A 55,964-nucleotide genomic window follows, 5' to 3' on the forward strand; every position below is an offset into this window, starting at 1 on the left:
GGCCCGCCCGATCGACCAGCCCCCTCGCTCACCGCAACGGCCTCCCAGGCAGCGGCCGGGCGGCCGACGGTCGTCCTCCGGAGACGAGGGCCGTCAGTCGCCGCCACCACCGCCTCCCCCGCCACCGCCGCCGCCACCGGGCAAGCCGAAAGGGCGGCGCTGATACGGCGCCTGCCGCAGGAGCCTGGTCGGAGGCAGGGCCAGGTCGCTTCTGCCTTCGCGGAGCCGTAGGACATGGCCGTCGTCTGTTCCCTTGGCGTCGTCGGCTCCGGGCGGAACGCTGCCGACCGCCGACCCGGCCCCCTCCCCCCTACGACCGCCTCCCACGGCAGCCCACCCCGGTCCCTCCAGCCCGCCGCAGCGAAGACGTGTCCCGTATGTAAGGATCTCGCCACCTGCTCGACACCGAGTGTTCCGTGTCCGTCAGACGGACCTCGGGAGCAGAAGGCACTGGGTGCCGGATACGGTGGGAGCACCATGAGCGCTTCGCAGACCTCGTCCTCCGACGTCCCCACCCTTCTCGTCAAGATCTTCGGGAAGGACAGGCCGGGCATCACGGCCGGCCTCTTCGACACCCTCGCCGCGTACTCGGTCGACGTGGTCGACATCGAGCAGGTCGTCACGCGTGGCCGAATGGTGCTGTGCGCGCTCGTGACCGCGCCGCCCCGCGCACTGGAGGGCGACCTGCGGGCGACCGTCCACAGCTGGGCCGAGTCGATCAAGATGCAGGCGGAGATCATCTCCGGTCTCGGCGACAACCGGCCGCGAGGGCTCGGGCGTTCCCTGGTCACCGTGCTCGGTCACCCGCTCACCGCGGAGGCCACCGCCGCGATCGCCGCCAAGATCGCCAAGGCGGGCGGCAACATCGACCGTATCTTCCGGCTGGCCAAGTACCCGGTCACGGCCGTCGAGTTCGCGGTCTCCGGCGTGGCGACCGAAGCGCTGCGTACCGCGCTCGTCACGGACGCCGCCAAGCTCGGCGTCGACGTGGCCGTCGTCGCCGCCGGTCTGCACCGCCGGGCCCAGCGGCTCGTCGTCATGGACGTGGACTCCACGCTCATCCAGGACGAGGTGATCGAGCTCTTCGCCGCGCACGCCGGCTGCGAGGACCAGGTCGCCGAGGTGACCGCGGCCGCGATGCGCGGCGAGCTGGACTTCGAGCAGTCGCTGCACGCGCGCGTGGCGCTGTTGGAGGGGTTGGACGCCTCCGTCGTCGACAAGGTGCGCTCCGAAGTACGGCTGACGCCGGGTGCCCGCACCCTCATCCGTACTCTGAAGCGGCTCGGCTTCCAAGTAGGGGTCGTCTCGGGCGGATTCACCCAGGTCACCGATGATCTGAAGGACCGGCTGGGGCTGGACTTCGCCCAGGCCAACACGTTGGAGATCGTCGACGGCAAGCTGACGGGCAGGGTCACCGGGGAGATCGTGGACCGCGCGGGCAAGGCGCGGCTGCTGCGCCGGTTCGCCGCCGAGGCGGGAGTGCCGCTGTCCCAGACGGTGGCGATCGGCGACGGCGCCAATGACCTGGACATGCTCAACGCGGCCGGACTCGGGGTCGCCTTCAACGCCAAGCCGGTGGTGCGGGAGGCCGCGCACACCGCGGTGAACGTTCCCTTCCTGGACACGGTGCTGTACCTGCTGGGCGTCACCCGCGAAGAGGTCGAGGCGGCGGACGCGCACGAGGAGGACTGACCGGCACATCGGCAGGGGCCCGGCACCATGGTGGTGCCGGGCCCCTGCTGTGTCACGCACCGGTGGGGATCACCGTCAGTCGGACGGTGCCCAGTAGTCGGCGAGGGTGGCCACGCCCGGCTCCAGGGACTTCCAGGGGCCGCTGAACGTCAGGACGGCGAAGGCGGCGGCCGGGAAGCCGCGCGCGCTCATCCGCTGGCGGGCGTCACCCTCAGCGGCGCCGGCGAGGACGTCGGCGAGACCCTGCACACCCGGGTTGTGGCCGATCAGGACGGCGTTCTGCACGTCGTCCGGGGTCTCGTTCAGCACGGCGATCAGCTCGCCGGGAGAGGCCTCGTAGATCCGCTCCTCGTAGACCGTTTTCGGCCGGTGCGGGAACTCCTGCACGGCGAGCTTCCAGGTCTCACGGGTCCGGGTCGCGGTGGAGCAGAGGGCCAGGTCGAAGGGGATGCCGGAGTCGACCAGTCGTCGTCCGGCCTCCGCTGATTCTTTGCGGCCACGGTCGGCGAGCGGCCGCTCATGATCGGTCACTTGCGGCCAGTCGGCTTTCGCATGCCGGAAAAGGACAATCCTGCGGGGTTCTGCGACGCTCATGGGATCCAGCTTCGCATGAAACAGGCCACGGGGCGCGGGTAGTTGACGGGCGGCTTTATGGGTGCTCAGCGCGCTGTCAGTTGCTGTACGCGCTCCAGGAACTGGGTGACGGCCGGGTCACCGGACGCGGCGTGCGCGTCGGCGGGGTTGAGGATGAGGGCCAGGAGCACCACGAAGGCGAGCGTCGGCAGGGCGAGGGCCCACCAGGGCAGCCGGATGTCGACGCCGCCCCGGGACGCCGGGTGGGGCGGGGTGTGCGTAGGGGCCGACATGAGTGCCTCCGCTGTCTTCGAGTGGCCTGTGGGCGGTGACCGGTGTGGCGCGGTCACATCTCGAAGTTACGGAACCGGGGGCCCTCAACCCATCCGGAGATCCACCCAGTTGACCCTGACACTCACCCCCTAGGGGACAGGGGGTTAACCCCACCGTCGGACCGGGGAACAGGTGCCCGGATCAGGGCGAGGCGATCGTCGCGATGATCGCGATGACGATGAAGATGGCGAAGAACGAGCCGAAGACCAGCAGCATCTTCTTCTGGCCGTTCTGGGGATTCGGATCGAGCACTGGCATACGGCCAGTCTCGCACCCCGGCCTCTTACCAAGGCTGCCGGGGTGACCTCAGCGGGCAGCCTCGTCCTCCACCGTACGGTCGCGGCCCGCGAGCACCCCGACCGCCATCTGCGGGATCATCAGGCCGACCATGAGCGCGATCGGCAGGCCCCAGCCGCCGCTGTGCTGGTACAGCACGCCCACCAGGAGCGGTCCGGGGATGGAGATCAGATAGCCGGTACTCTGCGCGAAGGCGGACAGCTGGGCCACACCCGCGCCGGTCCTGGCCCGCATCCCGACCATGGTGAGGGCCAGCGGGAAGGCGCAGTTGGAGACGCCGAGCAGGACGGCCCAGGCCCAGGCGCCGGCTGCCGGGGCGAGGTACAGGCCCGCATATCCGGCGAGACCGCAGGCGCCGAGCGCGATCACGATCGGGCCCTGGTGCGGCAGCCGCGTGGCCACGCGCGGGATGACGAAGGCCAGCGGGACACCCATCACCATGGTGACCGCCAGCAGCAGTCCTGCCGTGCCGGCGGACACGCCCGCGTCCCGGAAGATCTGCGCCATCCAGCCCATGGTGATGTAGGCGGCGGTGGCCTGGAGCCCGAAGAACACGGCGAGCGCCCAGGCGGTCCGGCTCCGGGTGATCCGCAACGTGGGCGGCTCCACGCGCGCGTGCACCTGCCGGACCGGACCGGCCCCGTCCACGCGCGCGTGGACATGCCCGGAGACCCCTTGCACGGCCTGCCTCTCGGCCGGGGCGGCTCCCCGGTCCCGTGCGAGCGCGATCCACGGCAGTACGGCCGCCGCGGCCAGCCCCGCCCACACCGTGAGCCCGGACTGCCAGCTCCCGCCCAGCGCCTCGGTCACCGGCACGGTCACGGCGGCCGCGGCCGCGGTGCCGAGGGCCAGGGCCATCGAGTACAGACCGGTCATGGAACCGACCCGGTCGGGGAACCAGCGCTTGACGATGACCGGCATCAGGACGTTGCTGACGGCGATGCCCATGAGGGCGAGGGCGCTGGCGGCCAGGAAGCCCGCCGTGGAGCCCGTGTACGGCCGTATGAGCAGACCTGCCGTGATGGCGACCATGCCCGCGCACACCACCGCGCCCGCGCCGAAACGGCGGGCCAGACGCGGGGCCATGACGCCGAAGACGGCGAAGCACAGCGGGGGCACCGAGGTGAGCAGGCCGGCCACGCTGCCGCTCATACCGAGTCCGTCGCGCACCTCTTCGAGGAGGGCGCCGAGGCTGGTGATGGCGGGGCGGAGGTTGAGAGCGGACAGCACGATGCCGACGACGACCAGGCGCACCGCCCACGCGCGCGTGGCGGGCACTGCGGCTCCCTCCTCCGGCGCGGCAACGGAATCGCGCGTGATCGCGGAACCGCGTGCGGTCGCAGAGCCGGGTGGGGTCGTGGACTTCAGTGTCCGGGTTTCCTCGCTAGCCATGCCACCCATCATAGAATCATGGGATGATTGGTTGTCCATCCCCGGGGCGTCCTCGTTCGTCCCGCCCGTGCGAAGGTGTGCCATGCCCCTGAGCCATCCCCGCCGCTCGGCGCTGTCCGAGCAGGTCATCGCCGCGCTGCGCAACCAGATCACCTCGGGCGAGTGGCCGGTCGGCTCCCGGATCCCGACGGAGCCCGAATTGGTCGAGCAGCTGGGGGTCGCCCGCAACACCGTCCGTGAGGCGGTCCGCGCGCTCGCGCACAACGGTCTGCTGGACATCCGTCAGGGCTCGGGGACGTACGTCGTGGCGACCAGTGAGCTGGCCGGCGTGATGCACCGCCGGTTCGCCGACGCGGACCCCCGGCACATCGCCGAGCTGCGTTCCACCCTGGAGTCGTCCGCGGCGCGGCTGGCCGCCGAGCGGCGCACCGAGAAGGATCTCAAGCAGCTCGACGCGCTTCTCGTCCGGCGCGACCAGGCCTGGGAGTCGGGCGACGCGGAGGCCTTCGTGACCGCGGACGCCACCTTTCACCTGGCTGTGGTGGCCGCCTCCCACAACGACGTGATGACCGAGATGTACGCGGACCTCGGCGAGGTGCTGCGGGACTGGCTGCGTGAGGACGTCGGCGAGGAGCTGACGCCGGAGACGTACATGGACCACGCCGGGCTCGTCGACGCGATCCGCGCGGGCGACGTGGCGGCGGCTGCCGAGGAGGCGGCCGGTTACCCCTTCCTGTGCCGTCCGGGCCGGTTCAGCGCGCCAGCTTCCGGTGGCTGACCCACACCGAGCGGACCTCTTTCCAGCACCGGCCGGTCAGCCGCACGGTCTGCGCGGGCCCGGCCTGGACCTCGGCGCCGTCGCTGTCGAGGTCCCACCAGCGGTCGCACTCGATGTGCAGTCGGACGCCGTCGGTGCGCGGATAGGGGTTGTGGCAGTAGGTGGTCACACGGGAGCCGGTGATCCTGCTGCGGCAGGAGGCGCCGAACAGCTCCGAAGCCGCGGCTCCGGGCGCTTCCACGCGTGCGTGCGGCATCGCTTCGTACGACAGGGAGATCACGAGGCAGACGGCTGCGGTCGCTGAGGCCAGACTGCGGGACAGGCGCACAAGGGGACCTCCTCGGCCGTGCTGGGGAGGGAATCGCGAGGTGAACGCGTATTCCAGGGTGCCCAGTTGCCGGCCGTGCGCGCCCGGCCTGGTAGGCCGAACGGGGGACGCCCCGCTCCCTGGGGGAACGGGGCGTCGACGACGTATGGGAGATCAGGCTCCGATGGCGTGCAGGCCGCCGTCCACGTGGATGATCTCGCCCGTGGTCTTCGGGAACCAGTCGCTCAGCAGGGCGACGATGCCCTTGCCGGCCGGCTCCGGGTCCTTGAGGTCCCACTCCAGCGGGGAGCGGTTGTCCCACACGGCGGCCAGGTCGCTGAATCCCGGGATGGACTTGGCGGCCATCGAGGCGAGCGGGCCCGCGGAGATGAGGTTGCAGCGGATGTTCTGCTTGCCCAGGTCGCGCGCGACGTAGCGGCTGGTGGCCTCCAGGGCGGCCTTGGCCGGGCCCATCCAGTCGTACTGCGGCCAGGCGTACTGCGCGTCGAAGGTGAGGCCGACGACCGAGCCGCCGTTCTGCATCAGCGGCAGGCAGGCCATGGTGAGCGACTTCAGGGAGTACGCCGAGACGTGCATGGCCGTGGCGACCGACTCGAACGGCGTGTTGAGGAAGTTGCCGCCGAGCGCGTCCTGCGGCGCGAAGCCGATGGAGTGCACGACGCCGTCGAGGCCGCCGAGCTCCTCGCCGACGATGTCGGCCAGCCGCCCGAGGTGCTCGTCGTTCGTCACATCGAGTTCGATGACCTTGGTCGGCTTCGGCAGCTTCCTGGCGATGCGCTCGGTCAGCGTGGGCCGCGGGAACGCGGTCAGGATGATCTCGGCACCCTGCTCCTGGGCCAGCTTGGCGGCGTGGAAGGCGATGGAGGACTCCATCAGCACACCGGTGATCAGGACGCGCTTGCCCTCGAGAATTCCGCTCATGGTGTTCAGTGACCCATTCCCAGTCCGCCGTCAACGGGGATGACGGCTCCAGTGATGTACGAGGCGTCGTCCGAGGCCAGGAACCGCACCGTCGCGGCGACCTCCTCGGGCTGCGCGTACCGACCGAGCGGCACCTGCTTCACGATGCCCTCACGCTGCTCGTCGGTGAGCACCTTGGTCATGTCGGTGTCGACGAAGCCGGGCGCGACGACGTTGAAGGTGATGTTGCGCGAGCCCAGCTCACGGGCGAGGGAGCGCGCGAAGCCGACCAGGGCGGCCTTGGAGGCGGCGTAGTTGGCCTGGCCGGGGCCGCCGTAGAGACCGACGACAGAGGAGATCAGTACGACCCGGCCCTTCTTGGCGCGCAGCATGCCGCGGTTGGCGCGCTTGACCACCCGGAAGGTGCCGGTGAGGTTGGTGTCGATGACCGAGGTGAAGTCCTCCTCGGACATACGCATCAGGAGCTGGTCCTTGGTGATGCCGGCGTTGGCGATCAGAACCTCGACCGGGCCGTGCTCGGCCTCGATCTCCTTGTAGGCCTGCTCCACCTGCTCGGAGTCGGTGATGTCGCACTTGACCGCCAGGAAGCCGGCCGGCGGCTCACCCGAGCGGTACGTGATCGCGACCTTGTCGCCGGCGTCGGCGAATGCGCGGGCGATGGCGAGGCCGATGCCCCGGTTGCCTCCGGTGACGAGAACCGAGCGGCTCAACGGATCACCCTTTCCATAGGGGTCTGACACATCCGCCCGAGCACGTGGATGACAGGCGGCTTCCCCGAAAACCTATCGGGCCGGTCGCGGTCACGGACATTCGGGCACCGACAGTGGCTTACGGGACTCGCTGTCGGGTCCCTACAGAAAGTTGCCGGCAGCGGTCACAAACGTGTGGTCCACGCACCGGTAGCCGCGACATGATCGGTGCAGCCTCTCGCCCACCTCATGCCGACAGGAAGAGACCCAGGTGCCTCATACCATCGACGAAGCCTTCACTGCGCTTCCCCTACGTGCCCTCGCCGACGCCGCGCTGGCACGCGCGCGTGCGCTCGGCGCCGAGCACGCGGACTTCCGGTTCGAGCGGGTGCGCAGCGCGTCCTGGCGGCTCAGGGACGCCAAGCCCTCCGGGTCCTCGGACACCACCGACCTCGGGTACGCGGTGCGGGTCGTCCACGGCGGCACCTGGGGCTTCGCGTCCGGCGTGGATTTGACGCTGGACGCTGCCGCCAAGGTCGCCTCACAGGCCGTGGCCATGGCGAAGCTCTCCGCCCAGGTGATCCGCGCGGCCGGGTCCGACGAGCGCGTGGAGCTCGCCGGTGAGCCCGTGCACACCGACCGTACGTGGATCTCGTCGTACGAGATCGATCCGTTCTCCGTGCCCGACGAGGAGAAGGCGGCGCTGCTCGCGGACTGGAGCGCGCGGCTGCTGGCTGCGGACGGGGTCAACCACGTCGACGCCTCACTGCTCACCGTGCACGAGAACAAGTTCTACGCCGACACCGCCGGCACGGTGACCACGCAGCAGCGGGTCCGGCTGCACCCGCAGCTGACCGCGGTGTCGGTCGACGAGTCCAGTGGCGAGTTCGACTCGATGCGGACCATCGCGCCGCCGGTCGGCCGCGGCTGGGAGTACCTCACGGGCACCGGCTGGGACTGGGAGAGCGAGCTGGAGCAGATCCCGGAGCTGCTCGCCGAGAAGATGCGGGCGCCCAGTGTCGAGGCGGGCCTGTACGACCTCGTCGTCGACCCGTCCAACCTGTGGCTGACCATCCACGAGTCCATCGGCCACGCCACCGAGCTGGACCGCGCGCTCGGCTATGAGGCGGCCTACGCCGGCACCTCCTTCGCCACCTTCGACCAGCTCGGCAAGCTCAGGTACGGCTCCGAGCTGATGAACGTCACCGGTGACCGCACCGCCGAGCACGGTCTCGCGACCATCGGCTACGACGACGAGGGCGTCGAGGGACAGTCCTGGGACCTGGTGAAGGACGGCACCCTCGTCGGCTACCAGCTGGACCGGCGGATCGCGAAGCTGACCGGGTTCGAGCGCTCCAACGGGTGCGCCTACGCCGACTCCCCCGGGCACGTCCCGGTGCAGCGCATGGCCAACGTGTCGCTCCAGCCCGACCCCGCCGGGATGTCGACCGAGGACCTCATCGGGAGCGTGGACCGCGGCATCTACGTCGTCGGGGACCGGTCCTGGTCGATCGACATGCAGCGCTACAACTTCCAGTTCACCGGTCAGCGGTTCTTCAGGATCGAGAACGGGCGGATCACCGGGCAGCTGCGGGACGTCGCCTACCAGGCGACCACCACCGACTTCTGGGGCTCGATGGCCGCGGTCGGCGGCCCGCAGACCTATGTCCTCGGCGGTGCCTTCAACTGCGGCAAGGCCCAGCCCGGCCAGGTCGCGGCCGTTTCGCACGGCTGCCCGTCGGCCCTCTTCAAGGGCGTCAACATTCTGAACACCACGCAGGAGGCCGGTCGATGAGCGCCCGCACCAACAAGCCGCACGAAATCGTCGAGCGGGCCCTCGCGCTGTCCCAGGCCGACGGCTGTGTCGTGATCGCCGACGAGCAGTCGACCGCCAACCTGCGCTGGGCGGGCAACGCGCTCACCACGAACGGCGTCACGCGCGGGCGCACGCTCACGGTCGTCGCGACCGTCGACGGCAAGGAAGGCACCGCCTCCGGTGTGGTCTCCCGGTCCGCGGTGACCGCGGACGAGCTGGAGCCGCTGGTGCGGGCCGCGGAGGCCGCCGCGCGCGGTGCCGGGCCCGCCGAGGACGCCCAGCCGCTGGTCACGGGCGTACCGGAGTCCCCGGACTTCACGGACGCGCCCGCCGAGACCTCCTCGGCCGTCTTCGCCGACTTCGCGCCGGCGCTCGGCGAGTCCTTCGCACGCGCGCGTGCGGGCGGCCGCGAGCTCTACGGCTTCGCCAACCACGAACTCGTGTCGACGTATGTGGGCACGTCCACGGGGCTGCGGCTGCGCCACGACCAGCCCAACGGCACGCTGGAGCTCAACGCCAAGTCGCCGGACCGGACCCGCTCGGCCTGGGCCGGACGCTCCACCCGGGACTTCAAGGACGTCGACCCGGCGGCCCTGGACGCCGAGCTCGCCGTACGTCTGGGATGGGCCGAGCGGCGCCACCAGCTGCCCGCCGGGCGGTACGAGACGCTGCTGCCGCCGACCGCGGTCGCCGACCTGCTGATCTACCAGCTGTGGTCGGCGTCGGGCCGGGACGCGGCCGAGGGGCGGACGGTGTTCTCCAAGCCGGGCGGCGGCACCCGGGTCGGCGAGCGGCTGACCGAGCTGCCGCTGACCCTGCGCAGCGACCCGAACGAGCCGGGCCTGGAATCCGCGCCCTTCGTGGTCGCGCACTCCTCCGGGGGCGATCAGTCGGTGTTCGACAACGGTCTGCCGGTCGCCGCCACCGACTGGGTCCGGCGGGGCGAGCTGGCGCATCTGATGACGACCCGGCACAGCGCGGGCCTGACCGGGCTGCCCGTCGCCCCGGCGGCCGGCAGCCTCGTCCTCGACGGAGGATCGGACCTCTCGCTGGAGGAGATGGTCGCGAACACCACGCGAGGACTGCTGCTGACCTGCCTCTGGTACATCCGCGAGGTCGACCCGGCCACCCTGCTGCTCACCGGGCTGACCCGGGACGGCGTGTACCTCGTCGAGAACGGCGAGGTGACCGGCGAGGTCAACAACTTCCGGTTCAACGAGTCGCCGGTCGGCCTGCTGGGGCGGGCGACGGAGGCGGGGCGGACGGAGAAGACGCTGCCGAGGGAGTGGAGCGACTACTTCACCAGGGCCGCGATGCCGGCGCTGCGGGTGCCGGATTTCAATATGAGTTCTGTCAGTCAGGGCGTATAACCTCGTAGCCGGTAGTCACTCGACTGCCCGAGGACCTTTCGAGGAGATACGAGAACCGTGACGGACATCGTCGACGAGCTGAAGTGGCGTGGCCTGTGGGCCCTGTCCACTGACGAGGACGCTTTGCGCAAGGCGCTCGCGGACGGTCCCGTCACGTTCTATTGCGGTTTCGACCCCACGGCGGCCAGCCTGCACGTCGGTCACCTGGTGCAGGTCCTCACCATGCGCCGGCTCCAGCAGGCGGGCCTGCGCCCGCTGGCGCTGGTGGGCGGGGCGACCGGTCAGATCGGCGACCCCCGCCCCACGGCCGAGCGCACGCTGAACGACCCGGAGACGGTCGCGAACTGGGTGTCCCGGCTGCGCGCGCAGATCGAGCCGTTCCTGTCCTTCGAGGGCGAGAACGCCGCGGTCATGGTGAACAACCTGGACTGGACGGCCGGGATGTCGGCCATCGAGTTCCTGCGGGACATCGGCAAGCACTTCCGTGTCAACAAGATGCTCACCAAGGACTCGGTCGCGCGCCGGCTGGAGTCCCAGGAGGGCATCAGTTACACGGAGTTCAGCTACCAGCTGCTCCAGGGCATGGACTTCCTGGAGCTGTACCGGCGGTACGGCTGCACGCTGCAGCAGGGCGGCAGCGACCAGTGGGGCAACCTCACGGCGGGGCTCGACCTGATCCACAAGCTGGAGCCCGAGGCCGAGGCGCACTGTCTCGCCACGCCGCTGATGGTCAAGGCGGACGGCACCAAGTTCGGCAAGACCGAGGGCGGCGCCGTCTGGCTCGACCCGGAGATGACGACGCCGTACGCGTTCTACCAGTTCTGGCTGAACGTGGACGACCGGGACATCTCGACGTACCTGCGCATCCTGTCCTTCAGGTCCCGTGAGGAGCTCGAGGAGCTGGAGAAGCAGACCGAGGAGCGTCCGCAGGCCCGGGCCGCGCAGCGGGCGCTGGCGGAGGAGCTGACGACGCTGGTGCACGGCGCCGACCAGACGGCCGCTGTCATCGCCGCGAGCCGTGCCCTCTTCGGGCAGGGCGAACTGGCGGAGCTGGACGAGAAGACGCTGACCGCGGCGCTCTCGGAGGTGCCCCACGTCCGGGTCGCCGAGCTCGGTGCCGTCGTGGATCTGTTCGCCGAGGTGGGACTCGTGGCCAGCAAGTCGGCCGCGCGGCGGACGGTGAAGGAGGGCGGGGCCTACGTGAACAACGTCAAGGTCTCGGCCGAGGACGCGGTGGCCGCCAAGGAGGACCTGCTCCACGGTCGCTGGCTGGTGCTGCGCCGGGGCAAGAAGAACCTGGCCGCGGTCGAGGTCACCTCGGCCTAGGTCCTGAGCACGGCAGAAGGGGGCGCCTCTCCCGTTGGAGGGCGCCCCCTTCGTCGTACGGCTCTCAGGTCCGGTGTTTCCTCTTGCCCAGCGTCGCCATGTAGAGCATGTCGCCGAAGCCGACGATGATGATCGCGGCGATGAGCTGGAAGACGTGGCGGCTCCAGTCGATGCCGGGGGTCTCGTCCACGCCGAACCCGCGTGCCATGGCGTTGCCGGCGACGGCGCCGAGCATGCCGAAGATGGTGGTCAGCCAGAGGGGACTGTGCTGTTTCCCGGGGATGATGGCCTTGGCGATCAGGCCCAGCACGAATCCCACGATGATCGCCCACAACCAGCCCATGGCTGCCTCCTCGTACGGCTCGACGTGAGCACTACGGTCAGTGTCGGTCCGTCCGCGCTACGCCGCATGCCGGGTGCGGCCGTACGTGCCGGGAGCGAGCCCGTTCGCCCAGGCGGGAGGTGCCCCGGTCTCGTAGGCGGCGCAGACGCGGCGTAACGTGGGAGTTGTCCGGGCCCGGTACCTCCACCGGGTACGGAGCGGATGCGGGGAACGGGGAGAGTCCGATGCGGGCGGATGGTGGAATGTGATGCGGAAGCAGCATGGCGGCGGCAGCGCCCAGGTGTTCCGGATCACCGGAGCCAGGACGAGCCTTCAGGAGGACGTGCGCGGACGTCAGCGCCGGTACGTCATCTCGATGACGGTCCGTACGATTTCCGTGGTGCTCGCGGCCACGCTCTGGAACGTCGAACGGCACGTCGCGATCGTCGCGCTGGTGCTCGGGGCGGTTCTGCCCTATATCGCCGTCGTCATCGCCAACGCGGGGCGGGAGAACGCGCCCTCGCTGCCGTCGACCTTCGTGACCGCTCCCACCCCGCCGATGATCATGCCGCCGCGGGCCGAGGACGACTTCGCGGAACCCGTGCCGGAAGGCGGTGCGGGCGGAGCGGCGTCGGGTGCGCGGGGCGAACCGCGCGAGCGGACCTGAAGTACCAAGCTCAAGGAAAGCTCAGATCAATCATGTTGTTCCAGTGCCGTACGACGGGTTACCCGTGACATACTTCGTACGCGCTCCGCATCCCCCGTCGGAGCGACAGACCGACGCCGGGCAGCTCCCCCCGTGGCTGCTCGGCGTCGCCTTTTCCCCACTTGTTTTCCCTGCTCGTTTTCCCGCTTGTGAGACGAAATCCGTGAGTGACGAGACCCCGATCTGCTCCGCGAAGGGCTGCCGCGCCGACGCCGTGTGGGTGCTCGCGTGGAACAACCCGAAGATCCACACGCCGGAGCGGCGCAAGACGTGGCTGGCCTGTGAGGAGCACCGGGAACATCTGTCGCAGTTCCTCGGGGTGCGGGGCTTCCTCAAGGATGTCGTGAAGTTCGAGGACTGGCAGGCGCCCGAAGGGGCCTAGCCCCCGATCGCCGACATCGGCCGGTCCGGCTGGACGAACGTCGGGTCGTCCAGGCCCGCGCCCGCCTTCTTGCCCCACATCGCCTCGCGCCAGATGCGGGCGACCTCCTCGTCGGGGGCGTCGGAGCGCAGTGCTGCTCGGAGGTCTGTCTCCTCGCGGGCGAAGAGGCAGTTGCGTATCTGACCGTCGGCCGTGAGGCGGGTGCGGTCGCAGGCCGCGCAGAACGGTCGGGTGACCGAGGCGATGACGCCCACTACGTGTGGACCGCCGTTCACGATCCAGCGTTCCGCGGGGGCCGAGCCGCGCTTCTCCGAGCCCTCCTCGGTGAGGTCGAAGCGGGTGCGCAGGGAGGTCAGAATGTCCCCGGCGGTGATCATGCCGTCGCGCTTCCAGCCGTGCTGGGCGTCCAGGGGCATCTGCTCGATGAAGCGCAGTTCGTAGTCGTGCTCCACCGCCCAGGCGAGGAGGTCGGGGGCCTCGTCGTCGTTCAGTCCGGGCATCAGGACGGAGTTCACCTTGACCGGGGTCAGGCCCGCCTCGCGGGCCGCGTCCAGGCCCTCCAGGACGTCCTGGTGGCGGTTGCGGCGGGTGAGGGTCTTGAAGACGTCCGGACGCAGGGTGTCGAGGGAGACGTTGACCCGGTCCAGGCCGGCGGCCTTGAGGGCGGTGGCCGTGCGCTTGAGGCCGATGCCGTTGGTGGTGAGGGACATCTGGGGGCGCGGCTCCAGGGCCGCGACGCGCTCGACGATGCCGACCAGGCCGGGGCGCAGCAGGGGCTCACCGCCGGTGAAGCGGACCTCCTCGATACCGAGGGAGGTGACGGCGATGTCGATGAGGCGGACGATCTCGTCGTCGGTGAGCAGATCGGGCTTGGCCAGCCACTGCAGGCCCTCTTCCGGCATGCAGTACGTGCACCGCAGATTGCAGCGGTCGGTCAGCGAGACTCTCAGGTCGGTGGCCACCCGGCCGTAGGTGTCGATGAGCACGTGGGCCCCCTCCCTCGTCGCGGATCAGTGTCGACTCCATCGGTTTCCGTCACTTGCGAGCCTACGTGACGTCGCTGACAACGACAGTGCCCGATCCCACGACGTACGAAGCGGCCGTGTCGTAGAGATCTACGACACGGCCGCTTCAAGGGGCGTGTCAGTGGGCGCCGGTACCGGTCAGCGACCGGACCTCCAGCTCCGCGTACTTGCCCTTGTCCGGCTCCTCCTTGGAGAGGTAGGTGCCGATGACGCCGAGCAGGAAGCCGACCGGGATCGAGATGAGACCCGGGTTCTCCAGCGGGAACCAGTGGAAGTCGACGTCCGGGAACATCGAGGTGGGCTTGCCGGAGACGACCGGCGAGAACAGCACCAGGCCGACCGCCGTGACGAGTCCGCCGTAGATCGACCACAGGGCGCCGGAGGTGGTGAACCGCTTCCAGAAGAGGCTGTAGATGATCGTCGGCAGGTTTGCCGAGGCGGCGACCGCGAAGGCCAGCGCGACGAGGCCTGCGACGTTGAGGTCGCGGGCGAGGGCGCCCAGCAGGATGGAGACCGCGCCGATCCCGACGGTCGCCCAGCGGGCCGCACTCATCTCCTGCTTCTCGGTGGCCTGACCGCGCTTGATGACGTTCGCGTAGATGTCGTGCGCGAAGGACGACGACGAGGCCAGGGTGAGGCCGGCGACGACCGCGAGGATCGTGGCGAAGGCGACCGCCGAGATGGTGGCCAGCAGGATCGCGCCCCAGTTGGAGTCGACGCCGCCCAGATGCAGTGCCAGCAGTGGCGCCGCCGTGTTGCCCGCCTTGTTGGAGGCGATGATCTCGTCCGGCTTGATCAGGGCCGCGGCGCCGAAGCCGAGGGCGAGGGTCATCAGGTAGAAGGCGCCGATGAGGCCGATGGCCCAGATGACCGACTTACGGGCGGCCTTGGCGGTGGGCACCGTGTAGAAGCGGATCAGGATGTGCGGCAGACCGGCGGTGCCGAGGACCAGGGCGATGCCGAGCGAGATGAAGTCCAGCTTGGTGGTGCTGGTCGCGCCGTACTTCAGACCGGGCTCCAGGAAGGCCGAGCCCTTGGCGCTGTTGTCGGCGGCCGAGCCCAGCAGGTCGGAGATGTTGAAGTCGAACTTCAGCAGGACCAGGAAGGTCAGCAGCAGGGCGCCGGCAATCAGCAGGACCGCCTTGACCATCTGGACCCAGGTGGTGCCCTTCATGCCGCCGATGGTGACGTACACGATCATCAGGACGCCGACCAGGGCGACGATGCCGATCTTGCCGCCGTCGCTGGTGATACCGAGCAGCAGGGAGACCAGGACGCCCGCGCCCGCCATCTGGGCCAGCAGGTAGAAGATCGAGACCACGATGGTGGAGGTGCCTGCCGCCGTGCGGACCGGGCGCTGGCGCATCCGGTACGCGAGGACGTCGCCCATCGTGTAGCGGCCCGAGTTGCGCAGCGGTTCGGCGACCAGGAGCAGGGCGACGAGCCAGGCGACCAGGAAGCCGATGGAGTACAGGAAGCCGTCGTAGCCGAAGAGGGCGATGGCGCCCGCGATGCCGAGGAAGGACGCGGCGGACATGTAGTCGCCCGAGACGGCGAGGCCGTTCTGGAAGCCGGTGAACTGGCGGCCACCCGCGTAGAAGTCGGAGGCGTCCTTGGTCTGGCGTCCGGCCCAGACCGTGATGACGAGGGTCGCGAGGACGAAGACCGCGAACAGGCTGATGATCAGCCCGCGGTGCTCGCTGGCCTCGCCGGCCGCCAGGGTGATCGCGGGGCTCATGCGCCGCCCTCCATCCGGGACTTGATCGCCTCGGCCTTGGGGTCGAAGCGGGCGGCAGCGGTGCGCGCGTACCACCAGGCGATGAGGAACGTGGTGAGGAACTGGGCGAGGCCCAGGACCAGGGCGATGTTGATGTTGCCGACGACCTTGGTGCCCATGAAGTCGCCCGCGTAGTTGGACAGCAGGACGTACAGCAGGTACCAGGCGATGAAGCCGACGGTCAGCGGAAAGGCGAAGGAGCGGTAGGAGCGGCGCAGTTCACCGAACTCCGCGCTCTCCTGCACCTCGGTGAACTCCTCGGTGGTGGGGAGTTTATGGGTCTCTTTCGAGGGTGGCGGTGCGTCGGTGGCCACGGAGACTCCTCGCGTTGCGGATGCGGTTGTGACGGGGATCGGGCGCGAGTGTCCTCGCGTTCCCTGCCCAAGGTCACGGCGGCACGCTCGGACCGGTTCAACTCGCTTTGCTTCTTTCCGAACTCACCTTGGGGAAGTCATTGCTGGCCAGCGACTTCGGAAGATAGCTTCGGCCTGCACTACCCGTCATGTACCTGCCCGAGCGACACCTGTGTCTCGGGCCGGTTTCGTTTCCGGATGATGTGGAGACCCCATGTCCCAGCCGCGTTCCAGACGTTCGAGACGTTCGATACGTTCAAGAGACCGTCTCGCGCTCGCCGTGCCCGTCGTGCTGTCCCTCACGGCCTCGCTCGGCTTTCTGCCCTCGGCGGCCTCGGCCGCCCCTGTCACGGAGTCCGTGGCACAGGCAGCGGACGCGACGAACCTGTCGTACGTCGTCAACACCAAGGTGGACCACCGCACGATCGCGTCGGTGAAGAAGGCGATACCGGCGGCCGGCGGCACCGTAGTGATCGCGTACGAGAAGATCGGCGTGATCGTCGTCCACTCCTCCGCGCCGGACTTCGCCCAGAAGATCCGCAAGGTGCGCGGGGTGCAGTCGGCCGGCGCCACCCGCACCTCGCCGCTGACCCCGGCGGGCACGACGGACGAGGGCGCGGTCCAGGTGCTGTCGGACGCGCAGGCCGCGAAGGTCGCGAAGACCTCGGCCGCCACGCCGGACAGCGAGCCCCTCGAGGCCGATCAGTGGGACCTGCGCGCGATAGGCGCCGACAAGGCCGCCAAGATCAACCCGGGCAGCCGCAAGGTGACCGTCGCCGTGATCGACACCGGCGTCGACGACACCCACCCCGACATCGCACCGAACTTCTCCGCCGCGCAGTCGGCCAACTGCGACGGCGGTGTCCCGGACACCACCGCGGGCGCCTGGCGGCCGTACACCGCGGACGACTACCACGGCACGCACGTGGCCGGGGAGATCGCCGCGGCCCGCAACGGTGTCGGCGTGGCCGGAGTCGCGCCCGGCGTGAAGGTGTCGGCCATCAACGTGACCGACCGGAGCAACGGCCTCTTCTACCCGGAGAGCGTCGTGTGCGCGTTCGTGTTCGCCGCCGACCACGGCGTCGAGATCACGAACAACAGCTACTACGTTGATCCCTGGCTGTACAACTGCATGGACGACCCCGATCAGCGGGCCATTGTTGATTCGGTCAACAGGGCGCAGCTGTACGCGCAGCACAAGGGCACGCTCAGCCTGGCGTCGGCGGGCAACTCCAACGACGACCTGGACTCCGACGCGCTCGTCGACGCCTCCAGTCCCGACGACTCCACTCCGGTGGAGCGCACCGTCGATCCGCACGAGTGCTTCGACGTGCCGACGCAGCTGCCCGGTGTCGTCACGGTCAGCGCGACGGGCGTCAAGAACCTCAAGTCGTACTACTCCTCGTACGGCAAGGGCGTCATCGACGTCGCGGCACCCGGTGGCGACCGGCTCTACCAGATCCCGGACACGCCGTCGCAGAACGGCCGCATCCTGTCCACCCTGCCGAACGGCGGGTACGGCTTCCTGCAGGGCACCTCGATGGCCTCGCCGCACGCCGCGGGCGTCGCCGCGCTGCTGAAGTCGACGCATCCCAAGGCGAGCCCGGCCCAACTGCAGGCGCTGCTCAAGGCGCAGGCGGACGCCACGAGCTGCCCGGCCTCCTACGACCAGGACGGCGACGGCACGCAGGACGCGGTGTGCGAGGGCGGCACCCGGGCCAACGGGTTCTACGGCTTCGGCATCGTCAACGCGCTGCGCGCGGTCAAGTGACCCGCGCGCCCCGCTTGTCCCGCATACGAACTGGAGAGACTCTCATCATGACTGGGCCCCACTCGCGCCATCGGCGCGCGCTCGCGATCCCGCTCGGTATGGCGATGGCGACGGCCATGGCGTTCCTGCCGGGCGCCTCGGCGTCCGCGGCCGGTCTGCCCGGCACCGCGGCCGGTGTCACCGGTGCCGTCAGCGACGTCCTCGCCTCCGCCGACGAGGGCGGGACGGCGCTCAGCTACGTCGTCAACGTCCGTCCCGGGCACGGCCCTTCCGCCCAGGTGAAGAAGGCCATCGCCGAGGCCGGCGGCACGATCGTGACGTCGTACGACCAGATCGGCGTGATCGTCGTCCACTCGTCGAACGCCGACTTCGCCAAGACGATCCGCAAGGTCCGCGGGGTCGAGTCGGCCGGCAACACGCGCAACGCGCCGCTGCCCGCGCAGTCGACGACGGACGAGGGGACGCCGAAGGCGCTCAACTCGGCGCAGCTGGCCGCCGCGCAGGCCGCCGCCGACGCCGGCCAGGACCCGCTGGAGTCGTTGCAGTGGGACCTGCCCGCCATCAAGGCGGACAAGGCGCACGAGAAGTCGCTCGGCAGCAGCAAGGTGACCGTCGCCGTGATCGACACCGGCGTGGACGACACCCACCCGGACCTCGCGCCGAACTTCGACCGGGACGCGTCGGTCAACTGCGTGACGGGCAAGCCGGACACCACCGACGGGGCGTGGCGGCCGAGCGCCGCGGAGAGCCCGCACGGCACGCACGTGGCAGGTGAGATCGCGGCCGCCAAGAACGGCGTCGGTATGACGGGGGTCGCGCCCGGCGTGAAGGTGGCGGGCATCAAGGTGGCGACCACCGCCGGTTACTTCTACACGGAGGCCGTGGTCTGCGGCTTCGTGTGGGCGGCCACGCATGGGGTCGATGTCACCAACAACAGCTATTACACCGACCCGTGGTACTTCAACTGCACTGACGACCCGGACCAGAAGGCCCTCGTGGACGCCATCACCCGGGCCTCGAGGTACGCGGAGAAGAAGGGCGTGGTCAACTTCGCCGCGGCCGGCAATGAGAACTACGACCTCGCGGCCGACGAGATCACCGACCCGGCCTCGCCGAACGACGGCACGCCCTCGGACCGGGTGATCGACCCGTCGAAGTGCTTCGACATACCGACCCAGCTGCCGGGTGTCGTGACGGTCGCGTCGACCGGCGCCAAGGGCATCAAGTCGTCCTTCTCCAACCACGGCCTGGGTGTCATCGACGTCGCCGCGCCCGGCGGTGACTCGACGGCCTACCAGACGCCCCAGCCGCCCGCGACCAGCGGGCTCATCCTGGGCACGCTGCCCGGCGGCAAGTGGGGCTACATGGCCGGTACGTCGATGGCCTCGCCGCACGCCGCGGCCGTGGCCGCCCTGATCAAGTCGACGCACCCGTACGCCCCGCCGGCCCTGGTGAAGGCGCTGCTGTACGCCGAGGCCGACGCCACGCCGTGCACGGATCCCTACGACATCAACGGCGACGGCAAGGTCGACGCGGTGTGCGAGGGGTCCAAGAACCGCAACGGTTTCTACGGCTGGGGCACGGTGGACGCACTGGACGCGGTGACGAAGTAGGTCCCTCCATATATTGATTGCGTCAATACTGCATAGTGCAGTCATGACCGGAATCAAGTATGTGGTGCGGGAGGGCGCTCTTCAGGGGCGCCTTCCCGCACAGCAGCTGGCGCGGACCTGTGTGGGCGAGTGCGCACTGGCCGCCGCCGAACTGGGGGCGCGGCGGGCCGGGCTCGCCGCGGTGCCGACAGTGCGGGTGGACGACGGGGCGGTCGCCACCGCTTTCCTGAGCGAGCGTCATCTGTTGATCAATGGGCGCGCGCCGGTCAACTTCGCGCCGCTGTCCCGGTTCTGGCAGACCGCGGACGGGTGGGTCCGCACGCACGCGAACTATCCGCACCACCGGGCGCGGCTGCTCCAGGCACTGGGAGTGCCGGAGGACCCGGCGGCCGTGGAGGCGGCGCTGGCCGAGCGGTCCGCCCTGGACGTCGAGGATGCCGTGCACGAGGCAGGGGGTCTCGCCGTCGCCCTGCGCTCTCCCGAGGAGTGGGCCGTGCACCCGCAGGCGGCCGAGGTGGCGAAACGGCCGCTGGTGGAGCGGGGGCGGCTGGACACGGCACGCGTGCGTGCGTTCGCGCCGGTCGACACCTCTCCCCTGCTGCCGGCCGCCGGCGTGCGCGTCCTGGACCTGACGCGGGTCCTCGCGGGACCGGTCGCCACCCGCACCCTCGCCCTGCTCGGCGCGGACGTCCTGCGCCTGGACGCGCCCTGGCTGCCCGAACTGCCGGACCAGCACGCCGACACGGGCTTCGGGAAACGGTCGGCGACGCTCGACCTGGCCGCCGACCGGCAGACGTTCGAGGAACTGCTCGCGGCGGCGGACGTGGTCGTCACCGGATACCGGCCGGGAGCACTGGACCGGTTCGGACTGTCACCCGAAGCGCTCGCGGAGCGGCGGCCCGGGGTGGTCGTGGCGCGGTTGTCGGCGTGGGGCGAATACGGGCCATGGCGTGAACGACGAGGCTTCGACAGCCTCGTGCAGGCGGCCACCGGGATCGCGGTGCTGGAGGGTTCACCGGATCGGCCGGGCGCGCTGCCCGCGCAGGCCCTCGACCACGGGACGGGTTATCTGCTGGCGGCAGCCGTGCTGCGGGCGCTGACCGAGCAGTCGTACGGGGGCGGGAGCCGGTTCGTGCGGCTGGCGCTGGCACGGACGGCCCAGTGGCTGATCGACGGCATGGACGGCACCGCGGCGGGCGACGCCATGAGCGAGCCGTACGACGGCCCTGAGCCCTGGTTGGCGGAGACGGACAGCGCGCTCGGGCGGCTGCGATACGCCCTGTCGCCGGTCTCCTTCGAGGGCGGTCCGGCGGACTGGGCGCGGCCGCCGGTGCCGTGGGGAACGGATGCCGCGCGCCTGTGCTGAGCGGGCCGGAACCGACCGCGGCACCGGAGGCGTACCTATGGGTGGAATGCCTCACCACTACTTGTTTCACTGCAGTTGCCCGGTTCTGTCCGTTGTGGTCAAGATCGTGGGGTGACCTTGATAAGACCCACCTCCGAGGCGACCGACGCGGGCGGCCCCACCCGCCGTCCCGGCACGGGCCGGGCGGTCGCCGTCCTCGTCCTGGCGGTACTGGCCGCAGCGATACCGCTGTTCGGGCCGTCCGCCGCACTGCATGGCACCGGGGAGGCCGCTGCGCCCGGGGCCGGCGGGGTGGCCCTGTTGAGGGCGGTGCTGTTCGCGGCGCTGTGTGTGCCGCTGGGCGAACTGTTCGTGGGCCTGTTGGTCCGCTCGGTGCCCGATGCCCCGCCGGACGTGCCGCGCTCCTGGGCCCCTTGGGCGGCCGCCGCCGGTTTCCTCGCCGCGCTGGGTCTGGCGTCGGTCGTGGCGACCGGCAATCTGGTGCCGCACAGCCTTTCCGAGATCAATGTCGGCGGTCTGTACGAGTCGCGGGACGGCAAGTTGGCGCTCCTGGAGGTCAACGCGTTCCTGCTGGCCGGCCTGTGCGCCCGTTCGGCCCGCCCGGCCGCCCAGGTGTGGCCCCTGGCGGCCGTGGTGGTGGCGGAGGCCCTGCGCGCCCATCCCCCGACCCAACACAGTCCGCTGACCGGCTCCGGTCTGACGCTGGTTCATCTGACGTGCGCGGCGCTGTGGGCGGGCGGACTGCTGCGGGTGCTGCGGACGCTGCGCCGCTGGGGCCCCGCGGAGCCGGGCGCGGCGCTGCTCGGGCTCTACGCGCGCGTGGCGGCCGTTCTGCTCGCCGCCATCACCGCGACCGGTGTGTGGAGTTCGCTGCGCCGGATGCCGCCCGGCACGATTCTGGAGCAGCTGACGGACACGGCCTACGGGCGCACGCTGCTCGCCAAGGTGCTCCTCGTGGCGGTCGTCGCCGCTCTCGCCCTGTGGGCGCGGATCCGGCTGCACCGCGCCCCCGCATCGCTGACCGCCTGTGCCCCGGCACGGGCGGAGGTCCTCGCCCTGGGACTCGTGGTCGTGGTGTCGGGGCTGCTGACGGCGCTGCCGCTGCCGATCCGCTGGTGAAAGCTGCTCCGTGAGCGCTAGTTGGTGACGAGGACTTTGAGGGCGGTGCGCTCGTCCATCGCCTTGTAGCCGGCGGGGACGCCCTCCAGGTCGACGGTCATGTCGAAGACGGGTGACGCGTCGACGGTGCCGTCCAGGACGTCGGGGAGCAGCTCGGGGATGTAGGCACGGACCGGCGCGACCCCGCCGCGCAGGGCGATGTTCCGGTCGAACATGACACCGAGGTCGACGCCGGTGCCGCTGCCGTGCGGCACACCGACGAAGCCGATGGCACCGCCGTCGCGGGTGATGGCGACAGCCGTACGCATGGACTGTTCGGTGCCGACGGCCTCGACGACGGCGTGCGCGCCCTGGCCGCGGGTGAGTTCGCGGACGGCCTCGAGGGCCGCGTCCCCGCGCTCGGCGACCACGTCGGTGGCACCGAAGCGGCGCGCGATGTCGGTGCGGACCTGGTGACGCCCCAGGGCGATGATCCGTTCGGCGCCGAGCCGCTTGGCCGCGAGCACCGCGCACAGGCCGACGGCCCCGTCGCCGACGACGGCGACCGTGGCGCCCGGGCGGGCCCCGGCACCGAGGGCAGCGTGGTGACCGGTGCCCAGGACGTCGGAGAGAGTCAGCAGGGAGGACAGCAGGCGGTCGTCGGAAGCCGCCTCCTTGGGCAGCCGTACGAGGGTGCCGTCGGCGAAGGGGACACGCACGGCCTCGCCCTGGCCGCCGTCATAGCCGACGGAACCCCAGAATCCGCCGTGCTCGCAGGAGGTCGTCAGGCCCTCGCGGCAGTAGTCGCAGACGCCGTCGGACCACATGAAGGGCGCGACGACGAGGTCACCGCGGCTGACGGTGCCGACCTCGGAGCCGGTCTCCTCCACGATGCCGAGGAACTCGTGGCCGATCCGCTGCCCCGGCTGCCGGGCCGACTCTCCGCGGTAGGCCCACAGGTCGCTGCCGCAGATGCACGCGCGCAGCACCCGGAGCACGGCGTCGGTGGGCAGCTGCACCACGGGCTCGGGCACGTCCTCCACGCGCATGTCGTACGGGGCGTGGATGGTGGTGGCGCGCATGGCGAGGATCCTTCTCGTGCGAGGTCGTGAGGGCGCTCAGGGGGTGGTCGAGCGCATCTCACCGTACGTCGCCAGCGGTCCCGGGCGCGCTTCGAGGGCTCGTAGTGTGCCACTGGCCAGCAGGAACTGCGCGGCACTGTACGTGAGCATGATCCAGAAATCGGGCCGTGGGAGCTGGGGCCAGTCGGCGACGCCGGTCGCGATGAGGGTGTCCGAGAGGAGGAAGAGCGCGCCGCCGAGTCCGGTGAGCGCCCCGAACCGCACGGCCGACGCGCACGCCATGGCCGTGAGCAGCACGCTGTAGCCGGCGACGGGCACGCGCAGTCCGGCGGGCAGGTCCGGCCACAGGGCCACGACGGTGACGACGAGCGCGGTGGCGTAGGCGGGTGCGAGGAGGCCGACACGCGCGCGTGGGCTGCCGTACGCCTGGAAGAGCGCGAGATAGCAGACGTGGCCCGCCGCGAAGGAGGCCATGCCGGCGAGGAAGGCGGGGTCGGCGTCGGACAGCAGCAGGACGTCGCCGCCCCAGCCGCACAGAAGGGCGGCGACCAGGAGCCGGGGCGCCGCGGACGCGACGGAGTACGCGGCCAGAAGGGGCATCAGAAGGGGCTTGGCGACGGCGTGTCCGGGAGCGAAGCCGGTGGCCAGGGAGGTGAGGTCGACGGCGGCGGCGAGGGCGAAGACCGCGAGGAGTGCGCGGCGGGTGCGGTGGGTTCCGTGGGCGCTCGGGACCCTTCTCACGCGGGCACGGTCTCCTCGGCCGTCTCCGGTATGGGTGCCGGTGCCCAGCCCGGCCCCCTGAAGACGCGTCCCGCCCGCTCGCGCCAACTCCGTGCTTTCTTGACGTCCTTGATGATCGCTGCGTACTCGTGTGTGGCCACCTTGATCGGGTTGAACGTGTTGATGTTCTTGGTCAACCCGTAGACGGGTCGTTCGGTCTCGGCAACGAACGAGCCGAAGAGCCGGTCCCAGACGATGAGGATCCCGCCGAAGTTGCGGTCCAGGTAGCCGCCCTGGGAGGCGTGGTGGACGCGGTGGTGGGACGGGGTGTTGAAGACGAACTCGAACCAGCGGGGCATCTTGTCGATGCGTTCGGTGTGGATCCAGAACTGGTAGACGAGGTTCGCGGAGGAGCAGAAGGCGAGCGCGGCCGGGTGGACGCCGGCGGCGACGAGGGGGACGTAGAACGGCCAGACCGTCAGGGTCGTCCAGGGCTGGCGCAGCGCGGTGGTGAGGTTGAACTTCCGGCTGGAGTGGTGGACGACGTGGCAGGCCCACAGGATGCGGATGACGTGGTGGCCGCGGTGGGACCAGTAGTACAAGAAGTCCTGCCCGAGCAGCATCAGGGGGACCGTCCACCACAGGACGGGGACGCGAAGCGGGGTGAGCTCGTACAGGGCCGTGTAGAGGGCCACGATCGGGATCTTCCACAGGAAATCGAAGAAGAGGCTGCCCAGTCCCATGCCGATGCTGGTGGCGGCGTCCTTCGTCTCGTAGCCGGCGGCATCCTCGTCGGGATGGACGCGGACGCTGATCATCTCGATGACGGTGAGCAGTACGAAGGCGGGTATGGACCAGACCACGACGTCGGGGAGGTTCGGCATGCGTGCACCGTAGAACCGCCGGTCGGGCGCGGCTAGACGTTGTTACCCACAAGTATTACCGGTGGTACGCGCTTGCTTCTTGGCGATCTCCACCAAGGGGTGTCAGTAGGCGGTTGTTCCCGACCGCCTCCACGTCAACTGACCCCCGCCGCCCCCAACAACACCCCCACCCCGTAAGTGACCCCCATCGCCAACACCCCACCCCCCACGTTCCGCACCACCGCCCGCCCCGCGGCCGCCGCCCCCAACCGTGCGCTGCACCAGCCGGTCAGCACCAGCGCCGCGACCACCGACACCACCGTCACCGGTACCCGCCACCCCGACGGTGGCAGCACGATGGCGAGCAGGGGCAGCAACGCCCCCGCCGTGAACGCCAGGAAGCTCGCCCAGGCCGCATGCCAGGGGTTCGTCAGGTGGTCCGGGTCGATGCCGAGCTCCACGCGCGCGTGAGCCCGCAGTGCGTCACGTTCCGTCAGTTGTTCCGCCGCCTCACGGGCCACGTCGCGCGACAGCCCCCGTTCCTCCAGAAGGTCCGTCAACTCCTCCAGCTCCGCCTCCGGCTGTTCCCTCAACTCCCTCTTCTCCACGGCCAGCGCGGCCATCTCGGAGTCACGCTGAGTCGACACGGACACGTACTCCCCGGCCGCCATCGACATCGAGCCGGCCAGCAGGCCCGCCAGACCCGCCGTCAGCAACGCCGCGCGGTCGCTCGTCGCGCCGGCCACACCGACGACCAGTCCCGCCGTGGAGACGATGCCGTCGTTGGCGCCGAGGACGGCCGCGCGCAGCCAGTTGAGGCGGGCGCCGAGCGCGCCGCCGTGAGCCTCGTCGTGCGTCGGTTGGGTCATCTCCGGAGGATGGCACCCCGGTCGTCGCGAGCCGGGCAGCGACGCCACCGTGAGGGACTGTCAGTCGCGGCCCGTATCCTCATTGACCATGCTCGAAGACCAGACGACCGCAGCGTCCTCCCCCACAACGTGGCCGGCCGTGTATCCGCAGGGATACGCGGTCGTCGACGTGGAGACCACCGGCCTGGCCCGGGAGGACCGGATAATCTCCGCCGCCGTCTACCGGCTGGACGCGCGCGGCGAGGTCGAGGACCACTGGTACACGCTGGTCAACCCGGAGCGCGATCCCGGCCCGGTGTGGATCCACGGGCTGACGAGCGAGACACTCGAAGGCGCGCCTCTCTTCCACGACATCGCCGACGAGTTCTCGGCCCGTCTCGACGGTCGCGTGCTCGTCGCACACAACGCCGTCTTCGACTGGCAGATGATCGCCCGCGAGTACGCACGCGCGGGACGGGTGCCGCCGGTGAGTCAGCGGCTGTGCACCATCGTCCTGTCGAAGGAGCTGGGGCTGCCGCTGCCCAACCACAAGCTGGAGTCGCTGGCGGCGCACTTCGGCGTCGTACAGCAGCGGGCGCACCATGCCCTCGACGACGCGCGCGTGCTCGCGGAGGCGTTCCGGCCGAGTCTGCGGGCGGCGGCCGCACGAAGCGTGCGGCTGCCCCTGCACGAGTGCCGGCCGCTGACCGAGTGGACGGACCGGGCGGTGCCCAGGCAGTCGGCCGGCTACGGCAGTTACCGGCCGACGAGTTGGCGGCCCGCCCGCAAGCGGCCCGCGTGCCCCTACCCCAACCCGGGGCGCTACGAGGACGGCAAGCCGCTCAGGCAGGGCATGCGGATCGCGTTCTCCGGGGACACCTCGATCGAGCGCGACCTCCTTGAGGACCGGGCGGTCGAGGCCGGGCTGCATGTCGCCACCAGCATCTCCCGGCTGACCAGTCTGCTCGTCACGAACGACCCGGACTCGGGCACGTCCAAGGTGGTCAAGGCCCGGCAGTTCGGCACACCGGTCGTCGACGAGGCGGCCTTCGGGCAGCTTCTCAGGGATGTGGAGCCGGCGTCGGAGGGATGACCGTACGGAAGGCCGGGACCGTACGGACGGGTGATTGCCGTACGACTCACCCCGCGCCGACTCGCCCGCGGGGCGACGACGGCCCACCCTGTGGCGCATGGCGACTTGCGAAGTTTGCGGCAATAACTACGGCATGACCTTCGAGGTGCACGCACAGGGCGCGGTGCACGTCTTCGACTGCTTCTCCTGTGCGATCCATCGGATGGCACCGATCTGCGAGCACTGTCGTGTGCAGATCATCGGGCAGGGTGTGGAGGTCGAGGGGCACTGGTTCTGCGGTGCGCACTGCGCCCGCGCGGAGGGAAGGGTGGGCATCGTCGACCGGGTCTGACCACACCCCTGTGCGAACACCCCGCGGTCCGAGTTGTACGGTCGTGGGGTGTACCGCTTCCTGTTGTCCCGGCAGTGGGTGATCCTCACGCTGGTCGCCCTGCTCCTCATCCCCACGATGATCAGGCTGGGCATCTGGCAGATGCACCGCTACGAGGAGCGCACCGCCCGCAACCAGCTGGTCACCGACGCGATGTCCGCGAAGCCGGTGCCCGTGGAGCGGATGACCTCGCCCGGACACACCGTCACCACCCACGACCGGTATCGCAGGGTGACCGCGAAGGGTCGGTTCGACACCGACGACGAGGTCGTGGTCCGGCGCCGCACCAACTCCGACGACGAGGTCGGGTACCACGTCCTGACCCCCTTCGTCCTGGACGACGGCAAGGTGCTGCTGGTGAACCGGGGGTGGATTCCCTCGGACGGGCCGAGCCAGACCGCGTTCCCGAAGATCCCCGCTCCCCCCAAGGGTGAGATCACCGTCACGGGACGGCTGATGCCCGACGAGACGACCGCGGCCAGCGGCATCAAGAACCTCAAAGGGCTGCCCGACCGGCAGGTCATGCTGATCAACAGCGAGCAGGAGGCCGAGCGGCTGGGCGCCACGGTGCTCGGCGGCTACATCGCCCAGACGGCACCCGAGCCGAAGGGCGACGTCCCGGAACTGATCGGCGGCGACCCCGGCAAGGAGGACGCCGCGCTGAACTACGCCTACGCCATCCAGTGGTGGCTGTTCTCCCTCGGCGTTCCGATCGGCTGGGTGGTCCTGGTGCGGCGGGAACTCCGCGACCGCCGGGAGAAGGCGGAGCAGGACAGCACGACGAAGGCGGAGCCGGCCGCGGTGTGACACCGGCCGGCCCGACACCCAGCGCCGACCACGGCGTGACCAGTCAGCCGCCCTCAGTACACCGGCCAGGTGAGCCCCCTCGCCCCGAGCCCGACACCGGCCGCAGTCTCCGCCTCACCGACCCGGACGGCCCCCCTCCCGGTCCCGCCAATAGAGAAACGTGCGCTCCGGCTCGGGGAGCAGCGCCCATGGATGCGGGGTCATACGGCGGCCGATCCGCCGGAACACGGGTGCCGTGTCGGACGGGCGGTGCGCGCGGACGAGGGCGAAGGCCAGGATGTTGAGGTCGGCGACGGCCTCGGCGTGCGGTGCGGCGGCGGTGTGGAACCAGTCGGTCAGGGCCGACTCGATCTCGGCGCCGGCCAGGGGTTCGTTCCAGTGGCTGTCGGCCCCGAGAGACGTCTGCCGCTGCCGGTGGGCGACGAGTTCGACGCGGGCCGCCACGGGGAGCAGGGCGAGGGGCGAGCCGTGCGGGGCGCGGGCGGCACCTTGCCGGGCGAAGTCCATCATGTCGGCGACCGAGCCGTGTCCGCGTGGGGACAGATAACTCAGCAGCCGGTGGTAGGCGCCCCGGTGCCACGGGGCACGGGTGACGGCCTCGGTCCAGACGGGCACGGCGTCCCGGGGCGGCACCGCCAGGGAGTGCATCAGGCCGAGGAGGGCCAGCCAGGGCGTCGGATCCTCGGGGCAGACCTCGGCGGCACGCAGACACGCCCGCTCGGCGTCCCGGACCGCGGTCCACCCGTCGGCCGCGGCCCGCCGTACACACCGGACACAGGACCACAACGCCAGCGCGTCCCCGTCGTCGGGGCGTTCGCCGATCCACCGCTCGCACACCGCAGGCGGCAAGTGGTTCGCCAGTACGGACATCCGGTGCCACCGGCGATCCCAGTCCCTGCCCGTGTCCCGCAGCAGGTCGGCGACCGGCTGCCAGAGCGGACGGCTGGAACCCGCACCGAGGCCGTGCAGCTGCGGGGTGGGCCGCAGTTCGGTCAGTGTCGCGTGCAGCGCGTCGTCGTCGAGGGCGGGGTGGACCAGCAGGGCGGTGCGGCGTCTGAACATCTCGGTCCCGAAAGTGAGTGGGTGTACGGGGCGGGCGGTGTGCCCGCCCCGTGGTCCACGACGGCGGCGTCAGCAGCACCGCCCCTGCGGATGAGCCTCCCGGTGCCGGCTGCGCAGCACCTCGTACTCCCGCCGGGTCGGTACCGGCGCGAGCGGATGGTGGCGCAGATGCCGCTCGCGGTAGCGGTCGTACTCCGCCTCCCCGGTCAGCTCCCGCAGGTACCACCGGACGGCCCGCGCCCACCGCCGCACCCTCACGGTCACCGTCACGAGCGCACTCCCACGAGCTCCTCACCGGCCTGCTCGGGCACATCGATCCGCGACTCGACATACGGCGCCTCGGTGGTCGGCGACGCCCCCGGCGCCCGGACGGCCCGTGCGCACACCACCGCCGCGTTGACGAGCACGACCGCGACCAGCAGCAGGAACAAGGCGATCAGCACGCCGTCGACCGTGGAGTTGGTGACCACCGTGTGCATGTCGTCGAGCGTCTTGGCGGGCGCGAGGACCTGGCCGGCGTCGATGCCGTCCGCGTACTTGGCCCGCTGGGCGAAGAACCCGACCCGCGGGTCGTCGGAGAAGATCTTCTGCCAGCCCGCGGTGAACGTGATCGCCACCACCCAGGCCAGCGGGACCCCGGTGACCCAGGCCCAGCGCAGCTTCCCGGACTTGACGAGGACGGTGGTGCACACGGCCAGCGCGATCGCGGCCAGCAACTGGTTGGCGATGCCGAAGAGCGGGAAGAGCTGGTTGATTCCGCCCAGGGGGTCGGTGGCGCCGGTGTAGAGGAAGTAGCCCCAGGCCGCCACCACCAGAGCACTGCACAGCCAGATGCCCGGCTTCCAGTTGACCCGGCCGACCGGCTTCCACACGTTGCCGAGCATGTCCTGGAGCATGAAGCGGCCGACGCGCGTACCCGCGTCCACCGTGGTCAGGATGAACAGCGCCTCGAACATGATCGCGAAGTGGTACCAGAAGGCCTTCATGGCGGTACCGCCGAACACCCCGGAGAAGATCTCCGACATGCCGACCGCGAGGGTCGGGGCGCCTCCGGACCGGGCGATCAGCGACTGTTCCTCGACCGCCTTGGCCGCCTGGGTCAGCTGGTCGGGCGTGATGGTGAAGCCGAGGCCCGCCACCGCGTGCGCGGCCGACTCGGCTGTCGTGCCCAGCAGTCCCGCCGGGGCGTTCATCGCGTAGTACAGGCCGGGCTCCAGGGTCGCCGCCGCGATCAGCGCCATGATCGCCACGAACGACTCCATCAGCATGGCGCCGTAACCGATGAGACGAACCTGCGACTCCTTCTCGATCAGCTTCGGCGTCGTACCGGAGGAGACCAGCGCGTGGAAGCCGGACAACGCGCCACACGCGATGGTGATGAACAGGAAGGGGAACAGTGAGCCCGCGAACACCGGCCCCGCCCCCGATGTGGCGAAGTCGCTCACCGCGTCCGCGCGCAGCACCGGGGCGGCGACCACGACACCCACGGCCAGCAGCGCGATCGTGCCGATCTTCATGAAGGTGGAGAGGTAGTCGCGGGGGGCCAGGAGCATCCAGACCGGGAGGACCGACGCCACGAAGCCGTAGCCGACCAGGCAGAAGACCAGGGTCGTCGGGCTCAGGGTGAAGGTGGAGGCCAGCGAGGAGTTCTGGACCCAGCTGCCGCCGGCGATCGCGAGCAGCAGCAGCGCGACGCCGATGAAGCTGGTCTCCACGACCCGGCCGGGGCGGATGCGGTGCATCCAGAAGCCCATGAACAGGGCGATCGGGATGGTCATGGCGACGGAGAAGGTGCCCCACGGGGAGTGCGCGAGGGCGTTGACCACGACCAGCGCCAGCACGCCCAGCAGGATGATCATGATGGCGAAGACCGCGATCAACGCGGCCGCGCCGCCCGCCCGGCCGATCTCGTCCCGGGCCATCTGCCCGAGCGACTTGCCGTCCCGCCGCATGGACAGGAACAGCACGACCATGTCCTGTACGGCCCCCGCGAAGATCACTCCGGCGACGATCCACAGCGTGCCCGGCAGATATCCCATCTGGGCCGCCAGCACCGGGCCGACCAGCGGTCCGGCGCCCGCGATGGCCGCGAAGTGGTGGCCGAGGAGCACCCGCTTGTCGGTGGGGTGGAAGTCGACCCCGTCCTCCAGGCGTTCGGCCGGAGTGGCGCGACGGTCGTCCGGTGCCAGGACGCGGCGGGCGATGAAACGGGAGTAGAAGCGGTAGGCGATCGCGTACGAGCCGAGCGCGGCGACGACCAGCCAGACCGCGGAGATCTTCTCGCCCCGGGCCAGCGCGAGCACGCCCCAGGCGACCGCGCCGAGCAGCGCGACGACGGCCCACAGCAGGATCGACCGAGGTGACATACGTGATTTTTCAGGCGCCTTGAGGGCAGGCTGAAGGACGGTCTCGGGCATGGCGGCTCCTCACCGGAAACGGTGGAACGGGAAAGGCACAGAGAGACTCAGCGGCGATGTCGGTCCGTCAGCGCATACGCGGCGAGCAGGCACAGTCCGCACCCCGGCACCCAGGCGAGCTGGTACCAGTAGAAGAACGGCGTGCCCGCCAGGCGCGGCTCCGCACCGGCGTACATCGGGACCCACAGCAGTCCCGCGGTGGGTGCGAGAAGCAGTACGGCGATCGCGACGCGCCGTAGCCGGTGATGACCGGTCCGTGCCATGACCTGTGCTCCTCTCCCCATCGCTGTGGGTCTGTGCAAGAGTTGCCCACCCGTCGCGGACGGTTGACAGCGAATGTCCAGAAGATTTCCCGCCGGTTCCCTGTCCTCCGAACCGGCCGCCCGCGCAACTCTTGCGCGAGGGTCAAGCCATACCTGCGGGCACACCAAGGACGGTGACCATGGCCGACAGCGCCATGACCGCGACGTTCCTCGCCGTGATCGGCGGAGCGTCGCTGCTCGCCGTGACCGCGCGCCGCCTGCACCCCAGCGACCGGCTGCCGTCCCTGGAGGGCTGGGCGCTGGCCGACCGCAGTCTCGGCCCGGTGTGGACCTGGCTGCTGCTCGGCGGCACGATCTTCACCGCGTACACCTTCACCGCCGTACCGGGACTGGCGTACGGCAACGGCGCGGCCGCCTTCTTCGCGGTGCCGTACACGGTGATCGTGTGCCCGATCGCCTTCGTGCTGCTCAGCCGCCTGGGCGAGGTGGCCCGCCGGCACGGCTACATCACCGCCGCCGACTTCGTGCGCGGCCGCTACGGTTCGCCGCCGCTGGCCCTGGTGGTCGCGCTGACCGGCATCCTCGCGACGATGCCGTACCTGGCGCTGCAACTGCTCGGGATACGGGCGGTGCTGACCGCGGGGGGCGTGTATCCGCGGGGCGCGACCGGTGACCTGGTGATGGTGGCGCTGTTCGCGGGCCTCGCGGTGGCCACCTACCGCCACGGGCTGCGGGCGCCGACCGTGATCTCCGCGCTCAAGGCGGTCGCCGTCTTCGTCTCGCTCACCGCCGTCACCTGGCTGGTCCTGGAACGGCTCGGCGGACCGGGCGCGGTGTTCGACGGGGCCGCCGAGCGCCTGGGCGGACCGGCACTGCTTCTCTCTCCCGAACAGCAGCCCGCCTACGCCACCCTCGCTCTCGGCTCCGCCCTCGCCCTGCTGATGTACCCGCACGTCCTGACCGCGGGTTTCGCCGCCGACAGCCCGCGCACCCTGCGCAAGGTCGTCGTGGCCCTGCCCGCCTGGACCGGGCTGCTCGCGCTCTTCGGGTTCCTGGGCATCGCGGCACTCGCGGCCGGGGTGCGGGCACCGGAGGGCGGCGCCGAGACGGCCGTACCGATGCTGGTGGACCGGTTGATGCCGGGGCCGCTGGCCGGGCTGGTGTTCGGCGCGATCACCGTGGGGGCGCTGGTCCCGGCCGCGGTCATGTCGATCGCGGCGGCCACCAGTTTCGTGCGCAACGTCTACGTCGAGTACGTGCACCCGACGGCCACGCCCAAACGGCAGGTGCGGATCGCCAAGGCGGTGTCGCTGACGGCGAAGGTGGGCGCGGTGGCGTTCGTGTTCGGGCTGCGCGACCAGGACGCCGTCAACCTCCAACTCCTCGGCGGGGTCTGGATCCTGCAGATCTTCCCGGCCGTCGCCGTGGGCCTGTTCACCGGGCGGCTGCATCCGCGGGCGCTGCTCGCCGGGTGGGGCGCGGGCATGCTGGCCGGCACCTTCCTCGTCGTCCGCGAGGGCTTCTCGTCGCTCGGCAGCGGGCCCTTCCAGATCTACGCCGGTCTCGTCGCCCTCCTGCTCAACCTGACCGTCGCCCTGGCCGGAACCGCGGCCCTCGAACGGCTCGGCGTCCCGCGCGGCGCCGACCTGACCGACCTACCGTCGCGCCTGACCGTCAGGCGGCGCCCCGAGACGGGAGCGAACAACCCGTGAGACAGCATCTGAGACACGGCACCCCCGGGCCCCTCCCGCTCGCCCCCGCGGCGGCCGACCCGGCCGAGCTGGAGCGCGAGGCCGGTGTGGCCCGCCTTTTCGAGCTGCACTACGCCTCGATGCTCCGCCTCGCCGTGCTGCTCGGCGCCGACGACCCGGAGAACGTGGTCGCCGAGGCCTACTACCAGATCTACCGGAAGTGGCGGCGGCTGAGGGACACCGAGGCCGCGGAGGCCTATCTGCGCTCCACGGTCTGCAATCTGACGCGGATGCGGATACGGCACCTCCAGGTCGCCCGCAGGCACGTCGAGGCCCCGTCCACGGAACTCGTGGCCTCCGCCGAGAGCACCGCGCTCCTCCACGACGACCAGCGCGTCCTCATCGACGCGCTCCAGCAACTGCCCGCCCGGCAGCGCGAGGCGCTGGTGCTCAGGCACTGGCTCGGGCTGAAGGAGAGCGAGATCGCCTCGGCGATGGGCATCTCCAGCGGCTCCGTCAAGACCCACACGGCACGCGGCCTGGCCGCCCTGACCCAGGCGATGGAGGCCCGGCGATGACACATCGAGACACGACCGAGTCACGTGGCACCGGTCCGGACCGCAGCACCGAGCGCGAGCTGCAGGAGGCCCTGGCCGCGCTGGCCGGCGGGGTGCACGCGGCACCCGACGCCTACCGCACGGCACGCGGCGAGTGGCTGCGCCGCGAGCGCCGCCGCCGGCTCGTCCTCGCCGTCCTCATCGCGGTCGTGTTCGCGCTGGCGACGCTGATCGGTCTGTGGGTGCTGAACCAGACTCCGGCCCACCCGGGGGTGATCTTCTCCGGCACGACGGCGTCACTCCCCCGGCCCCACCCCTGATTGCCGCCTCGACCAGCCGGGAACCCGCACTCCGTGCACCCCCGTATCGAGGACTACGCCCTCATCGGCGACGAACAGACCGCCGCCCTGGTCGGCACGGACGGCTCGGTGGACTGGCTGTGCCTGCCCCGCTTCGACTCGGGGGCCTGCTTCGCGAGGCTGCTCGGCGACGAGGAGAACGGGCACTGGCGGATCGCCCCGGAGAACGCCGACCGGTGCACGAGGCGCTCCTACCGCCCCGGCACCCTCGTCCTGGACACCGAGTGGGAGACCGACGAGGGCGCGGTGCGCGTCACCGACCTGATGCCGCAGCGCGACCTGGCCCCCGACGTCGTACGCGTGGTGGAGGGGCTCCGCGGCCGGGTCACCGTGCGCAGCACGCTCCGGCTGCGCTTCGAGTACGGCTCGATCGTGCCGTGGATGCGCAGGTCGGACGGGCACCGGGTGGCCGTCGCGGGACCCGACGCGACCTGGCTGCGCAGCGAGCCCCCGGTACGCACCTGGGGCGAACACTTCGGGACGCACTCGGAGTTCACCGTCGAGGAGGGAGAGAAGGTCGCCTTCGTCCTCACCTGGCACCCCTCGCACGAGCCGCGCCCCCCGCTGGTCGACCCGTTCGAAGCGCTGGAGAGCAGCGTGGCCGACTGGCAGGCGTGGGCGGCGCGCTGCCGCTACCACGGTCCGCACCGGGACGCCGTGGTCCGTTCCCTGATCACTCTGAAGGCGCTCACCTACCGGCCGACCGGCGGCATCGTGGCCGCGGCCACGACCTCGCTGCCGGAGGAGACGGGCGGGGTGCGCAACTGGGACTACCGCTACTGCTGGCTGCGCGACTCCACCCTCACCCTGGGCGCCCTGGTGCAGTGCGGTTACCTGGAGGAGGCCGAGGCCTGGCGGAACTGGCTGCTGCGCGCGGTGGCCGGCGACCCGGCGGACCTCCAGATCATGTACGGCGTCGCGGGAGAACGGCGGCTGCCGGAGTTCGAGCTGCCGTGGCTGGCCGGTTTCGGCGGCTCCCGGCCGGTACGCATCGGCAACGCGGCCGTCAAACAGCTCCAGCTGGACGTGTACGGGGAGGTCATGGACTCGCTGTCGCTGGCCCGGCGGGCGGGCCTGCCCGCCAAACCGCACATGTGGTCCCTGCAGAGCGTCCTGCTGGACTTTCTCCGGTCCTCCTGGCGGCAGCCGGACGAGGGGCTGTGGGAGGTGCGCGGCGGTCGCCGCGACTTCGTCCACTCGAAGGTCATGGTGTGGGTCGCCGCCGACCGCGCCGTGCGCGCCCTGGAGGCCTTCCCGGATCTGAGCGGCGACCTGGACGGCTGGCGCGCGCTGCGCGACGAGGTGCACCGCGAGGTATGCGAGAAGGGCTTCGACGCCGCACGCAACACCTTCACTCAGTCCTACGGCTCGCGCGCACTCGACGCGTCCCTGCTGCTGATCCCGCGTGTCGGCTTTCTGCCGCCCGACGACCCCCGTGTCGTCGGCACCGTCGACGCGGTCCGCACAGAGCTGGACGACGGCGGATTCGTACGGCGGTACAGCGCCGAGGAGACGACGGTGGACGGACTGCCGGGCGGCGAGGGCATCTTCCTGGTGTGTTCGTTCTGGCTCGCCGACGCGCTCCACATGACGGGCCGTACGAAGGAGGCGCGGGAGCTCTTCGAACGGCTGCTGGGGCTGGCCAACGACGTGGGGCTGCTGTCCGAGGAGTACGACCCCGTGGCCGGCGCCCAGCTCGGCAACTTCCCGCAGGCGTTCAGCCATATCGGACTGGTGAACACCGCCCTCACTCTGTACGGGAACGAGGAGGCAGGATAGGGACCATGGATCTTGGACTGAAGGACCGTGTGTACGTCGTCACCGGAGCGACCCGGGGGCTCGGCAACGCGGCCGCGCGCGAGCTGGTCGCCGACGGGGCGAAGGTCGTCGTGACCGGGCGGGACGAGACGCGTGTGCTCGCCGCGGCGGCGGAGTTGGGGCCGAACGCGTTCGGGGTGGCCGTCGACAACGCCGATCCGTCGGCGGCCGAGCGGCTGATCGCCGCCGCGCGGGAGAACTTCGGCGGCTTCGACGGGGTGCTGATCAGCGTGGGCGGGCCCGCGCCGGGATTTGTCGCCGACAACACGGACGAGCAGTGGCAGTCCGCGTTCGAGTCGGTGTTTCTGGGAGCGGTTCGGCTGGCCCGGGCGGCTGCGGCCGAGCTGGAAGCCGGGGGTGTCATCGGTTTCGTGCTCTCCGCGTCCGTGCACGAACCGATTCCGGGGCTGACGATCTCGAACGGGCTGCGGCCCGGTCTCGCCGGGTTCGCGAAGTCGCTCTCGGACGAACTGGGGCCGCGGGGGATTCGGGTCGTCGGGCTCCTGCCGTCCCGTATCGACACGGATCGCGTGCGCGAGCTGGACGCGTTGTCGGCGGATCCGGAGGCCACCCGGGCCGCGAACGAGTCCCGGATTCCCTTGCGGCGGTACGGGACGCCGGAGGAGTTCGGGCGGGCTGCCGCGTTTTTGCTGTCGCCGGCCGCGTCTTATCTGACGGGCGTCATGCTGCCTGTCGACGGGGGCATGAGGCACGGTTTCTGAAGGCTCTCAACTGACCCTTTCCGCTTTGTGCTTGACGCCGGTCATGCGGACCTCGGCCGGGAGGGTCTCGAGCCCTGCCGAATTGCGGGCGTGGGTCAGGGCCTGTTCCGTCAGGACGTGCAGGGCCGTTCCCGGGTCCACGTGGGGTTCCAGCAGGAGCCGTACGCGGGTCCGGGGGGCGTCCGGACGGCCGGTCAGGTGGGCGTGCGCCCGGTGGACGCCGTCCAACTCGGCTGCCTCGCCTTCGAGTACGCCCTCCAGGGCCCGGCCCCGCAGGAGCGCGCCCTCGCCGTCGCCCGTGTTGACGCGTACCTCCGTGAGCCGGCGCCTGCGGAGGACCGCGGTCAGCCACCACAGGGTCAGGAGCACCACGAGTGCCAGTGCGGCGATGACCGTCGGCCACCACCAGCCCTCGCCGTCCCAGCGGGTGCGCTCCGCGTCACTCAGCAGGACGTCCTTCTTGCCGTCGTGGATCCACCAGGAGGGCGGGTCGAGGCCGAGGCCCACGGCGAGTACCGAGCCGCCGACGACGAGCAGTACCAGCCCCACCAGGCCGATCAGTACGCGGTTGACGGTCCTGAGCATCGGCCTCAGCCCTTCTTCCTGGTCGTCCTCGCCACGTGCACCGACAGCGCCGGGGGCCGGGCCAGGCCCAGTGCCGTGATCGCCTCGGTGAGGGTCACGTCCAAGTCGGCGCGTACGTCGTCCAGTTCGCGGAAGTGGGAGACCGCGCGGACATCGGCCTTCTTACGCCTCACCCGTACGCGTGCGGACTGGACGCCGGCCACCTCCATGGCCCGGTCCCGCAGGACCATCGCGGCCGCGTCCCGGTGGAGGCCCGCCCGGACGTCCGGATGGGTGCGGCTCATCGGGAGGACGCCGCGCAGACCCGGTGTGGCGGCCAGGACGATCAGCCACAGGCCCAGGGCCGCGGCGACGCCCGCGCCCACCAGGACCCAGGTGTCGTCCAGGGGACGTTCGGCGAGCTGCCGGGCGAGTTCGCGGCGCCAGTGCATGGCCGGCCGGTCGGCCCGGACGGCTGCGACGTCGTACAGGAAGATCCCCGCGACGAGCAGGAGCAGCAGGGCCACGATGCCCGCCGGGACCCTGCGCGCCGACCAGAAACGGCGTTTTCCGCCGCCCGCCCCGTCCTCCGGGACGGGTGGTGGTCCGTACGCGGCCGCCGACGCGGCCTGGTCCCGCTGGTCCGGTGCCTTCTCGAGGACCGGCAGTCGTTGTGTGGTGCCCTCGGAGCCCTGGGGCTCGCTCATCGCGTCCTCCCCTGTGCCACGCCGTGTGCCTGTGCCGGATACAGCCGCTCCACCTGGACGGCGACCTCCGACACCTCCATGCCCACCAACGCGACTACCCGCTCGACCACGTGCTGACGCACCTCTCGGCAACGCGCGCCGATGTCGCAGGGGTAGTCGAGTTCGAGGTGCATACGGATCCGGGCGACCTCGCGGTGGACGGCGACGGTGGCGTACGGGGGCTGGGCCTCGGCGGGGAGTCGTCCGAGCGCCTCGCGGGCCGCCTGTCCCGCGACCTTCGCGACCACCCGGTCGGCGATCCTCGTCGCCCCTCGGTCACCCGGGGGAACGGCGGTCGCTGTCAGGGGTCTGCGGAGCTCGTCCGCCGCGCCTGCCTCACTGCTCACGGACGTCATCGCCGCCGGTCACGCCGCTCGTCACGAGTACGGAAGAGGTCGCCGATCTCCAGGTCCCCCTCCAGGAACCGGCCGACGACGAAGCCGATGGCGCCCAGCGCCGCCACCAGCAGGAAGGCGCCGAATCCGCCGAAATACCCTGCGAAGCCCAGCGCCATGCCGGCGATCATGCCGACCACGGCCATGCTCATCGTGCGCTCCCTAAGGTCCCTGAAGGTGTGGTCCGGCTACTGGAGCCGGGTCTCCGGCTCCTCGTCCTCTTCGTCGGGCAGCTTCACGTCGCTCACCGCGATGTTGACCTCGACGACCTCCAGGCCGGTCATTCGCTCCACCGCGGATACGACGTTCTCCCGCACGGCCCTGGCCACGTCGGAGATCGAGACGCCGTAGTCGACGACGATCTCCAGGTCGAGCGCGGTCTGCACCTCGCCGACCTCCACCTTGACCCCGCGGGTGGCGGACTTCGAACCGCCGGGCACCCGGTCCCGTACCGCCCCGAAGGTGCGGCTCAGCCCGCTGCCCATGGCGTGGACGCCGAGGACGTCGCGTGCCGCGAGTCCGGCGATCTTCTCCACGACACCGTCGGCGATGGTGGTCCGCCCGCGTGTCGCCGCGTCGCCGCCGCCACGCTTGGTGGTCTTCCGCGGCTGCACCGACGACTCCACCTCGGTGTTCTGCGTCATGTCGGTCATCGCCATCACCCCTTTCGGTCGTCCTCCTTCGACCACCGTATGCGCGGTTGCGCGATCGCGCGCCGGAGATGCGGCAGGCTGGAGTAATGACGGCGGAGCAGTGGGCACGGACGGTGCGGCATCAGCTGGGGCTGGGGCGGCTGCTGCCCCTGGGAGGACCGCGCGACGGAGCGTGGATCTCCGAGGATGCGGCCCAGGGGGTGCTGCGAGCCGCCGTGCGGGAGCTACCGGATGTACGGCTCGGCGGCGTGCGCATCGGGCTCGCCGATCCGGAGGACACGCACGAGCCCGCCGTACCGCCGCCTCCGAGCGCGCTGCCGCCCGGCCCGCTGCGGGTCACGGCGGAGTTCGAGGCCACCCCCGCACGGCCGCTGCCGGTGACGGCGGAGCGGCTGCGCACGGCACTCGCCGGGGCGGCGGAGCGGCTGCTGGGGCTGGAGCTCGGCGAGGTGGACCTGCGGGTGACGGCCCTGGTGGACGAGGACGCGGAGCGGTCTCCCGTACGACAGCCCGAGCCGCCGCGTGCCGTGGAGGCGGGGCCGGGCGACGAGGCTCTCGCGGCCGGGGCCGCTCTGTCGGTGTCCGGTGTGGACCGGCTGACCGGTCTGCTCGGGCGGCCGGTGCACATCGCGGACCGGGAGACCGGGGACGGCTCGCTTCCGCGCCGCCATGTCCGCGTCGAACTTTCGGTGGGCGCGGACCGCCGGGCCCTGGACGTGGCCCGGGAGGTCCGCGCCGCCGTGGGAGAGGTGCTGTCGGACCGTCCGACGGTGGCCGTGCTGGTGACGGGCGTGGCGGACTAGTCACCGGCTCCGGCGAGGTCACGCAGCCGTCGGGTCTGGGCCGCCCGTTCGGCGCCGCGCTGCTCGTCGTAGGTGCGGTCCTGGGCACCCCGCAGCAGCGCCTTGGTCTCGATGACCGCGTCGCGGGGGGCGGACAGGAGTGCGGCCGCCAGGTCCTGCACGGCGCCGTCGAGCTGGTCGAGCGGTACGGCGAGGTTGGCGAGGCCGGTGTTCACCGCCTCCTCGGCCGTGACGAAGCGCCCGGTGGCGCAGATCTCCAGCGCCCGGGCGTATCCGACGAGGCCCACCAGGGGGTGGGTGCCGGTGAGGTCGGGGACCAGGCCCAGGCTGGTCTCGCGCATGGCGAACTGCACGTCGTCGGCGACGACGCGCAGGTCACAGGCGAGGGCCAGCTGGAAGCCCGCCCCGATGGCATGCCCCTGCACGGCGGCGATGGACACGACGTCACTGCGCCGCCACCAGGTGAAGCCCTCCTGGAACTGAGCGATGGCGGCGTCGAGTTCGGCGTCACCACTGCGGGCGAGGTCGATGAACGACGGCTCGCCCTCGATCCCCTCGGGCGTGAACATCTGCCGGTCGAGCCCGGCGGAGAAGGACTTGCCTTCGCCACGCAGCACCACGACCCGGACGGAGCCCGGCACCAGCCGGCCCGCCTCGGCGAGCGCCCGCCACAGAGCGGGGCTCTGGGCGTTGCGCTTTTCCGGGTTGGTCAGCGTCACCGTGGCGAGGGTGTCCTCGACGGTGAGCCGTACGCCGTCCTTGTCGAGCAGGGGAACGAGTTCCTGGCCATCCTGGCTGGACGTCGCCATGGGGTGCCTCCGATGAGTGCGGTCATCCTCCGTGCCGCAGGACGGCACAGCTAAGTGACTGCACAGTAACCACCCGGTCAGTCAGCCGACCGACCGGGTGGTCACCATCGAAGCCGATGGGCCGCCCGGTTCAGGACGATGCGGCCTTCTTGCCCCGCGTCGCTCCGCCACGCCCACGAAGCGTGACGCCCGATTCGCTGAGCATCCGGTGCACGAAGCCATACGAGCGGCCGGTTTCCTCGGCCAGTGCCCGAATGCTCGCACCGGAGTCGTACTTCTTCTTCAGGTCTGCCGCGAGCTTGTCGCGCGCGGCGCCGGTTACCCGGCTGCCCTTCTTCAGAGTCTCGGCCACCCGTGCCTCCTCATGGGAAGTGCGCTCTGGTCCCCTCATGATCACCCCTCCGGGGCGCGATGGCCACCCATTCGGCAAGGTCCGTAAGACAGGGTTTTGACGACAGGAGCGCATCCCCACAAGCGGAATCTGTAATTCCACCCAGAGCTGTTCGTACCGCCGAACGGGTTCCTTTGTGAAATGCCAGGTCAGCGACGTACGACGGCCGAGCCCCTGTCGATAAAGGGCTCGGCCGTGAAATCGATGTAGGACACACCTCGGTACGAGGAGATCTCACACAGATGATGGATCACCGGTGGGCCGAATGATCCATACGCCGTGGATCACGCCGTGGATCACGCTTTCGATCAAGCGGCGCTTACTCAGGCGAGGGCGACGAGATCCGCGTAGTCGGCGCCCCACAGGTCCTCGACGCCGTCCGGCAGCAGGATGATCCGCTCCGGCTGGAGCGCCTCGACGGCGCCCTCGTCGTGGGTCACCAGGACGACCGCGCCCTTGTAGGTGCGCAGCGCGCCGAGGATCTCCTCGCGGCTGGCCGGGTCGAGGTTGTTGGTGGGCTCGTCGAGGAGGAGGACGTTCGCCGAGGAGACGACCAGGGTGGCGAGCGCGAGGCGGGTCTTCTCTCCGCCGGAGAGGACGCCGGCCGGCTTGTCGACGTCGTCGCCGGAGAAGAGGAACGAACCGAGCGTCTTGCGCACCTCGACGAGGTCGAGGTCGGGGGCCGCCGAGCGCATGTTCTCCAGGACCGTGCGCTCGGGGTCGAGGGTCTCGTGCTCCTGGGCGTAATAGCCGAGCTTGAGGCCGTGGCCGGGCACGACCGCGCCCGTGTCCGGCTGCTCGGTCCCGGCCAGCAGGCGCAGCAGGGTGGTCTTGCCCGCGCCGTTCAGGCCCAGGATGACCACGCGTGAGCCCTTGTCGATGGCCAGGTCGACGTCGGTGAAGATCTCCAGCGAGCCGTACGACTTCGACAGGCCCTCCGCCATCAGCGGGGTCTTGCCGCAGGGCGCGGGCTCGGGGAAGCGCAGCTTGGCGACCTTGTCCTGCTGGCGCACCGCGTCGAGGCCGGCGAGCAGCCGGTCGGCACGCTTGGCCATGTTCTGCGCGGCGACCGTCTTGGTGGCCTTGGCGCGCATCTTGTCGGCCTGCGAGTGCAGGGCCGCGGCCTTCTTCTCGGCGTTCTGCCGCTCGCGCTTGCGGCGCTTCTCGTCGGCCTCGCGCTGCTGCTGGTAAAGCTTCCAGCCCATGTTGTAGACGTCGATCTGGGCGCGGTTGGCGTCCAGGTAGAACACCTTGTTGACGACCGTCTCGACCAGGTCGACATCGTGGGAGATCACGATGAAGCCGCCGCGGTAGCTCTTGAGGTAGTCGCGCAGCCAGATGATCGAGTCGGCGTCGAGGTGGTTGGTCGGCTCGTCGAGGAGCAGTGTGTCGGCGTCGGAGAAGAGAATCCGGGCCAGTTCGATACGGCGGCGCTGACCACCGGAGAGGGTGTGCAGCGGCTGGCCCAGCACCCGGTCGGGGAGGTTCAGCGCGGCGGCGATGGTGGCGGCCTCGGCCTCGGCGGAATACCCGCCCTTGGTGAGGAACTCCGTCTCCTGGCGCTCGTACTGCCTGAGCGCCTTCTCCCGGGTGGCGCCCTGGCCGTTGGCGATGCGCTGTTCGTTGTCGCGCATCTTCTTCAGCAGTACGTCGAGGCCGCGCGCGGAGAGGATGCGGTCGCGGGCGAACACGTCGAGGTCGCCGGTGCGGGGGTCCTGGGGGAGGTAGCCGACCTCGCCGGAGCGGGTGATCTGACCCGCGGCGGGGATGCCCTCGCCGGCCAGGCACTTGGTGAGGGTGGTCTTCCCCGCGCCGTTGCGGCCGACCAGGCCGATGCGATCGCCCTTGGCGACACGGAAGGTGGCGGACTCGATGAGGACTCGGGCGCCGGCGCGCAGCTCGATACCGGAGGCGGAGATCACGGACAGACTCCAGGGCGGATTCGGGATTGACGGGTGGGCGGCTGAGGACGTTCCCGCCGTCTAATGCGCGAGGAGAATGGCCATGGGCCAAGTCTAACGGGGGCGTGCAAGCACTTTTCCTTGCTTCGGTGTTGGGTTGGTCTCGCTACGGGGCGGTTCGTGGTTGCCGTCGGGCCGTTGTCAGTGGTCGCTGCGAGACTGGTCGGCAGAGGCAATTCCCGGCATGCGCCCGGCTTCCGATCCGGCGTTTGATCACAAGGGAGTGATCGGCATGGCAGGTACGAGCGGTGGGCGTCCGAGCATCTACCCGACGCTGCTGTACACCGACGCGAAGGCGGCGATCAAGCAGCTGACGGAGGCCTTCGGCTTCATCGAGCTGTCGGTGTACGAGGGCGAGGACGGCTCGGTACTGCACGCCGAACTGGTGCAGGGCAACGGCGCGGTGATGCTCGGCTCGAAAGGCCGCGGCGGTGTCTTCGACGCGGCGATGAAGGACACGGGCACGACCGGGGTGTACGTCGTCGTGGACGACGTCGACGCACACCACCGCCGCGCCGTGGAGCACGGCGCGGAGATCCTGATGCCCCCGACGGACCAGGAGTACGGCTCCCGGGACTACATGGCCAGGGACACCGAGGGCAATGTGTGGAGCTTCGGGACGTACGCCCCGGAGATCCACGCCTGACTCATCCTCCCGTGTGCACCTGGAACGCGGCGCGGCGTACGGCCTTGGCGAGGGCCGGGTCGGGGTGGGCGGCGGCGAGGGCGACCAGGACCTGCACGGTGCGCGGGTGACCGACGGCCCGGACCTCGTCGAGCAGTCGGGGGACGGTCGGCTGGAGGGCGGACTCCAGGTGCCGCACCAGCATCGGGGCCTCGCCGTGGTCGGCGACGGCGGCCGCGGTGTCGACCCACAGCCAGGTGGCCTCTTCCCGGGTGAGCACCTCGTGGGCGTCCTCCGGGTCGATCCCGTCGTGCTCGGCCAGCCACAGCAGGGCGTACGGCCGCAGGGTGGGCTCGTCGGCCACGGAGCGGACGTCGGGCTCGGCCGGGGCGCCGACGACGCGCAGGGCCTCGAAGGCGAGTCCACGCAGCAGGGCGTCGTCGCCGCGGGCGGCACCGAGCAGCTCGGTGACGGCGCTGCCGACGGGACGGGCCGCGAGCCAGGCGCGGTACTCGGCGCGGGCCGCGTTGGGGCGCAGCTGTGCGCAGCCGCGCAGCATCTCCTCGGCGGCGACCTCGATGTTGCCGGCCGGGCTCTGCGCGGCGACGCAGATCTGCTCCAGCTTGACCCACACCGCCCAGCTGCCGAGCGCGGTGAGGGTGGCCTGGCCGCCGCCGTAGGTCAGGGCGCCGACGGAGGCGAGGGCGCGCAGGGCCCAGTCGAGGAGGGGAGCGAGGGGGGCGTCGGCCGTCTCGGGCTCCTCCACGGGCTCCGGCTGGGGACCGTAGGGGATCTCGCAGCGCTCGGTGCGCAGTTCGGTGACGCGCTGCTCCAGGAGGTCCAGGAGCTGCTCCACCGGGACGGGGCCGGCCGACAATTGGAGGAAGGAGAGCACCTGGGGCATGGCCGAGACGACCTCGGCGACGGCGGCGGGCTCGCGGTCGGTGGGTTCCGGGGAGGCGAGGGACCAGGCGTCGAAGAGGGCGACCCAGCCGCGCAGTACGGCGCTGTCGTCACGGTTCCAGGCGCGCAGCCGCCAGCCCGGGCGGGCGCTGTCGCCATGCACCTCGATCAGACCGGCGAGGCGGGCGGTGTCCCAGGCGGCGCGGACCTGAGCCGCGGTCAGGCCGAGATCCTCGGCCGCGCGCCCGGCTGTCTCGTCGGAGAGGGCGCCCTTGCCGTCGGAGCCCGCGCCGTCCCTGCCGGGGCCCAGGGCGCCGTCGGCCCAGCGCGCGACGCGGGCCGCGTCGGCCAGACCGGAGCGCGCCATTCTGGCCAGTTCCGCGGGGGCCGGTGTGCCCTCCGGCGGGCGGGGCGCGGGGCGGCGTGGGCGCCGTTGGTTCACGGCTGAGGGGGCGGCGGCCAGGGGTCGCGGGCGGACGAGTCGAAGCCTGGAGTCGCGCGGGATACGGGACGTCACGGGTGCAGTCTTCCGGTTGACGGTCCGAAAACCCAAACGGAATGCCACCGCGCGCGACGGGGCGGGTCGACGCCGGGGCCGCGCGGAGGGGCATACGCCGAGATCAGGCCAGTAGTACGGGCTTAAACGGAACCTGTGGGACCGGGGCGCCCGCAGGTCACATCAGGGGGGTGAGGAAACGGCGCAGTGCCTCTTCGTAGCCGCTCGGGTCGGCGTTCCACATCGCCGCGTGGGGGGCCTGGCGGACCGTGTGGAGGGCGATCCGGTCGGGGTGGGTGCCGGCGAGACGGCGGGAGAGGTCCCAGGGGGCGATCGTGTCGTCCGGGCCGTGGAAGATCAGGGTCGGCGGCGGGGGCCGGTCGGGGCCCATGTCGTCGGCCCGGGCCTCGCGGCCGGCGTAGGGGACGGTGCGGTCCGCGTACAGGCCGAAGTGGTCGCTGGGCAGTCCGGTGCGGCCCTGTGCCGCGCGCACCGCGAGCGGCAGGAGGACGCCGGGGGTGTGGCGGGCCGCGGCGAGGGCACGCAGGGTCCGCTCCCAGCTGAGGACCGGGGAGTCCAGGACCAGCCCCCGCACGCGGTCGCGCAGGCCCGAGTGCGCGGCGGCGCGCAGGGCCATCGTGGCGCCGGTGGACCAGCCGTGCAGGACGAGTTGGCGGGCGCCGTGGCTGACGGCGAAGCGCATGGCCGCGTCCAGGTCGCGCCACTCGGTGTCGCCGAAGTGGTTCAGGCCGTCGGGCGGGCGGGGGGCGCCCGCATCGCCGCGGTAAGCGGGAGCGAGGACCGGGAAGTGGAGGCCGTGCAGGAACTCCATGAGGTTCATGGCCTGTTCGCGGGTCGTGCCGAGGCCGTGGACCGCGATGACCCAGGTGTCGCGCATGCCGGGGACGAACCAGGCGGGCAGGGTGCCGAGTTCGCCCGGGATCTCGACGTCGGTGTGGTCCAGGCCGAGGACCGACTTCGGGTTGCCGACGTACGTGTTCGGGGTGAGCCAGACCTTGTCGCCGGGTTCCAGGCTGCCGTGGGTGACGCGTTCCAGGCGGCGGACGACGGTGTCGGCGGAGTGCGGTTCCGCGGTGAGGACGGGGCCCACGACGGCGTGGGAGGCGTCGCCTGCGAGACCGTAGGTGCCGGGGCGGAGGGCGGCGAGGTCGCGGGTGAGGGTGATACGGCCGGCGGCGATGGAGTGAACGGTGAGCTGGGGTTCGCCGGGCAGCGGGCGGCCCGGTGACGCCTTCAGTCCGGCGTCGCTGGCGATCCTCCCGGCGACGATTCCGGCCGTGCCGGCCGCCAGGGCTGCGGTGACGGCAGCGGCCGTCGCTTTGACAGTACGCACACCTTCAGTGTCCTGTCGGACCCGGCCGACGGCCAGTGGGCGTGCCTCCGGCGGTTGGGCGGGGGTGCCTGCGGGGGCCTGCGCGGGTGCGGCCCCGGTGGGGGCTTGTGTAGCGCGTGGGGTTCGGTTGGTGGGTCGGGGCCGGGGTGGGGGGTGTCCGTCCCCTGCGCTCCGTACGCGGCCAACGGCCCGTCGTGGCGCACGGTGCGGCGAGCGGTTCGTCGTGGGGCCGGTGACTGCAACTCCCCAGGGGCGCGGGGAACTGCGCGACCAGCCCCCACCCGCCCGCAGCCGCCCGACAACCCGACCCGGCACCCCCATAGGCGCCCCGTTCAAGCCCCGCGCTGCCCGTACCCCCGCAACCGCTCCCCCGCTTCCGCCACCTGTTCCTCCGTCAGCAGGTTCGGGGTCAGGCCCGGTACCGCGCGGGCCGTCAGCCACAGGTGGCACATCCATTCCAGTTGGGCTGTGCGGTCGTAGGCCTGGGCGAGGGTGCTGCCGTAGGTGATCGTGCCGTGGTTCTGGAGGAGGCAGGCGGAGCGGTCGGCGAGGGCGTGGAGCATGTTCTCGGCCAACTCGTCGGTGCCGTAGGTGGCATAGGGGGCGACCCGGACGGCGCCGCCGAGCGCGCCGGTCATGTAGTGGATCGCGGGGAGCTCGGACACCAGCGTGGAGACGGCGGTGGCGTGCACCGCGTGGGTGTGGACGACCGCGCGGGCGTCGGTGCTGCGGTAGACGGCGAGATGCATGGGGAGTTCGCTCGTCGGGACCAGGCTGCCGAGGACCTGTCGGCCGTCGAGGTCGACGCCTGTCACGTCGTCCGGCGTGAGGCGGTCGTAGGGGACGCCCGAGGGCGTGACCAGGACCGTGTCCGCGACGCGCACCGAGACGTTCCCGGAGGTTCCGACGACCAGTCCGTCGGACACCGTCCGGCGGGCGGCGTCGACCAACTCCTCCCAGGCGTCCGCCTCCTCGGCACCGACACCCCGTACGTCCCGTGGATCCCGCCGTTCCTCAGCCATGCCGCGATCCTGCCAGCCGTGGCGCCGGATCGCCTCGGGCCGGGGCACTGTAGGGCGCACACCCGAGCTCCGAAAGGGCGCATTTCCGTATACGCGCCCCTCTCTCATGGCTTGGCCGGAGATCGCCCGCAATTCGATTATCTTCCAGTAATCTCTGGGCTTTGTTGTGCACGACGCCATTCCGGGGGGACACATGGCCCGTGATCGCAAGCCTGCCCGTCACCGAACCCGCGCCCTGGCCGTGTCCGTGGCCACGCTCACCGTGGGAGGCACGGCGCTAGTCGGGACACCCGCCTCGGCGGCGAGCCCGCCCAAGGGGCACGACGTCTCTTCGCACCAGAAGAACGTCGACTGGCAGAAGGCCAGGGCCAAGGGCGCCAAGTTCGTCTACGTCAAGGCGACCGAGTCCACGAACTACCGCAATCCACACTTCGGTCAGCAGTACAACGGCGCGCGCGACGCGGGCATCATCCGCGGGGCGTACCACTTCGCACTGCCGGACAAGTCGTCGGGCAGGACGCAGGCCGCGTACTTCGTACGCAACGGCGGCGCCTGGTCCGCGGACGGCTGGACCCTGCCGCCCGCGCTCGACATCGAGTACAACCCGTACGACAAGAAGCACAAGTGCTACCGCATGACCAAGGCGCAGTTGGTCGGCTGGATCAAGTCCTTCAGCAACGAGGTGAAGCGGCTCACCGGCCGCCGCCCGGTGCTCTACACGACCGCCCACTGGTGGAACACGTGTACGGGTGGCAGCGGCGCCTTCGCCTTCGACCACGCGCTGTGGGTGGCCCGCTACAACTCGGCGGACGTGGGAACGCTGCCCGCCGGGTGGTCGTACTGGACGATCTGGCAGTACGAGAACAGCGGCAGTCTGCCGGGTGACCAGAATCTCTTCAACGGGTCGGCGAATCAGCTGAGGAGGTTCGCCACGGGGGCATAGCCGTGGGGCGTACGGGTCGCGCGGGGGCCACGAGGTCCGGCACCGCCGTAGCGGAAGAATCCGGTCACCGCACGGCCCGCCTCAGTTCACCTTCCGTTCATCCAGGTTACCTACGTTCAATGCGCCAATGACCTCGAACGATTGCCTGGGTAAATGGAAAACTTCTCGCTGATCCTCGCGATTGTGGTGGTAACCGCACTCGCGTTCGATTTCACGAACGGTTTTCACGACACCGCCAACGCGATGGCCACCACCATCTCGACCGGTGCACTCAAGCCCAAGGTCGCGGTGGCCATGTCCGCCGTGCTCAACCTTGTGGGCGCTTTCCTCTCGGTGGAGGTCGCCAACACGATCTCCAAGGGTCTCGTCGACGAGACCGGCATCCGTCCCGAGGTCATCTTCGCCGCCCTGGTCGGCGCGATCCTCTGGAACCTGCTGACCTGGCTGGTGGGCCTGCCCTCCAGTTCCTCGCACGCCCTCATGGGCGGTCTGATCGGCGCCACCATCGCCTCGGCGGGCATGGGCGCGGTCCACGGCGACGCGCTCGTCACCAAGGTCCTGATCCCGGCGATCGCGGCACCGATCGTCGCGGGCGTCGCCGCCATGCTGGCCACCCGCCTCTCCTACACCCTGGGCAAGAAGGCCGACGGCAAGGCCGCCGCGAAGGGCTATCGCACCGGCCAGATCGCCTCGGCCGGCCTGGTCTCGCTGGCCCACGGCACCAACGACGCGCAGAAGACGATGGGCATCATCACCCTCGCCCTGGTCGCCGGCGGTGTCGTCGCGCCCGACTCCGACCCGCCCACCTGGGTCATCCTCTCGGCGGGTCTCGCCATCGCGCTCGGCACCTACCTCGGCGGCTGGCGCATCATCCGCACCATGGGCAAGGGCCTGACCGACCTCCAGCCGCAGCAGGGCTTCGCCGCCCAGACCAGCGCGGCCACGGTCATCCTGGCCTCGTCCCACCTCGGCTTCTCCCTCTCCACCACGCACTCCGTCTCCGGTTCGGTGATGGGTGCCGGCCTCGGCCGCAAGGGCGGCGTCGTCCGCTGGTCCACGGCCACCCGCATGTTCGTCGCCTGGGGCCTGACGCTCCCGGCGGCGGCCCTGGTGGGCGCCCTGGCCGAGTCGGTCACGGACCTCGGCGACTGGGGTACGGCGGTCGTGGCGGTCTTCCTCGTCGTCTCCAGCGCGGCGATCTGGAAGATCTCGCGCCGCGAGGTCGTGGACGCGTCCAACGTCAACCACACCGACGAGCCGGCCGGCGTGGTGACCACGGCGATCGCCGCCGTGACCCCGCCTCCCGCGGGCACGGTGACCGAGACCCTCACCGCCACGATCCCGGCCCCGCCCGGCCGTCTTCCATGAACCGGCGATGTGGGGTTCTGCACACTCCCCCGCCGCAGGTCAGAAGCAAGTTGACGGTTCTCGAAGGGCCGTGGTGGACTGCCGGAGCCATATACGGCGGCAGAAGAGGAAGCCGGTGCGAATCCGGCGCGGTCCCGCCACTGTCACCGGGGTAGGTAGCCCCGGGAGCCAGGAACTCTCGCCGCCGGACTCGTCGAACCAGGGCGTGGACACCCTGAGTGAGGACATGACGCGATGCTCGCCTGCCGATCCACCTGCAGTTCCAGGCACTTGAACGACCCCGCGATCGGCTGAGCCGGTGCGTGCCGATCGCGTCTTCGCGTACGGCGCCGCCGCCGGTCTGATCGGTGACCTTCTGCTCGGTGACCCCCGTCGTGGGCATCCGGTCGCCGCGTTCGGACGGACCGCGGGCGCCGTGGAGCGGATGTTGTGGCGGGACCACCGGGGCTGGGGTGCGCTGCACACCGCCGTGTGTGTGGGTGGTGCGGTGGGGCTCGGTGCCGTGGCGGAGAACGTCGTACGTCCGTCCCGTACCGCTTCCGTCGCCCTCACCGCCGCCGCCACCTGGGCCGTCGTGGGCGGGACTTCACTCGTGCGGGAGGCCCGGGTCATCGGGCGGGCGCTGGAGGCCGGAGACGTCGAGGCGGCCCGGGACCGGCTGCCGCATCTGTGTGGGCGCGATCCTCAGGCTCTCGACGCCGACGGGATCGCGCGGGCCGTCGTGGAGTCCGTCGCCGAGAACACCTCCGACGCCGTCGTGGGGGCGCTCGTGTGGGGGGCCGTCGCCGGGGTGCCGGGGCTGCTCGGGTTCCGGGCCGTGAACACGCTCGACGCCATGGTGGGGCACAGGTCGGTCATCTACCGCCGCTTCGGGTGGGCTTCGGCCCGGCTCGACGACCTCGCCGGGTGGCCGGGGGCGCGGCTGACCGCGGTACTCGCCGCCCTGGCCGGTGACAGTCCGCGCGGTGCCGTGCGGGCCTGGCGGGAGGACGCACCGAAGCATCCGAGCCCCAACGCCGGGCCCGTCGAGGCCTCGTTCGCGGGGGCGCTGGGTGTCCGGCTGGGAGGGACCCTCTCGTACGCGGGGCGGGTCGAGCATCGGCCGGTGCTGAATCAACGAGGGCGCGCCGTCGCCACGTACGACATCGAGCGCGCCGTACGGCTGTCACGGCGCGTAGGGCTGCTCGCGCTCGGCGTCGGGGTCGCCGCGCGGGCCTTCGTGAAGGGGCGTACGGCATGAGTGGCGGGGGTCTTCTCGTCGCCGGAACCACCTCGGACGCCGGCAAGAGTGTCGTCACCGCCGGGATCTGCCGTTGGCTGGTGCGGCAGGGGGTGAAGGTCGCGCCGTTCAAGGCGCAGAACATGTCCCTCAACTCCTTCGTCACCCGCGAGGGCGCCGAGATCGGGCGGGCCCAGGCCATGCAGGCGCAGGCCTGCCGGGTCGAGCCCACCGCGCTGATGAATCCCGTGCTGCTCAAGCCCGGTGGTGAGCAGAGCAGTCAGGTCGTGCTGCTCGGGAAGCCGGTCGGGGAGTTGAGCGCCCGCGGTTATCACGGCGGGCGGCAGCAGAAGCTTCTCGGGACCGTGCTCGACTGTCTCGGCGAGTTGCGGGGCACGTATGACGCGGTGATCTGTGAGGGGGCCGGCAGTCCGGCCGAGATCAACCTGCGGCGTACCGACATCGTCAACATGGGGATCGCCCGGAACGCCGGGCTGCCCGTGCTGGTCGTGGGCGACATCGACCGCGGGGGTGTCTTCGCCTCCTTCTTCGGGACCGTCGCGCTGCTGTCCCCCGAGGACCAGTCGCTCGTCGCAGGGTTCCTCGTCAACAAGTTCCGGGGGGATGTCTCGCTGCTGGAGCCGGGGCTGGACATGCTCCACGGCCTCACCGGGCGCCGCACGTACGGCGTTCTGCCCTTCCGGCACGGGCTCGGGATCGACGAGGAGGACGGGCTGCGGGTGTCCCTGCGGGGGACGGTCCGGGAGTCCTCGGTGAGCCCTCCGGTGGGCGAGGACGTGCTGCGGGTCGCCGTCTGTGCGATTCCGCTGATGTCCAACTTCACCGACGTGGACGCCCTGGCCGCCGAACCCGGTGTGGTGGTGCGGTTCGTGGACCGGGCGGAGGAACTGGCGGACGCCGACCTCGTCGTGATTCCGGGAACCCGTGGGACCGTACGTGCGCTTGAGTGGCTGCGGGAGCGCGGGCTGGCCGACGCCCTCGTCACCAGGGCCGCGCAGGGACGCCCGGTGCTCGGCATCTGCGGTGGCTTCCAGATCCTCGGCGAGCACATCGAGGACGAGATCGAGAGCCGGCAGGGGCACGTCGAGGGGCTCGGAGTCCTTCCCGTCAGGGTGCGGTTCGCGCGGGAGAAGACCCTGACCCGGCCGGAGGGCGAAGCCCTCGGCGAGCACGTCACGGGATACGAGATCCATCACGGGGTCGCCGACATCCACGGGGGCCAAGCGTTCATCTCTGATGACAAAGGACACAGCCTGGACGGCTGCCGCGTCGGCCAGACCTGGGGGACCCACTGGCACGGCTCGCTGGAGTCGGACGGGTTCCGGCGGGCCTTCCTGCGGGAGGTGGCGGCCGCCGCGGGCCGCCGGTTCGTGCCGGACCCCCACACCTCGTTCGCCGCGCTGCGCGAGGAGCAGCTCGACCGGCTCGGCGACCTGATCGAACAGCACGCGGACACGGACGCGCTGTGGCGGCTCATCGAGTCCGGTGCGCCGCAAGGACTGCCTTTCATTCCACCGGGAGCGCCCGCATGAGCACAGTGTTGTTGTTGTCCACCGCAGACACGGATCTGCTGGCGGCCCGGGCCGCCTCCGGTGCCGAGTACCGGATCGGCAACCCGACCCGCATCGACGTCACGGACGAGCTGCCCGCGCTCCTGGACGGCGCGGACATCGCCGTCGTACGGCTGCTCGGCGGCAAGCGGGCCTGGGAGGACGGGCTCGCCGCGCTGAAGGCTTCCGGCGTCCCGACCGTCCTGCTCGGCGGAGAGACGGTGCCGGACGCCGAGTTGATGGCCGAGTCGTCCGTACCGGCCGGTGTCGTGGCCGAGGCGCTCAGGTACCTCGTCGAGGGCGGTCCCGCGAACCTGGAGGAACTCGCCCGGTTCCTGTCCGACACCGTGCTGCTGACCGGCGAGGGGTTCGCCGAGCCGCAGAAGATGCCGGAGTACGGCGTCCATGGCCCGCTTGCGCCGGACAACGGCCGCCCGACGGTCGGTGTGCTCTTCTACCGGGCGCATGAACTCAGCGGCAACACCGCCTTCGTGGACACCCTGTGCGACGCGATCGAGGCGCGGGGCGCCAACGCCCTTCCCGTGTACTGCGGTTCACTGCGCGGTGCCGACGCCGGGCTCTACGAGCTCCTCGCCCGGGCCGACTCCCTCGTCGCCACCGTCCTCGCCGCCGGCGGCACCCACGCCTCGCAGGCCTCGGCAGGCGGTGACGAGGAAGCGTGGGACATCGGGGCGCTGGCCGACCTCGACGTGCCGGTGCTGCAAGGGCTCTGCCTCACGTCGTCCAGGGCCGCGTGGGAGGAGTCGGACGCCGCCCTCTCCCCCATGGACGCGGCCATGCAGGTCGCGATCCCGGAGTTCGACGGACGGCTGATCACCGTGCCGTTCTCCTTCAAGGAGCAGGGGCCCGACGACGTCCCGGTGTACGTGGCGGACCCCGAGCGGGCCGCGCGGGTCGCCGGGATCGCCGTACGGCACGCGGAGTTGAGGCACAAGCCGAACGCCGAGAAGAAGCTCGCGCTGGTCTTCACCGCGTATCCGACCAAGCACTCGCGGGTCGGCAACGCGGTGGGCCTCGACACGCCCGCTTCGGCGGTGCGGGTGCTGGACTCACTCAGGGACGCCGGGTACGTCGCCGAGGGGTACCCCGACAACGGCGACGAGCTCATCCACCGGCTGATCGAGGCCGGCGGACACGACGTCGAGTGGCTGACCGAGGACCAACTGGCGTCGGCTCCCGCGCGGGTGCCGCTCGCCGACTACCGGGCCTGGTTCGACAAGCTGGAGCCGGGGCTTCGTCAGGCCATGGTGGACGCGTGGGGTGAGCCGCCGGGCTCGCTGTACGTCGACGGGGACGACATCGTGCTGGCCTCACTCCAGTTCGGGAACGTCGTCGTGATGATCCAGCCGCCGCGCGGCTTCGGGGAGAACCCGATCGCGATCTACCACGACCCGGACATGCCGCCGTCCCACCACTACATGGCCGCGTACCGGTGGCTCGAGAACTCTTTCGGTGCCGACGCGATCGTCCACATGGGCAAGCACGGCACGATGGAGTGGCTGCCGGGCAAGGGCCTCGGTCTCAGCGGGGGTTGTGCGCCGGATGCCGTGCTCGGTGAACTGCCGCTGATCTATCCCTTCATCGTCAACGACCCCGGCGAGGGCACCCAGGCCAAGCGGCGCGGTCACGCCACCGTGGTCGACCACCTCGTGCCGCCGATGGCGCGGGCCGACACCTACGGCGACCTCGCCAAGCTGGAGCAGCTCCTCGACGAGTACGCGCTCGTCTCCGACCTGGACCCGGCCAAGGCCCCGGCCGTGCGCGCCCAGATCTGGACGCTGGTCAAGGCGGCCGAGCTCCACCACGACCTGCATGTGGACGAGCAGCCGGACGACGCGGCGTTCGACGAGTTCGTCATGCACATCGACGGCTATCTGTGCGAGATCAAGGACGTGCAGATCCGGGACGGGCTGCACATCCTCGGCGGCGGTCCGGTCGACGAGGCCCGGGTCAACCTCGTGCTCGCCGTGCTGCGCGCCTCGCAGGTGTGGGGCGGACAGGCGAACGCCCTGCCGGGGCTGCGGGCTTCGCTGGCGGAGCATTTCGGCCTGGTCGAGAAGGAGTTGCTGGCCGAGCCCGGTGCACCGGTGAAGGTTCCGGTCGAGCTCTCCGACCTCGTCGACGGTCCTTCGCGCAGCGCCGCCGACGCGATCGATCTGCTGGAGCAGCTGTGCCGTCGGGTCGCGGAGGGCATGGAGGCCGTCTCCTGGGACGTGACGGCCGTCCCGGGTCTGGTGCGTGACGTCCTCGGCACCGAACTCCCCGAGGCCGTCGCCGTGCTGGAGTTCGCCTGCACCGAGGTCGTGCCCCGGCTGGCCCGTACGACGGACGAGATCGAGCACATCCTCAAGGCCCTGGACGGCGGTTACGTCCCGGCCGGGCCTTCCGGCTCGCCGACCCGCGGTCTCGTCAACGTCCTGCCGACCGGCCGGAACTTCTACTCCGTCGACCCCAAGGCCATTCCGTCCAGGCTGAGCTGGGAGGTCGGGCAGTCGCTCGCCGACTCGCTCGTGCAGCGGTACCTGGCCGACACCGGGGAGTACCCGAAATCCGTGGGGCTCACGGTCTGGGGTACGTCCGCGATGCGTACGCAGGGCGACGACATCGCCGAGATCCTCGCGCTGCTGGGCTGCCGTCCGGTGTGGGACGAGGCCTCGCGGCGGGTCACCGGCTTCGAGGTCGTTCCCCTGAGCGAGCTCGGCCGTCCGCGTATCGACGTCACGGTCCGTATCTCCGGCTTCTTCCGGGACGCGTTCCCGCACGTCGTCGGCCTGATCGACGACGCCGTCCGCAAGGTCGCCGAGCTGGACGAGCCGGCCGACCAGAACTTCGTGAAGGCGCACGCCGACGAGGACACCGTCGAGCACGGTGACCGGCGGCGGGCGACGGCCCGGATCTTCGGGTCCAAGCCGGGGGCGTACGGTGCCGGTCTGCTGCCGCTGATCGACGCCCGCAACTGGCGCTCGGACGCCGACCTCGCCGAGGTGTACGCGGTGTGGGGCGGCTACGCCTACGGGCGTGGGCTGGACGGGCGGGCGGCGCGCGGGGACATGGAGATGGCGTTCAAGCGGATCAACGTCGCCGCGAAGAACGTCGACACCCGCGAGCACGACCTGGTCGACGCCGACGACTACTTCCAGTACCACGGCGGCATGGTCGCCATGGTGCGCCACCTCACGGGCGCCAACCCCGAGGCGTACGTGGGTGACTCGGCCACGCCCGACCAGGTGAAGACGCGGACGCTCGGCGAGGAGACGCACCGGGTCTTCCGGGCCCGGGTCGTCAACCCGCGCTGGATGGCGGCCATGCGCCGGCACGGCTACAAGGGCGCCTTCGAGATGGCGGCGACCGTCGACTACCTCTTCGGCTACGACGCCACGGCGGGCGTGGTCGACGACTGGATGTACGAGAAGCTCAGCGCGGAGTACGTCTTCGACCCGGAGAACCGGGACTTCATGAAGAAGTCCAACCCCTGGGCGCTGCGGGGCATCACGGAGCGGCTCCTGGAGGCCGCCGACCG

56 protein-coding genes and 1 riboswitch (1 of these 57 running past the window's edge) are annotated in these 55,964 nt (G+C 70.9%); of the genes, 26 read left to right on the plus strand and 30 right to left on the minus strand.

Going from position 1 to position 55,964, the window contains the following annotated elements; translation table 11 throughout:
• Positions 1–477 precede the first annotated feature (477 nt).
• On the plus strand, positions 478–1,692 hold the full coding sequence (gene serB, locus RNB18_RS09530; RefSeq protein ID WP_311713696.1) for a phosphoserine phosphatase SerB: 1,215 nt from the start codon (positions 478–480) through the stop codon (positions 1,690–1,692).
• 75 nt (positions 1,693–1,767) lie between these two features.
• Here serB and RNB18_RS09535 read toward each other — a convergent pair whose 3' ends face one another.
• The 4 genes from RNB18_RS09535 to RNB18_RS09550 form a co-directional block, all read right to left on the minus strand.
• Entirely contained in the window at positions 1,768–2,286 is a 519-nt protein-coding gene (locus RNB18_RS09535; RefSeq protein ID WP_311713697.1) for a SixA phosphatase family protein, read from the minus strand.
• A 65-nt stretch (positions 2,287–2,351) separates the two neighbouring features.
• Entirely contained in the window at positions 2,352–2,558 is a 207-nt protein-coding gene (locus tag RNB18_RS09540; protein ID WP_306983496.1) for a hypothetical protein, read from the minus strand.
• Between the two features lie 181 nt (positions 2,559–2,739).
• Complete coding sequence (locus RNB18_RS09545; RefSeq protein WP_088245544.1) at positions 2,740–2,856, minus strand: SGM_5486 family transporter-associated protein; 117 nt, start codon at positions 2,854–2,856, stop codon at positions 2,740–2,742.
• Positions 2,857–2,904: 48 nt separating this feature from the next.
• Entirely contained in the window at positions 2,905–4,299 is a 1,395-nt protein-coding gene (locus RNB18_RS09550; protein WP_394817604.1) for a CynX/NimT family MFS transporter, read from the minus strand.
• A gap of 70 nt (positions 4,300–4,369) precedes the next feature.
• Between RNB18_RS09550 and RNB18_RS09555 the strand changes: the two genes are divergently transcribed.
• Positions 4,370–5,065, plus strand: coding sequence for a FadR/GntR family transcriptional regulator (locus RNB18_RS09555; protein WP_311713699.1), 696 nt, complete (start codon positions 4,370–4,372; stop codon positions 5,063–5,065).
• On the opposite strand, the gene RNB18_RS09560 is transcribed toward RNB18_RS09555, so the two are convergent.
• The 3 genes from RNB18_RS09560 to fabG all read right to left on the minus strand — a co-directional run bounded on the left by RNB18_RS09560 (position 5,040) and on the right by fabG (position 7,024).
• Complete coding sequence (locus tag RNB18_RS09560) at positions 5,040–5,393, minus strand: hypothetical protein (protein ID WP_311713700.1); 354 nt, start codon at positions 5,391–5,393, stop codon at positions 5,040–5,042. The two genes, RNB18_RS09555 and RNB18_RS09560, sit on opposite strands and share 26 nt — an antisense overlap.
• A 153-nt stretch (positions 5,394–5,546) precedes the next feature.
• Positions 5,547–6,314: an enoyl-ACP reductase FabI gene (gene fabI / locus RNB18_RS09565; RefSeq protein WP_057618187.1), complete on the minus strand. Its 768-nt coding sequence runs from the start codon at positions 6,312–6,314 to the stop codon at positions 5,547–5,549.
• Positions 6,315–6,319: 5 nt separating this feature from the next.
• Positions 6,320–7,024: a 3-oxoacyl-[acyl-carrier-protein] reductase gene (fabG, locus tag RNB18_RS09570; protein ID WP_311713701.1), complete on the minus strand. Its 705-nt coding sequence runs from the start codon at positions 7,022–7,024 to the stop codon at positions 6,320–6,322.
• Between the two features lie 250 nt (positions 7,025–7,274).
• Between fabG and RNB18_RS09575 the strand changes: the two genes are divergently transcribed.
• Genes RNB18_RS09575 through tyrS form a run of 3 tightly spaced genes read left to right on the plus strand, consistent with a single transcriptional unit; the run spans position 7,275 to position 11,515 of the window.
• Positions 7,275–8,798, plus strand: a complete 1,524-nt coding sequence (locus RNB18_RS09575; protein WP_311713702.1) for a TldD/PmbA family protein — start codon at positions 7,275–7,277, stop codon at positions 8,796–8,798.
• Positions 8,795–10,189 carry a metallopeptidase TldD-related protein gene (locus tag RNB18_RS09580; RefSeq protein WP_311713703.1) on the plus strand — a complete coding sequence of 465 codons (1,395 nt, stop codon included), beginning with the start codon at positions 8,795–8,797 and terminating at the stop codon, positions 10,187–10,189. Before RNB18_RS09575 ends, RNB18_RS09580 begins: the two co-directional genes overlap by 4 nt.
• Before the next feature lie 57 nt (positions 10,190–10,246).
• On the plus strand, positions 10,247–11,515 hold the full coding sequence (gene tyrS, locus RNB18_RS09585) for a tyrosine--tRNA ligase (protein WP_311713704.1): 1,269 nt from the start codon (positions 10,247–10,249) through the stop codon (positions 11,513–11,515).
• Positions 11,516–11,579: 64 nt separating this feature from the next.
• Here tyrS and RNB18_RS09590 read toward each other — a convergent pair whose 3' ends face one another.
• Positions 11,580–11,858, minus strand: a complete 279-nt coding sequence (locus RNB18_RS09590; RefSeq protein WP_266524939.1) for a GlsB/YeaQ/YmgE family stress response membrane protein — start codon at positions 11,856–11,858, stop codon at positions 11,580–11,582.
• Between the two features lie 247 nt (positions 11,859–12,105).
• On the opposite strand from RNB18_RS09590, the gene RNB18_RS09595 reads away from it, so the two are divergent.
• Both RNB18_RS09595 and RNB18_RS09600 read left to right on the plus strand, forming a co-directional pair.
• The gene (locus RNB18_RS09595; protein ID WP_311713705.1) at positions 12,106–12,504 is read left to right on the plus strand and encodes a DUF3099 domain-containing protein; all 399 of its coding nucleotides are present in this window, start codon (positions 12,106–12,108) and stop codon (positions 12,502–12,504) included.
• Positions 12,505–12,706: 202 nt separating this feature from the next.
• Positions 12,707–12,925: a hypothetical protein gene (locus tag RNB18_RS09600; protein ID WP_057618194.1), complete on the plus strand. Its 219-nt coding sequence runs from the start codon at positions 12,707–12,709 to the stop codon at positions 12,923–12,925.
• Here RNB18_RS09600 and moaA read toward each other — a convergent pair.
• The 3 genes from moaA to RNB18_RS09615 all read right to left on the minus strand — a co-directional run bounded on the left by moaA (position 12,922) and on the right by RNB18_RS09615 (position 16,041).
• The gene (moaA, locus tag RNB18_RS09605; protein WP_311713706.1) at positions 12,922–13,911 is read right to left on the minus strand and encodes a GTP 3',8-cyclase MoaA; all 990 of its coding nucleotides are present in this window, start codon (positions 13,909–13,911) and stop codon (positions 12,922–12,924) included. The genes RNB18_RS09600 and moaA overlap by 4 nt on opposite strands.
• 157 nt (positions 13,912–14,068) lie before the next feature.
• The gene (locus tag RNB18_RS09610) at positions 14,069–15,688 is read right to left on the minus strand and encodes a solute symporter family protein (RefSeq protein ID WP_057618196.1); all 1,620 of its coding nucleotides are present in this window, start codon (positions 15,686–15,688) and stop codon (positions 14,069–14,071) included.
• Positions 15,685–16,041 carry a DUF485 domain-containing protein gene (locus RNB18_RS09615; protein WP_057618197.1) on the minus strand — a complete coding sequence of 119 codons (357 nt, stop codon included), beginning with the start codon at positions 16,039–16,041 and terminating at the stop codon, positions 15,685–15,687. Before RNB18_RS09615 ends, RNB18_RS09610 begins: the two co-directional genes overlap by 4 nt.
• 253 nt (positions 16,042–16,294) lie before the next feature.
• On the opposite strand from RNB18_RS09615, the gene RNB18_RS09620 reads away from it, so the two are divergent.
• The 4 genes from RNB18_RS09620 (at position 16,295) to RNB18_RS09635 (ending at position 21,949) form a co-directional block, all read left to right on the plus strand.
• Positions 16,295–17,851, plus strand: a complete 1,557-nt coding sequence (locus RNB18_RS09620) for a S8 family serine peptidase (RefSeq protein WP_311713707.1) — start codon at positions 16,295–16,297, stop codon at positions 17,849–17,851.
• 47 nt (positions 17,852–17,898) lie between these two features.
• Positions 17,899–19,464: a S8 family peptidase gene (locus RNB18_RS09625; protein WP_311713708.1), complete on the plus strand. Its 1,566-nt coding sequence runs from the start codon at positions 17,899–17,901 to the stop codon at positions 19,462–19,464.
• A 43-nt stretch (positions 19,465–19,507) separates the two neighbouring features.
• Positions 19,508–20,830, plus strand: coding sequence for a CoA transferase (locus tag RNB18_RS09630; protein ID WP_311713709.1), 1,323 nt, complete (start codon positions 19,508–19,510; stop codon positions 20,828–20,830).
• A 111-nt stretch (positions 20,831–20,941) separates the two neighbouring features.
• Positions 20,942–21,949, plus strand: a complete 1,008-nt coding sequence (locus tag RNB18_RS09635; protein WP_311713710.1) for a CopD family protein — start codon at positions 20,942–20,944, stop codon at positions 21,947–21,949.
• Between the two features lie 17 nt (positions 21,950–21,966).
• Here RNB18_RS09635 and RNB18_RS09640 read toward each other — a convergent pair whose 3' ends face one another.
• From RNB18_RS09640 to RNB18_RS09655, 4 genes are all read right to left on the minus strand, one after another.
• Positions 21,967–23,010, minus strand: a complete 1,044-nt coding sequence (locus RNB18_RS09640) for a zinc-dependent alcohol dehydrogenase family protein (protein WP_311713711.1) — start codon at positions 23,008–23,010, stop codon at positions 21,967–21,969.
• 36 nt (positions 23,011–23,046) lie between these two features.
• A complete protein-coding gene (locus RNB18_RS09645) occupies positions 23,047–23,751 on the minus strand; it encodes a lysoplasmalogenase (RefSeq protein ID WP_311713712.1) in 705 nt (234 codons plus the stop codon).
• Positions 23,748–24,614, minus strand: coding sequence for a sterol desaturase family protein (locus RNB18_RS09650; RefSeq protein ID WP_311713713.1), 867 nt, complete (start codon positions 24,612–24,614; stop codon positions 23,748–23,750). The genes RNB18_RS09645 and RNB18_RS09650 overlap by 4 nt, the downstream gene beginning before the upstream one ends.
• A gap of 134 nt (positions 24,615–24,748) precedes the next feature.
• Positions 24,749–25,462: a VIT1/CCC1 transporter family protein gene (locus tag RNB18_RS09655; protein ID WP_311713714.1), complete on the minus strand. Its 714-nt coding sequence runs from the start codon at positions 25,460–25,462 to the stop codon at positions 24,749–24,751.
• A gap of 88 nt (positions 25,463–25,550) precedes the next feature.
• Between RNB18_RS09655 and RNB18_RS09660 the strand changes: the two genes are divergently transcribed.
• The 3 genes from RNB18_RS09660 (at position 25,551) to RNB18_RS09670 (ending at position 27,711) form a co-directional block, all read left to right on the plus strand.
• On the plus strand, positions 25,551–26,534 hold the full coding sequence (locus tag RNB18_RS09660; RefSeq protein WP_311713715.1) for a DEDDh family exonuclease: 984 nt from the start codon (positions 25,551–25,553) through the stop codon (positions 26,532–26,534).
• A gap of 97 nt (positions 26,535–26,631) precedes the next feature.
• Positions 26,632–26,865, plus strand: a complete 234-nt coding sequence (locus RNB18_RS09665) for a hypothetical protein (RefSeq protein WP_266524968.1) — start codon at positions 26,632–26,634, stop codon at positions 26,863–26,865.
• 48 nt (positions 26,866–26,913) lie between these two features.
• A complete protein-coding gene (locus RNB18_RS09670) occupies positions 26,914–27,711 on the plus strand; it encodes an SURF1 family cytochrome oxidase biogenesis protein (protein ID WP_311713716.1) in 798 nt (265 codons plus the stop codon).
• Between the two features lie 114 nt (positions 27,712–27,825).
• On the opposite strand, the gene RNB18_RS09675 is transcribed toward RNB18_RS09670, so the two are convergent.
• The 4 genes from RNB18_RS09675 to RNB18_RS09690 form a co-directional block, all read right to left on the minus strand.
• Positions 27,826–28,773: a hypothetical protein gene (locus RNB18_RS09675; protein ID WP_311713717.1), complete on the minus strand. Its 948-nt coding sequence runs from the start codon at positions 28,771–28,773 to the stop codon at positions 27,826–27,828.
• A 69-nt stretch (positions 28,774–28,842) separates the two neighbouring features.
• Entirely contained in the window at positions 28,843–29,043 is a 201-nt protein-coding gene (locus tag RNB18_RS09680) for a YbdD/YjiX family protein (RefSeq protein WP_311713718.1), read from the minus strand.
• Complete coding sequence (locus RNB18_RS09685) at positions 29,040–31,139, minus strand: carbon starvation CstA family protein (RefSeq protein WP_311713719.1); 2,100 nt, start codon at positions 31,137–31,139, stop codon at positions 29,040–29,042. Before RNB18_RS09685 ends, RNB18_RS09680 begins: the two co-directional genes overlap by 4 nt.
• 98 nt (positions 31,140–31,237) lie before the next feature.
• Positions 31,238–31,453 (minus strand): DUF3311 domain-containing protein, encoded by a 216-nt coding sequence (locus RNB18_RS09690; protein ID WP_266524998.1) that lies wholly within the window; start codon positions 31,451–31,453, stop codon positions 31,238–31,240.
• Positions 31,454–31,632: 179 nt separating this feature from the next.
• On the opposite strand from RNB18_RS09690, the gene RNB18_RS09695 reads away from it, so the two are divergent.
• Genes RNB18_RS09695 through RNB18_RS09715 form a run of 5 tightly spaced genes read left to right on the plus strand, consistent with a single transcriptional unit; the run spans position 31,633 to position 36,600 of the window.
• Positions 31,633–33,165 carry a sodium:solute symporter family protein gene (locus RNB18_RS09695; RefSeq protein ID WP_311713720.1) on the plus strand — a complete coding sequence of 511 codons (1,533 nt, stop codon included), beginning with the start codon at positions 31,633–31,635 and terminating at the stop codon, positions 33,163–33,165.
• On the plus strand, positions 33,162–33,722 hold the full coding sequence (locus tag RNB18_RS09700; RefSeq protein WP_311713721.1) for a sigma-70 family RNA polymerase sigma factor: 561 nt from the start codon (positions 33,162–33,164) through the stop codon (positions 33,720–33,722). The genes RNB18_RS09695 and RNB18_RS09700 overlap by 4 nt, the downstream gene beginning before the upstream one ends.
• Positions 33,719–34,021 carry a hypothetical protein gene (locus tag RNB18_RS09705; protein WP_311713722.1) on the plus strand — a complete coding sequence of 101 codons (303 nt, stop codon included), beginning with the start codon at positions 33,719–33,721 and terminating at the stop codon, positions 34,019–34,021. Before RNB18_RS09700 ends, RNB18_RS09705 begins: the two co-directional genes overlap by 4 nt.
• Positions 34,022–34,054: 33 nt before the next feature.
• Positions 34,055–35,839, plus strand: coding sequence for a glycoside hydrolase family 15 protein (locus RNB18_RS09710; RefSeq protein ID WP_311713723.1), 1,785 nt, complete (start codon positions 34,055–34,057; stop codon positions 35,837–35,839).
• Between the two features lie 5 nt (positions 35,840–35,844).
• Positions 35,845–36,600: an SDR family oxidoreductase gene (locus RNB18_RS09715; protein ID WP_059206293.1), complete on the plus strand. Its 756-nt coding sequence runs from the start codon at positions 35,845–35,847 to the stop codon at positions 36,598–36,600.
• A 6-nt stretch (positions 36,601–36,606) separates the two neighbouring features.
• On the opposite strand, the gene amaP is transcribed toward RNB18_RS09715, so the two are convergent.
• Genes amaP through RNB18_RS09740 form a run of 5 tightly spaced genes read right to left on the minus strand, consistent with a single transcriptional unit; the run spans position 36,607 to position 38,958 of the window.
• Entirely contained in the window at positions 36,607–37,185 is a 579-nt protein-coding gene (gene amaP, locus RNB18_RS09720) for an alkaline shock response membrane anchor protein AmaP (protein WP_311713724.1), read from the minus strand.
• A gap of 5 nt (positions 37,186–37,190) precedes the next feature.
• Positions 37,191–37,871, minus strand: a complete 681-nt coding sequence (locus RNB18_RS09725) for a DUF6286 domain-containing protein (protein ID WP_311713725.1) — start codon at positions 37,869–37,871, stop codon at positions 37,191–37,193.
• Positions 37,868–38,266, minus strand: a complete 399-nt coding sequence (locus tag RNB18_RS09730) for an Asp23/Gls24 family envelope stress response protein (protein WP_311713726.1) — start codon at positions 38,264–38,266, stop codon at positions 37,868–37,870. The genes RNB18_RS09725 and RNB18_RS09730 overlap by 4 nt, the downstream gene beginning before the upstream one ends.
• Positions 38,263–38,457 carry a hypothetical protein gene (locus RNB18_RS09735; RefSeq protein ID WP_059206289.1) on the minus strand — a complete coding sequence of 65 codons (195 nt, stop codon included), beginning with the start codon at positions 38,455–38,457 and terminating at the stop codon, positions 38,263–38,265. The genes RNB18_RS09730 and RNB18_RS09735 overlap by 4 nt, the downstream gene beginning before the upstream one ends.
• Positions 38,458–38,493: 36 nt before the next feature.
• On the minus strand, positions 38,494–38,958 hold the full coding sequence (locus RNB18_RS09740; RefSeq protein ID WP_280856739.1) for an Asp23/Gls24 family envelope stress response protein: 465 nt from the start codon (positions 38,956–38,958) through the stop codon (positions 38,494–38,496).
• 86 nt (positions 38,959–39,044) lie between these two features.
• Here RNB18_RS09740 and RNB18_RS09745 point away from each other — a divergent pair, with 86 nt between their 5' ends.
• Entirely contained in the window at positions 39,045–39,761 is a 717-nt protein-coding gene (locus tag RNB18_RS09745; protein ID WP_311713727.1) for a nucleopolyhedrovirus P10 family protein, read from the plus strand.
• Here RNB18_RS09745 and RNB18_RS09750 read toward each other — a convergent pair.
• The 3 genes from RNB18_RS09750 to RNB18_RS09760 form a co-directional block, all read right to left on the minus strand.
• The gene (locus RNB18_RS09750) at positions 39,758–40,570 is read right to left on the minus strand and encodes an enoyl-CoA hydratase/isomerase family protein (RefSeq protein WP_311713728.1); all 813 of its coding nucleotides are present in this window, start codon (positions 40,568–40,570) and stop codon (positions 39,758–39,760) included. The genes RNB18_RS09745 and RNB18_RS09750 overlap by 4 nt on opposite strands.
• A 130-nt stretch (positions 40,571–40,700) precedes the next feature.
• Positions 40,701–40,922 (minus strand): helix-turn-helix domain-containing protein, encoded by a 222-nt coding sequence (locus tag RNB18_RS09755; protein WP_004002281.1) that lies wholly within the window; start codon positions 40,920–40,922, stop codon positions 40,701–40,703.
• A gap of 362 nt (positions 40,923–41,284) precedes the next feature.
• Positions 41,285–42,883, minus strand: coding sequence for an ABC-F family ATP-binding cassette domain-containing protein (locus RNB18_RS09760; protein ID WP_057618221.1), 1,599 nt, complete (start codon positions 42,881–42,883; stop codon positions 41,285–41,287).
• Positions 42,884–43,154: 271 nt separating this feature from the next.
• Between RNB18_RS09760 and RNB18_RS09765 the strand changes: the two genes are divergently transcribed.
• The gene (locus tag RNB18_RS09765) at positions 43,155–43,568 is read left to right on the plus strand and encodes a VOC family protein (protein ID WP_311713729.1); all 414 of its coding nucleotides are present in this window, start codon (positions 43,155–43,157) and stop codon (positions 43,566–43,568) included.
• Position 43,569: 1 nt separating this feature from the next.
• Here RNB18_RS09765 and RNB18_RS09770 read toward each other — a convergent pair whose 3' ends face one another.
• The 3 genes from RNB18_RS09770 to RNB18_RS09780 all read right to left on the minus strand — a co-directional run bounded on the left by RNB18_RS09770 (position 43,570) and on the right by RNB18_RS09780 (position 47,322).
• A complete protein-coding gene (locus RNB18_RS09770; protein ID WP_311713730.1) occupies positions 43,570–44,967 on the minus strand; it encodes a hypothetical protein in 1,398 nt (465 codons plus the stop codon).
• A gap of 157 nt (positions 44,968–45,124) precedes the next feature.
• Positions 45,125–46,300 carry an alpha/beta hydrolase gene (locus tag RNB18_RS09775; RefSeq protein WP_311713731.1) on the minus strand — a complete coding sequence of 392 codons (1,176 nt, stop codon included), beginning with the start codon at positions 46,298–46,300 and terminating at the stop codon, positions 45,125–45,127.
• Positions 46,301–46,632: 332 nt separating this feature from the next.
• Complete coding sequence (locus tag RNB18_RS09780; protein ID WP_311713732.1) at positions 46,633–47,322, minus strand: class II aldolase/adducin family protein; 690 nt, start codon at positions 47,320–47,322, stop codon at positions 46,633–46,635.
• A gap of 193 nt (positions 47,323–47,515) precedes the next feature.
• On the opposite strand from RNB18_RS09780, the gene RNB18_RS09785 reads away from it, so the two are divergent.
• The 5 genes from RNB18_RS09785 to cobN all read left to right on the plus strand — a co-directional run.
• Entirely contained in the window at positions 47,516–48,265 is a 750-nt protein-coding gene (locus tag RNB18_RS09785) for a lysozyme (RefSeq protein WP_311713733.1), read from the plus strand.
• Between the two features lie 153 nt (positions 48,266–48,418).
• The gene (locus RNB18_RS09790; protein ID WP_311713734.1) at positions 48,419–49,633 is read left to right on the plus strand and encodes an inorganic phosphate transporter; all 1,215 of its coding nucleotides are present in this window, start codon (positions 48,419–48,421) and stop codon (positions 49,631–49,633) included.
• A gap of 57 nt (positions 49,634–49,690) precedes the next feature.
• Positions 49,691–49,830, plus strand: a riboswitch (cobalamin riboswitch).
• A 101-nt stretch (positions 49,831–49,931) separates the two neighbouring features.
• Positions 49,932–50,873, plus strand: coding sequence for a cobalamin biosynthesis protein (locus RNB18_RS09795; RefSeq protein ID WP_311713735.1), 942 nt, complete (start codon positions 49,932–49,934; stop codon positions 50,871–50,873).
• Positions 50,870–52,405, plus strand: a complete 1,536-nt coding sequence (locus RNB18_RS09800) for a cobyric acid synthase (RefSeq protein WP_311713736.1) — start codon at positions 50,870–50,872, stop codon at positions 52,403–52,405. The genes RNB18_RS09795 and RNB18_RS09800 overlap by 4 nt, the downstream gene beginning before the upstream one ends.
• On the plus strand, positions 52,402–55,964 hold the 5' portion of the coding sequence (gene cobN / locus RNB18_RS09805; protein ID WP_311713737.1) for a cobaltochelatase subunit CobN. The gene runs 94 nt beyond the window's last position; only the first 3,563 of its 3,657 coding nucleotides appear in the window; it begins with the start codon at positions 52,402–52,404; its stop codon lies beyond the right edge, outside the window. Before RNB18_RS09800 ends, cobN begins: the two co-directional genes overlap by 4 nt.

It is taken from the genome of Streptomyces doebereineriae (assembly GCF_031845645.1).
In the GTDB taxonomy this organism is placed as follows: Bacteria; Actinomycetota; Actinomycetes; order Streptomycetales; family Streptomycetaceae; genus Streptomyces; species Streptomyces canus.

Coding starts and splice junctions, on each gene's coding strand:
- RNB18_RS09650 (WP_311713713.1), bottom strand. CDS start 24,614: ATGCCGAACCTCCCCGACGTCGTGGTCTGGTCCATACCCGCCTTCGTA.
- RNB18_RS09640 (WP_311713711.1), bottom strand. CDS start 23,010: ATGCGCGCCACCACCATCCACGCCCCGTACGACATGCGCGTGGAGGAC.
- RNB18_RS09800 (WP_311713736.1), top strand. CDS start 50,870: ATGAGTGGCGGGGGTCTTCTCGTCGCCGGAACCACCTCGGACGCCGGC.
- RNB18_RS09790 (WP_311713734.1), top strand. CDS start 48,419: ATGGAAAACTTCTCGCTGATCCTCGCGATTGTGGTGGTAACCGCACTC.
- RNB18_RS09685 (WP_311713719.1), bottom strand. CDS start 31,139: ATGTCACCTCGGTCGATCCTGCTGTGGGCCGTCGTCGCGCTGCTCGGC.
- RNB18_RS09715 (WP_059206293.1), top strand. CDS start 35,845: ATGGATCTTGGACTGAAGGACCGTGTGTACGTCGTCACCGGAGCGACC.
- RNB18_RS09545 (WP_088245544.1), bottom strand. CDS start 2,856: ATGCCAGTGCTCGATCCGAATCCCCAGAACGGCCAGAAGAAGATGCTG.
- fabI (WP_057618187.1), bottom strand. CDS start 6,314: ATGAGCGGAATTCTCGAGGGCAAGCGCGTCCTGATCACCGGTGTGCTG.
- RNB18_RS09740 (WP_280856739.1), bottom strand. CDS start 38,958: ATGACCGACATGACGCAGAACACCGAGGTGGAGTCGTCGGTGCAGCCG.
- amaP (WP_311713724.1), bottom strand. CDS start 37,185: ATGCTCAGGACCGTCAACCGCGTACTGATCGGCCTGGTGGGGCTGGTA.
- RNB18_RS09750 (WP_311713728.1), bottom strand. CDS start 40,570: ATGGCGACGTCCAGCCAGGATGGCCAGGAACTCGTTCCCCTGCTCGAC.
- RNB18_RS09590 (WP_266524939.1), bottom strand. CDS start 11,858: ATGGGCTGGTTGTGGGCGATCATCGTGGGATTCGTGCTGGGCCTGATC.
- RNB18_RS09580 (WP_311713703.1), top strand. CDS start 8,795: ATGAGCGCCCGCACCAACAAGCCGCACGAAATCGTCGAGCGGGCCCTC.
- RNB18_RS09705 (WP_311713722.1), top strand. CDS start 33,719: ATGACACATCGAGACACGACCGAGTCACGTGGCACCGGTCCGGACCGC.
- RNB18_RS09695 (WP_311713720.1), top strand. CDS start 31,633: ATGGCCGACAGCGCCATGACCGCGACGTTCCTCGCCGTGATCGGCGGA.
- RNB18_RS09555 (WP_311713699.1), top strand. CDS start 4,370: ATGCCCCTGAGCCATCCCCGCCGCTCGGCGCTGTCCGAGCAGGTCATC.
- RNB18_RS09735 (WP_059206289.1), bottom strand. CDS start 38,457: ATGAGCATGGCCGTGGTCGGCATGATCGCCGGCATGGCGCTGGGCTTC.
- RNB18_RS09620 (WP_311713707.1), top strand. CDS start 16,295: ATGTCCCAGCCGCGTTCCAGACGTTCGAGACGTTCGATACGTTCAAGA.
- RNB18_RS09780 (WP_311713732.1), bottom strand. CDS start 47,322: ATGGCTGAGGAACGGCGGGATCCACGGGACGTACGGGGTGTCGGTGCC.
- RNB18_RS09550 (WP_394817604.1), bottom strand. CDS start 4,299: ATGATGGGTGGCATGGCTAGCGAGGAAACCCGGACACTGAAGTCCACG.
- RNB18_RS09785 (WP_311713733.1), top strand. CDS start 47,516: ATGGCCCGTGATCGCAAGCCTGCCCGTCACCGAACCCGCGCCCTGGCC.
- RNB18_RS09675 (WP_311713717.1), bottom strand. CDS start 28,773: ATGTTCAGACGCCGCACCGCCCTGCTGGTCCACCCCGCCCTCGACGAC.
- RNB18_RS09725 (WP_311713725.1), bottom strand. CDS start 37,871: ATGAGCGAGCCCCAGGGCTCCGAGGGCACCACACAACGACTGCCGGTC.
- RNB18_RS09630 (WP_311713709.1), top strand. CDS start 19,508: ATGACCGGAATCAAGTATGTGGTGCGGGAGGGCGCTCTTCAGGGGCGC.
- RNB18_RS09610 (WP_057618196.1), bottom strand. CDS start 15,688: ATGAGCCCCGCGATCACCCTGGCGGCCGGCGAGGCCAGCGAGCACCGC.
- RNB18_RS09540 (WP_306983496.1), bottom strand. CDS start 2,558: ATGTCGGCCCCTACGCACACCCCGCCCCACCCGGCGTCCCGGGGCGGC.
- RNB18_RS09730 (WP_311713726.1), bottom strand. CDS start 38,266: ATGACGTCCGTGAGCAGTGAGGCAGGCGCGGCGGACGAGCTCCGCAGA.
- serB (WP_311713696.1), top strand. CDS start 478: ATGAGCGCTTCGCAGACCTCGTCCTCCGACGTCCCCACCCTTCTCGTC.
- RNB18_RS09765 (WP_311713729.1), top strand. CDS start 43,155: ATGGCAGGTACGAGCGGTGGGCGTCCGAGCATCTACCCGACGCTGCTG.
- RNB18_RS09535 (WP_311713697.1), bottom strand. CDS start 2,286: ATGAGCGTCGCAGAACCCCGCAGGATTGTCCTTTTCCGGCATGCGAAA.
- RNB18_RS09625 (WP_311713708.1), top strand. CDS start 17,899: ATGACTGGGCCCCACTCGCGCCATCGGCGCGCGCTCGCGATCCCGCTC.
- RNB18_RS09665 (WP_266524968.1), top strand. CDS start 26,632: ATGGCGACTTGCGAAGTTTGCGGCAATAACTACGGCATGACCTTCGAG.
- RNB18_RS09655 (WP_311713714.1), bottom strand. CDS start 25,462: ATGACCCAACCGACGCACGACGAGGCTCACGGCGGCGCGCTCGGCGCC.
- RNB18_RS09690 (WP_266524998.1), bottom strand. CDS start 31,453: ATGGCACGGACCGGTCATCACCGGCTACGGCGCGTCGCGATCGCCGTA.
- RNB18_RS09660 (WP_311713715.1), top strand. CDS start 25,551: ATGCTCGAAGACCAGACGACCGCAGCGTCCTCCCCCACAACGTGGCCG.
- RNB18_RS09595 (WP_311713705.1), top strand. CDS start 12,106: ATGCGGAAGCAGCATGGCGGCGGCAGCGCCCAGGTGTTCCGGATCACC.
- RNB18_RS09745 (WP_311713727.1), top strand. CDS start 39,045: ATGACGGCGGAGCAGTGGGCACGGACGGTGCGGCATCAGCTGGGGCTG.